Source organism: Aromatoleum toluolicum, from assembly GCF_012911005.2.
GTDB classification, from domain to species: domain Bacteria; phylum Pseudomonadota; class Gammaproteobacteria; order Burkholderiales; family Rhodocyclaceae; genus Aromatoleum; species Aromatoleum toluolicum.
Genome location: NZ_WTVS01000042.1, coordinates 1 through 51,995, shown reverse-complemented (window position 1 = coordinate 51,995; position 51,995 = coordinate 1). Strand labels below are relative to the sequence as shown.

The 51,995-nt window shown below is 67.2% G+C and carries 54 protein-coding genes and 1 tRNA gene; 39 read left to right on the top strand and 16 right to left on the bottom strand.

Going from position 1 to position 51,995, the window contains the following annotated elements; genetic code table 11:
• From GPA27_RS18450 to GPA27_RS18415, 8 genes are all read left to right on the top strand, one after another.
• Nucleotides 1–300, top strand: a 300-nt coding sequence (locus tag GPA27_RS18450; protein ID WP_169141952.1) for a SoxR reducing system RseC family protein, incomplete at its 5' end; no start/stop codon positions are given.
• Nucleotides 297–878: an electron transport complex subunit RsxA gene (gene rsxA / locus GPA27_RS18445; protein ID WP_169141951.1), complete on the top strand. Its 582-nt coding sequence runs from the start codon at nt 297–299 to the stop codon at nt 876–878. The genes GPA27_RS18450 and rsxA, both read left to right, overlap by 4 nt.
• 12 nt (nt 879–890) lie before the next feature.
• Complete coding sequence (locus GPA27_RS18440; RefSeq protein WP_169141950.1) at nt 891–1,421, top strand: RnfABCDGE type electron transport complex subunit B; 531 nt, start codon at nt 891–893, stop codon at nt 1,419–1,421.
• Between the two features lie 13 nt (nt 1,422–1,434).
• Entirely contained in the window at nt 1,435–2,988 is a 1,554-nt protein-coding gene (gene rsxC / locus GPA27_RS18435; RefSeq protein WP_211165085.1) for an electron transport complex subunit RsxC, read from the top strand.
• A 17-nt stretch (nt 2,989–3,005) separates the two neighbouring features.
• Nucleotides 3,006–4,076: an RnfABCDGE type electron transport complex subunit D gene (locus GPA27_RS18430; protein WP_169141956.1), complete on the top strand. Its 1,071-nt coding sequence runs from the start codon at nt 3,006–3,008 to the stop codon at nt 4,074–4,076.
• Nucleotides 4,073–4,708 (top strand): electron transport complex subunit RsxG, encoded by a 636-nt coding sequence (gene rsxG, locus GPA27_RS18425; RefSeq protein ID WP_169141949.1) that lies wholly within the window; start codon nt 4,073–4,075, stop codon nt 4,706–4,708. Before GPA27_RS18430 ends, rsxG begins: the two co-directional genes overlap by 4 nt.
• Nucleotides 4,705–5,370, top strand: a complete 666-nt coding sequence (locus GPA27_RS18420; RefSeq protein WP_169141948.1) for an electron transport complex subunit E — start codon at nt 4,705–4,707, stop codon at nt 5,368–5,370. The genes rsxG and GPA27_RS18420 overlap by 4 nt, the downstream gene beginning before the upstream one ends.
• A 12-nt stretch (nt 5,371–5,382) precedes the next feature.
• Nucleotides 5,383–5,676, top strand: coding sequence for an RnfH family protein (locus GPA27_RS18415; RefSeq protein WP_169141947.1), 294 nt, complete (start codon nt 5,383–5,385; stop codon nt 5,674–5,676).
• Nucleotides 5,677–5,744: 68 nt separating this feature from the next.
• Here the strand turns inward: GPA27_RS18415 and yghU are convergent, their stop codons facing one another.
• Entirely contained in the window at nt 5,745–6,623 is an 879-nt protein-coding gene (yghU, locus tag GPA27_RS18410) for a glutathione-dependent disulfide-bond oxidoreductase (protein WP_169141946.1), read from the bottom strand.
• A gap of 89 nt (nt 6,624–6,712) precedes the next feature.
• Between yghU and GPA27_RS18405 the strand changes: the two genes are divergently transcribed.
• The gene (locus GPA27_RS18405) at nt 6,713–7,180 is read left to right on the top strand and encodes a hypothetical protein (RefSeq protein WP_246261223.1); all 468 of its coding nucleotides are present in this window, start codon (nt 6,713–6,715) and stop codon (nt 7,178–7,180) included.
• 50 nt (nt 7,181–7,230) lie between these two features.
• Here the strand turns inward: GPA27_RS18405 and GPA27_RS18400 are convergent, their stop codons facing one another.
• Genes GPA27_RS18400 through GPA27_RS18390 form a run of 3 tightly spaced genes read right to left on the bottom strand, consistent with a single transcriptional unit; the run spans nt 7,231 to nt 11,028 of the window.
• Nucleotides 7,231–8,262, bottom strand: coding sequence for an XdhC family protein (locus GPA27_RS18400; RefSeq protein WP_169141945.1), 1,032 nt, complete (start codon nt 8,260–8,262; stop codon nt 7,231–7,233).
• A gap of 40 nt (nt 8,263–8,302) precedes the next feature.
• Nucleotides 8,303–10,543, bottom strand: a complete 2,241-nt coding sequence (locus tag GPA27_RS18395) for a xanthine dehydrogenase family protein molybdopterin-binding subunit (RefSeq protein ID WP_169141944.1) — start codon at nt 10,541–10,543, stop codon at nt 8,303–8,305.
• A gap of 11 nt (nt 10,544–10,554) precedes the next feature.
• The gene (locus GPA27_RS18390) at nt 10,555–11,028 is read right to left on the bottom strand and encodes a (2Fe-2S)-binding protein (RefSeq protein WP_169141943.1); all 474 of its coding nucleotides are present in this window, start codon (nt 11,026–11,028) and stop codon (nt 10,555–10,557) included.
• A gap of 220 nt (nt 11,029–11,248) precedes the next feature.
• On the opposite strand from GPA27_RS18390, the gene GPA27_RS18385 reads away from it, so the two are divergent.
• The gene (locus tag GPA27_RS18385; RefSeq protein WP_169141942.1) at nt 11,249–12,214 is read left to right on the top strand and encodes a LysR family transcriptional regulator; all 966 of its coding nucleotides are present in this window, start codon (nt 11,249–11,251) and stop codon (nt 12,212–12,214) included.
• 99 nt (nt 12,215–12,313) lie between these two features.
• Here GPA27_RS18385 and GPA27_RS18380 read toward each other — a convergent pair whose 3' ends face one another.
• The gene (locus GPA27_RS18380) at nt 12,314–12,706 is read right to left on the bottom strand and encodes a universal stress protein (RefSeq protein WP_169141941.1); all 393 of its coding nucleotides are present in this window, start codon (nt 12,704–12,706) and stop codon (nt 12,314–12,316) included.
• A gap of 554 nt (nt 12,707–13,260) precedes the next feature.
• On the opposite strand from GPA27_RS18380, the gene GPA27_RS29510 reads away from it, so the two are divergent.
• The 5 genes from GPA27_RS29510 (at nt 13,261) to GPA27_RS18355 (ending at nt 16,233) form a co-directional block, all read left to right on the top strand.
• Nucleotides 13,261–13,416: an NADPH-dependent FMN reductase family protein gene (locus GPA27_RS29510; RefSeq protein WP_373322777.1), complete on the top strand. Its 156-nt coding sequence runs from the start codon at nt 13,261–13,263 to the stop codon at nt 13,414–13,416.
• 202 nt (nt 13,417–13,618) lie between these two features.
• A complete protein-coding gene (locus GPA27_RS18370) occupies nt 13,619–13,975 on the top strand; it encodes a PA2779 family protein (protein ID WP_169141940.1) in 357 nt (118 codons plus the stop codon).
• 1 nt (nt 13,976) lies between these two features.
• Complete coding sequence (locus tag GPA27_RS18365; protein WP_169141939.1) at nt 13,977–14,906, top strand: PA2778 family cysteine peptidase; 930 nt, start codon at nt 13,977–13,979, stop codon at nt 14,904–14,906.
• A gap of 45 nt (nt 14,907–14,951) precedes the next feature.
• Entirely contained in the window at nt 14,952–15,449 is a 498-nt protein-coding gene (locus tag GPA27_RS18360; protein ID WP_246261229.1) for a hypothetical protein, read from the top strand.
• A gap of 91 nt (nt 15,450–15,540) precedes the next feature.
• Nucleotides 15,541–16,233 carry an HAD family hydrolase gene (locus GPA27_RS18355; protein WP_169141937.1) on the top strand — a complete coding sequence of 231 codons (693 nt, stop codon included), beginning with the start codon at nt 15,541–15,543 and terminating at the stop codon, nt 16,231–16,233.
• A gap of 34 nt (nt 16,234–16,267) precedes the next feature.
• Here GPA27_RS18355 and GPA27_RS18350 read toward each other — a convergent pair whose 3' ends face one another.
• Together GPA27_RS18350 and GPA27_RS18345 are read right to left on the bottom strand one after the other, a co-directional pair.
• Nucleotides 16,268–17,449, bottom strand: a complete 1,182-nt coding sequence (locus tag GPA27_RS18350; protein ID WP_169141936.1) for a trans-sulfuration enzyme family protein — start codon at nt 17,447–17,449, stop codon at nt 16,268–16,270.
• Nucleotides 17,450–17,761: 312 nt separating this feature from the next.
• Nucleotides 17,762–18,019 carry a hypothetical protein gene (locus tag GPA27_RS18345; protein WP_169141935.1) on the bottom strand — a complete coding sequence of 86 codons (258 nt, stop codon included), beginning with the start codon at nt 18,017–18,019 and terminating at the stop codon, nt 17,762–17,764.
• A gap of 302 nt (nt 18,020–18,321) precedes the next feature.
• On the opposite strand from GPA27_RS18345, the gene GPA27_RS18340 reads away from it, so the two are divergent.
• Both GPA27_RS18340 and GPA27_RS18335 read left to right on the top strand, forming a co-directional pair.
• Nucleotides 18,322–19,338: a M14 family metallopeptidase gene (locus GPA27_RS18340; RefSeq protein ID WP_169141934.1), complete on the top strand. Its 1,017-nt coding sequence runs from the start codon at nt 18,322–18,324 to the stop codon at nt 19,336–19,338.
• Nucleotides 19,339–19,342: 4 nt separating this feature from the next.
• Nucleotides 19,343–20,119, top strand: a complete 777-nt coding sequence (locus tag GPA27_RS18335) for an alpha/beta fold hydrolase (protein WP_169141933.1) — start codon at nt 19,343–19,345, stop codon at nt 20,117–20,119.
• Nucleotides 20,120–20,223: 104 nt separating this feature from the next.
• On the opposite strand, the gene katG is transcribed toward GPA27_RS18335, so the two are convergent.
• Nucleotides 20,224–22,419 carry a catalase/peroxidase HPI gene (katG, locus tag GPA27_RS18330; protein ID WP_169141932.1) on the bottom strand — a complete coding sequence of 732 codons (2,196 nt, stop codon included), beginning with the start codon at nt 22,417–22,419 and terminating at the stop codon, nt 20,224–20,226.
• Nucleotides 22,420–22,688: 269 nt separating this feature from the next.
• Here katG and GPA27_RS18325 point away from each other — a divergent pair, with 269 nt between their 5' ends.
• Nucleotides 22,689–23,765: an ADP-ribosylglycohydrolase family protein gene (locus tag GPA27_RS18325; RefSeq protein ID WP_169141931.1), complete on the top strand. Its 1,077-nt coding sequence runs from the start codon at nt 22,689–22,691 to the stop codon at nt 23,763–23,765.
• A 175-nt stretch (nt 23,766–23,940) separates the two neighbouring features.
• On the opposite strand, the gene GPA27_RS18320 is transcribed toward GPA27_RS18325, so the two are convergent.
• Together GPA27_RS18320 and GPA27_RS18315 are read right to left on the bottom strand one after the other, a co-directional pair.
• Nucleotides 23,941–24,017, bottom strand: a tRNA-Met gene (locus GPA27_RS18320).
• A gap of 205 nt (nt 24,018–24,222) precedes the next feature.
• Nucleotides 24,223–25,080, bottom strand: coding sequence for a Tim44 domain-containing protein (locus tag GPA27_RS18315; RefSeq protein WP_169141930.1), 858 nt, complete (start codon nt 25,078–25,080; stop codon nt 24,223–24,225).
• A 170-nt stretch (nt 25,081–25,250) separates the two neighbouring features.
• Between GPA27_RS18315 and nhaR the strand changes: the two genes are divergently transcribed.
• The 5 genes from nhaR (at nt 25,251) to GPA27_RS18290 (ending at nt 31,164) form a co-directional block, all read left to right on the top strand.
• On the top strand, nt 25,251–26,144 hold the full coding sequence (gene nhaR, locus GPA27_RS18310) for a transcriptional activator NhaR (protein ID WP_169141929.1): 894 nt from the start codon (nt 25,251–25,253) through the stop codon (nt 26,142–26,144).
• Between the two features lie 176 nt (nt 26,145–26,320).
• Nucleotides 26,321–27,241, top strand: coding sequence for a YihY/virulence factor BrkB family protein (locus GPA27_RS18305; protein ID WP_169141928.1), 921 nt, complete (start codon nt 26,321–26,323; stop codon nt 27,239–27,241).
• A gap of 64 nt (nt 27,242–27,305) precedes the next feature.
• Nucleotides 27,306–28,739, top strand: coding sequence for an AAA family ATPase (locus tag GPA27_RS18300; protein ID WP_169141927.1), 1,434 nt, complete (start codon nt 27,306–27,308; stop codon nt 28,737–28,739).
• Nucleotides 28,740–28,744: 5 nt separating this feature from the next.
• Nucleotides 28,745–30,328 carry a VWA domain-containing protein gene (locus tag GPA27_RS18295; RefSeq protein WP_169141926.1) on the top strand — a complete coding sequence of 528 codons (1,584 nt, stop codon included), beginning with the start codon at nt 28,745–28,747 and terminating at the stop codon, nt 30,326–30,328.
• Complete coding sequence (locus GPA27_RS18290) at nt 30,325–31,164, top strand: Rossmann-like domain-containing protein (protein WP_169141925.1); 840 nt, start codon at nt 30,325–30,327, stop codon at nt 31,162–31,164. Before GPA27_RS18295 ends, GPA27_RS18290 begins: the two co-directional genes overlap by 4 nt.
• Here GPA27_RS18290 and GPA27_RS18285 read toward each other — a convergent pair.
• On the bottom strand, nt 31,161–32,087 hold the full coding sequence (locus GPA27_RS18285; protein WP_169141924.1) for a LysR family transcriptional regulator: 927 nt from the start codon (nt 32,085–32,087) through the stop codon (nt 31,161–31,163). The two genes, GPA27_RS18290 and GPA27_RS18285, sit on opposite strands and share 4 nt — an antisense overlap.
• 169 nt (nt 32,088–32,256) lie before the next feature.
• On the opposite strand from GPA27_RS18285, the gene GPA27_RS18280 reads away from it, so the two are divergent.
• From GPA27_RS18280 to GPA27_RS18235, 10 genes are all read left to right on the top strand, one after another.
• A complete protein-coding gene (locus GPA27_RS18280; protein ID WP_169141923.1) occupies nt 32,257–33,297 on the top strand; it encodes a cupin domain-containing protein in 1,041 nt (346 codons plus the stop codon).
• Nucleotides 33,298–33,330: 33 nt separating this feature from the next.
• A complete protein-coding gene (locus GPA27_RS18275; protein ID WP_169141922.1) occupies nt 33,331–34,041 on the top strand; it encodes a fumarylacetoacetate hydrolase family protein in 711 nt (236 codons plus the stop codon).
• Nucleotides 34,042–34,101: 60 nt separating this feature from the next.
• Complete coding sequence (locus GPA27_RS18270) at nt 34,102–35,295, top strand: 3-hydroxybenzoate 6-monooxygenase (protein ID WP_169141921.1); 1,194 nt, start codon at nt 34,102–34,104, stop codon at nt 35,293–35,295.
• A gap of 14 nt (nt 35,296–35,309) precedes the next feature.
• Nucleotides 35,310–35,966, top strand: a complete 657-nt coding sequence (maiA, locus tag GPA27_RS18265) for a maleylacetoacetate isomerase (protein ID WP_169141920.1) — start codon at nt 35,310–35,312, stop codon at nt 35,964–35,966.
• Nucleotides 35,967–36,035: 69 nt separating this feature from the next.
• A complete protein-coding gene (locus GPA27_RS18260) occupies nt 36,036–37,202 on the top strand; it encodes an ABC transporter substrate-binding protein (RefSeq protein WP_169141919.1) in 1,167 nt (388 codons plus the stop codon).
• A 75-nt stretch (nt 37,203–37,277) separates the two neighbouring features.
• Nucleotides 37,278–38,135, top strand: a complete 858-nt coding sequence (locus GPA27_RS18255) for a branched-chain amino acid ABC transporter permease (RefSeq protein WP_169141918.1) — start codon at nt 37,278–37,280, stop codon at nt 38,133–38,135.
• A 10-nt stretch (nt 38,136–38,145) separates the two neighbouring features.
• Entirely contained in the window at nt 38,146–39,147 is a 1,002-nt protein-coding gene (locus GPA27_RS18250; RefSeq protein WP_169141917.1) for a branched-chain amino acid ABC transporter permease, read from the top strand.
• On the top strand, nt 39,144–39,899 hold the full coding sequence (locus tag GPA27_RS18245) for an ABC transporter ATP-binding protein (protein ID WP_169141916.1): 756 nt from the start codon (nt 39,144–39,146) through the stop codon (nt 39,897–39,899). Before GPA27_RS18250 ends, GPA27_RS18245 begins: the two co-directional genes overlap by 4 nt.
• Nucleotides 39,892–40,599, top strand: a complete 708-nt coding sequence (locus GPA27_RS18240; protein WP_169141915.1) for an ABC transporter ATP-binding protein — start codon at nt 39,892–39,894, stop codon at nt 40,597–40,599. Before GPA27_RS18245 ends, GPA27_RS18240 begins: the two co-directional genes overlap by 8 nt.
• A 16-nt stretch (nt 40,600–40,615) precedes the next feature.
• Nucleotides 40,616–41,197 (top strand): hemerythrin domain-containing protein, encoded by a 582-nt coding sequence (locus GPA27_RS18235; protein ID WP_169141914.1) that lies wholly within the window; start codon nt 40,616–40,618, stop codon nt 41,195–41,197.
• A 55-nt stretch (nt 41,198–41,252) separates the two neighbouring features.
• Here GPA27_RS18235 and GPA27_RS18230 read toward each other — a convergent pair whose 3' ends face one another.
• On the bottom strand, nt 41,253–41,675 hold the full coding sequence (locus GPA27_RS18230) for a CBS domain-containing protein (RefSeq protein ID WP_169141913.1): 423 nt from the start codon (nt 41,673–41,675) through the stop codon (nt 41,253–41,255).
• A 220-nt stretch (nt 41,676–41,895) separates the two neighbouring features.
• Between GPA27_RS18230 and GPA27_RS18225 the strand changes: the two genes are divergently transcribed.
• The 3 genes from GPA27_RS18225 (at nt 41,896) to GPA27_RS18215 (ending at nt 44,197) form a co-directional block, all read left to right on the top strand.
• The gene (locus GPA27_RS18225) at nt 41,896–42,393 is read left to right on the top strand and encodes a hypothetical protein (RefSeq protein WP_169141912.1); all 498 of its coding nucleotides are present in this window, start codon (nt 41,896–41,898) and stop codon (nt 42,391–42,393) included.
• Nucleotides 42,394–42,506: 113 nt separating this feature from the next.
• Nucleotides 42,507–43,001 carry a hypothetical protein gene (locus tag GPA27_RS18220; protein WP_246261221.1) on the top strand — a complete coding sequence of 165 codons (495 nt, stop codon included), beginning with the start codon at nt 42,507–42,509 and terminating at the stop codon, nt 42,999–43,001.
• 122 nt (nt 43,002–43,123) lie between these two features.
• Nucleotides 43,124–44,197, top strand: a complete 1,074-nt coding sequence (locus GPA27_RS18215; RefSeq protein WP_211165082.1) for an MBL fold metallo-hydrolase — start codon at nt 43,124–43,126, stop codon at nt 44,195–44,197.
• Between the two features lie 32 nt (nt 44,198–44,229).
• On the opposite strand, the gene GPA27_RS18210 is transcribed toward GPA27_RS18215, so the two are convergent.
• The gene (locus tag GPA27_RS18210; RefSeq protein WP_169141911.1) at nt 44,230–44,505 is read right to left on the bottom strand and encodes a PepSY domain-containing protein; all 276 of its coding nucleotides are present in this window, start codon (nt 44,503–44,505) and stop codon (nt 44,230–44,232) included.
• Nucleotides 44,506–44,805: 300 nt separating this feature from the next.
• On the opposite strand from GPA27_RS18210, the gene GPA27_RS18205 reads away from it, so the two are divergent.
• The 3 genes from GPA27_RS18205 to GPA27_RS18195 are packed head-to-tail and all read left to right on the top strand — an operon-like array spanning nt 44,806 to nt 49,494.
• A complete protein-coding gene (locus GPA27_RS18205) occupies nt 44,806–46,584 on the top strand; it encodes an FAD-dependent oxidoreductase (RefSeq protein WP_169141910.1) in 1,779 nt (592 codons plus the stop codon).
• A 1-nt stretch (nt 46,585) separates the two neighbouring features.
• Nucleotides 46,586–48,442, top strand: coding sequence for a 2-oxoacid:acceptor oxidoreductase subunit alpha (locus tag GPA27_RS18200; protein ID WP_169141909.1), 1,857 nt, complete (start codon nt 46,586–46,588; stop codon nt 48,440–48,442).
• Nucleotides 48,439–49,494 carry a 2-oxoacid:ferredoxin oxidoreductase subunit beta gene (locus tag GPA27_RS18195; RefSeq protein ID WP_169141908.1) on the top strand — a complete coding sequence of 352 codons (1,056 nt, stop codon included), beginning with the start codon at nt 48,439–48,441 and terminating at the stop codon, nt 49,492–49,494. Before GPA27_RS18200 ends, GPA27_RS18195 begins: the two co-directional genes overlap by 4 nt.
• A gap of 82 nt (nt 49,495–49,576) precedes the next feature.
• Here GPA27_RS18195 and GPA27_RS18190 read toward each other — a convergent pair whose 3' ends face one another.
• The 3 genes from GPA27_RS18190 to GPA27_RS18180 are packed head-to-tail and all read right to left on the bottom strand — an operon-like array spanning nt 49,577 to nt 51,965.
• Nucleotides 49,577–50,419, bottom strand: a complete 843-nt coding sequence (locus GPA27_RS18190) for a fumarylacetoacetate hydrolase family protein (RefSeq protein ID WP_169141907.1) — start codon at nt 50,417–50,419, stop codon at nt 49,577–49,579.
• Between the two features lie 51 nt (nt 50,420–50,470).
• A complete protein-coding gene (locus GPA27_RS18185) occupies nt 50,471–51,214 on the bottom strand; it encodes an aspartate/glutamate racemase family protein (RefSeq protein WP_169141906.1) in 744 nt (247 codons plus the stop codon).
• Between the two features lie 22 nt (nt 51,215–51,236).
• Complete coding sequence (locus tag GPA27_RS18180) at nt 51,237–51,965, bottom strand: maleate cis-trans isomerase family protein (protein ID WP_169141905.1); 729 nt, start codon at nt 51,963–51,965, stop codon at nt 51,237–51,239.
• Nucleotides 51,966–51,995: the final 30 nt, after the last annotated feature.

The following is a 51,995-nucleotide window of genomic DNA, read 5'->3' as shown; positions in this document are numbered from 1 at the left end:
CCTGTCGCCGACCGCCTTGCCGTCGGCGACAGGATCGTCGTCGGTTTGCGCGACGACGCGCTCGCGCGGGCAGCGCTAACGGCTTACGCGCTGCCGTTGGCGGTGATGCTCGGTGCCGCACTCCTGGCGGAAATGGCGGGCGCCGGCGAGTCGATGACCGCCGTGGCGATGGCGGGTGGCCTGGCTGTGGGCCTCGCGCTTGCGCGGTGGGCCGGTGCGCGGGCGGCGGAGGGGCCGCGGGTGCTGCGCCACGCGAGCGCGCTTTCGGGCAGCAGCGGCAACCAGGAGCGTGTGGCATGAACGAATATCTGCTGCTGCTCCTGTCGACCGCGCTCATCAACAACGTGGTCCTCGTGAAGTTTCTCGGCCTGTGTCCGACGATGGGGGTGTCGAAGAGCGTCGATGCCGCCCTCGGGATGGGGCTCGCGACCACCTTCGTGATCACGCTTGCCGCAGCGGCGAGCTGGATGCTCGAGCACTGGCTGCTGGCGCCGTTCGACCTCGGCTTCCTGCGCATCCTCAGCTTCATCCTCGTCATCGCCGCCGCGGTGCAATTCACCGAGATGGCGATTCGCAAGACGAGCCCGGCGCTGTACGAGAGCCTCGGCATCTACCTGCCGCTGATCACGACGAACTGCGCGGTGCTGGGCGTGGCGCTGCTGAACGTGCAGCAGGGCTACGGCTTCGTGAAGAGCGTGCTGTTCGGCTTCGGCTCCGCGCTCGGTTTTACGATCGTCCTGCTCATCTTCGCGGGGCTGCGCGAACGCCTCGCGCTCGCCAGCGTGCCGGCCGCCTTCTCCGGGGCCCCCGCGGCCTTCATCACGATCAGCCTGTTGAGCCTCGCCTTCATGGGCTTCTCCGGACTCATCCCCGCCTGAGGAGATCACATCATGCTTGCTGCCATCCTCAGTCTCACGATCCTCGGCGCAGTGCTGGGAACGGTGCTCGGATTCGCAAACCGCTTCTTCCAGGTGGAGGGCAATCCGCTTGTCGAGGAGATCGAGGCGCTGATGCCCGGCTCGAACTGCGGCCAGTGCGGCTTTCCCGGCTGCGCCGGCGCCGCGGCAGCGATCGCGGCGGGCCAGGCGTCGCCGACATGCTGCCCGCCCGGCGGGCGTTCGCTCGCGGTGACCATCGCGCAGCGCCTGGGCGTGAGCGTCGAGCTCGGCGGGGCGGAGGACCCGGGGCCGCTGGTCGCCGACATCGACGAATCGATCTGCATCGGCTGCACGCGCTGCATCCGCGCGTGTCCGACCGACGCGATCCTGGGCGGGCCGAAGCAGATCCACAACGTGATGCGCGATTCCTGCAGCGGCTGCGCGCAGTGCATCGATCAATGCCCGACCGAGGCGATGGTGATGCAGCCGCTGCCGGTCACGCTGCAGCAGTGGTTCTGGCCGAAACCGGCGTTGCGGGCCTGAGGGGGAGCTGGACATGGGTATTCTCGATCGATTCCTGCGCACGGCGCGTTTCAGCGGCGGCGTGCATCCGGACGACCACAAGCGCCCGGCCGCCGACGCGCCCTTGCGCGTGATGCCGCCGCCGGCCCGTCTTTACGTGCCGCTGGTGCAGCACATCGGCAGCCCGGCGCGCGCCATCGTCGCGGTGGGCGATCACGTCAGGAAGGGCCAGCGCATCGGCGAGCCGCAGGGCGCGGTGTCGGCGGCGATCCATGCGCCGACCTCCGGGCGCGTGAACGCGATCGGCGACATCGTCGCGCCGCATCCGTCCGGCTTGCCGGTGCGGGGGATCACGATAGCGAGCGATGGGCGCGACGAATGGTGCGAGCTCGAAACCTGCGACGATCCGTTCGCGCTCGATCCGGCGGAGATCGGCCGGCGCGTGGCGCGGGCGGGCGTGGTCGGACTCGGCGGCGCTGCATTTCCGTCGGCGGTGAAGATCTCGGGCGGACTCGGCGCGCGGGTGGACCTGCTGATCATCAACGCGAGCGAGTGCGAGCCCTTCCTGTCCTGCGACGATCGCCTGATGCGCGACCGCGCGGCGGAGTCCGTCGATGGCATTGCGATCATGCTGCACGCGACCGGTGCGCGCGAGGCGCGGATCGGTATCGAAGACAACAAACCGGAAGCGATCGCCGCGATGCGGGCAGCCGTTGCCGGACACGCGCGCATCCGCGTCGAGGTGATCCCGACGCGCTATCCGATGGGGTCGGAGAAGCATCTCATCCTGGTCCTGACCGGGCGCGAGGTGCCGGCCGAAGGGCGTCCGTCCGACATCGGCGTCGTCGTGCATAACGTCGGTACCGCGGTGGCGGTGCGCAACGCCGTCCGCTTCGGGCGTCCGCTGGTGTCGCGGATGGTCACCGTGAATGGCGCCTGCGTCCGCCAGCCGGGGAACGTTGAAGTGCCGATCGGCACGCTCGCCGGGGAGGTGCTCGCGTTCTGCGGCGGGTTGCGCGCCGAACACGGCGGCCCGGCGCGCCTACTCCTCGGTGGTCCGATGACCGGCATGCAGGTGCCGACGCTGGAGGTCCCGGTGATCAAGGGCACGGGCGGCATTCTGGTGCTCGATGCGGCGGAGGTGGGCGAGGGCGAGGGCGACGGCAGTCCTTGCATCCGCTGCGGCGATTGCATGCGGGCGTGCCCGGTCGGTCTGCTGCCGCTGGAGATCGCCGCGCGGGTCCGTGCGGGCGAGGTCGATGCCGCCGCGCGCTTCGGCCTCGCGGATTGCATCGCCTGCGGATGCTGCGCCTACGTGTGTCCGTCGCGCATCCCGCTGGTGCAGTACTTTCACCATGCGAAGGGCGAACTCGCCGCGCGGGCACGCGGCACGCAGCGCAATGAGACGATCCGCACGCTCACGCGGGCGAAAGCCGAGCGGGTCGAACGCGAGGAGCGTGAAAAGGCCGAGGCGCTTGCCCGGCGCGCGGCCGCGTCCCTGGCAGCCGCAGCGGCCGCCAAGCAGCCGGCCGCGGTCGCAGAGAAGGCAGTCGAGGACGCGAGCGAGGAAGCAGGAGTGTGCGCGTGAGCGGCCATGATCAATTCATGCCGGCACCGGCGCCGGCTCCCCATGCACATGTGGGGACGGACGTCGGGCGCACGATGCGACGCGTGCAACTTGCGCTGCTGCCGGCGACCCTGTTCGGGTTCTGGATTTTCGGCTGGCCGGCGGTGCATCTGTTCGTGATCACGGTCGGGGCGTGCCTGCTCACGGAAGCGTTTTGTCAGCGTCTGCGCGGCTGCGAGAGCCGGCTGTGGGACGGTTCGGCGCTGCTCACCGGCTGGCTGCTCGCGCTCTCGCTACCGCCGTGGGCGCCGGGCTGGATCGGTGCGCTCGGAGGCGTCATCGCGATCGCCATCGGCAAGCAGGTGTACGGCGGGCTCGGGCAGAACCTGTTCAATCCGGCGATGGTCGCGCGCGTTGCGCTGCTGGTGTCGTTCCCGGTGGCGATGACCCAGTGGGTGGCGCCGTTGCCGCTCGGGTCGGCGGTGGCGCCGGGTTTCCTCGAGGGGTTGCGCATCACGCTGGGGACGCTGCCGGTGCCCGATGCCGTGACCTCGGCCTCGCTCCTCGGCCATGCCAAGACCGAGCTGTCGCGCGGCATCGACCTCGCGCAGGCGCTCGATGCGGCCGGCGGGGCGCTTTCCGCGTGGCACGGTGCCCGTCCGGGCAGCCTCGGCGAGACCGGTGCTTTGCTGCTGCTTCTGGGCGGACTCTACCTGCTGGCGCGCGGCGTGATCCGCTGGCACATCCCGGTCGGCGTATTGGCCGGCGTTGCGCTGCCCGCCGTGGTGGCGCACGCGATCGATCCCGGCCACTACCTTTCCGCGACGACGCACCTCGCCTCCGGTGCGGTCGTGCTGGGCGCGTTCTTCATCGCAACCGACTATGTCACCTCGCCCAATACGGCGGCCGGACAACTGCTCTACGGCATCGGCATCGGCCTGCTGACGTGGATCATCCGCAGCTGGGGCGGCTATCCCGAAGGGATCGCCTTCGCGGTGCTGCTGTTCAATGCGCTGACTCCGGTCATCGACCGCTATTGCCGCCCGCGGATCCTGGGACGGACGCGGCGCGGTGCGCCGATCCGGGCGACGCAAGGGAGTGCCGAATGAGTGTTCCAGAGACCCCGGGCGGTATCGCCGCGATCCGCGAGCGGCTCGGCTACCAGCCCGTCCTGCTCGCCGTTTCGGCCCTGTTGGCGGGCGCTGCGCTGACGTGGGCGCATGGTGCGACGAAGGCGCCCATTGCCGCCGCCGAAGCGACTGATCTGCGTAACACCCTCGCGCAGGTCATGCCTGAAGGTTTCGCCGACAACGACCTGTTGGCGGATGTGGTGGAGGTCGACGGCGCGCGCGGGCCGGTGCGGGTGCACGTCGCCCGTCGCGCGGGCGCTACCGTTGGCGCCGTCTTCCGCATGGCGGAGCGCGGCTACGCCGGCGAGGTGGCGCTGCTGATGGCCGTCGATGCGGACGGTCGCGTCCTCGGCGTGCGCGTGCTGAAACACGCCGAGACACCCGGGCTGGGCGACAAGATCGACCGCGCGAAGTCGCCGTGGATCGACGGCTTCGCCGGCAAGTCGCTCGCCGAACCGGTGCCTGCGCAGTGGGCTGTAAAGAAGGACGGCGGCGTGTTCGACGCCTTCGCGGGGGCCACGATCACGCCGCGTGCGGTGGTGAAGGCGGTCCGTTCCGGGCTGGAGTTCTTCTCGGCGCAGCGCGCCGAAATCCTGGGAGATCGCACATGAGTCACGCACGCATCCTGCGCGAGGGGCTGTGGGGGTGCAATGTCGTGTTCTCGCAGATGCTCGCGCTGTGCCCGACCATGGCGGTGACGACCACCGGCACCAACGCGCTCGCGATGGGCCTGGCGACGACCGCGGTGCTGGTCGTGTCGAACATGCTCGTATCGCTCATCCGCGACGTGGTCAGCACGCAGGTCCGCATCCCCGTCTTCGTCGTGCTGATCGCGACGCTGGTGACGATCGTCGATCTCGTGCTGAATGCGTGGGCGCACGAGCTGTACAAGGTGCTGGGGCTCTTCATCGCGCTGATCGTGGTCAATTGCGCGATCCTCGGGCGCGCGGAAGCCTTCGCGAGCAAGAACGGCGTCGCGGCCTCGGCCGTCGACGGCTTGGCGACCGGACTCGGCTTCACGCTGGCGCTGACGGTGATCGGCCTGATCCGCGAGCTGTTCGGTGCCGGGACGCTGTTCGCGCAGGCGAGCCTGTTGCTCGGCCCGAGCTTTGCGTTCCTCGAAATGCGCGTGCCGGCCTATGAGGGCGCCTTGCTGATGATCCTGCCGCCCGGGGGCTTCGCCGTGCTCGGGCTGCTCCTTGCGGCGAAGCGCGTGTTCGAGGGCCGGCGGCGTGCGGACGCAGTGGCGTCCGTGCCCGCGGCGGCAAGCTGAAGGAGGTCGTCGATGCAGATCGTGGTCGCTTATTCGGAACCGGGGCAGCAGGTATCGTTGAAGCTCGAACTGCCCGAAGGCAGCAGCGTGAAGGCTGCCATCGAGCGTTCGGGCATTCTCGGACTTTTCCCGCACATCGACCTCGCGGTGCAGAAGGTCGGCGTCTATGCGCGGGTGGTCAAGCTGGACGCCGCCCTCAAGGACGGCGACCGGGTCGAGATCTACCGCCCGATCACCTGCGATCCCAAGGCGGTGCCGGTGCGCAGGACGCGCAACAACGCGGAAGCGCCTGCGGCAGGGGCCTGAGCAGGCGCCGCCCGCTGCCGGCGGAGTCAAGCGATGCGCCGGATCGGCGCGTCGGAGGGCGCCGTCCCTCAGCCGTCCTGCCCCGTCGCGAGCTTGTCCTGCGTCCGGTACTCGAAATCGCTCGCGTCGTGCCGCTCGTGGAGCTGCTCGCCCGGTTCGCCCCAGGTGCGATTGACCTTGCGGCCGCGCTGCACGGCCGGCCGCAGGCCGATTTCGCGCGCCCAGCGCAGCACGTGCGTGTAGGTGTGGGCTTCGAGGAACTCGGCCGCCTCGTATACGTGATTCAGCACCAGCCCGCCGTACCACGGCCAGATCGCGATGTCGGCGATGGTGTAGTCGTCGCCGGCGATGTAGCGCCGCTCGGCCAGCTGGCGGTTCAGTACGTCGAGCTGGCGTTTCGCCTCCATCGCATAGCGGTTGATCGGGTACTCGTATTTCTCCGGCGCATAGACGTAGAAATGGCCGAAGCCGCCGCCCAGGAAGGGACCGCTGCCCATCTGCCAGAACAGCCACGACAGGCACTCGGTGCGCCCGGCCAACGCCTTGGGCATGAAGGCGTCGAACTTCTCCGCGAGGTACAGCAGGATCGAACCGGACTCGAACACGCGGAGCGGCGGGGTGACGCTGCGGTCGAGCAGGGCGGGGATCTTGGAGTTGGGATTCACCGCGACGAAGCCGCTGCCGAACTGGTCGCCCTCGGTGATGCGGATCAGGTGAGCGTCGTACTCGGCCCCGGAGATGCCGCGCTCGAGCAACTCCTCCAACATGATCGTGACCTTCACGCCATTCGGCGTTGCCAGCGAATACAGCTGCAGCGGGTGCTTGCCGACCGGAAGCGCCTTCTCGTGCGTGGGGCCCGCGATCGGGCGGTTGATGTGGGCGAACTTGCCGCCGCTGGGTGCTTCCCATTTCCAGACTTTCGGCGGTGTGTAGGTGTTGTCGCTCATCGGAATGTCCTCAAACCTTCAGCTCGGATGCGGAAGTCCTGCAGCACTTCGCATTTAGAATATCGAACCCTCATCGACACCGTGCTCCAATGAAAATTCCGTCGTCCGCATTTCTCGGGCTCATGCTGTGCTCGGCCCCCGCGCTGGCGCAGGAGACGTCCGCCGCGAAGCCCGCCTCGAGGCGCATGGCGCCCGTGCCGTTCAAGGGGGTGGATTACAGCGGCGTCTATGACTGCCGCGGCATGGACAGCCACGAAGGACCGTACAACGGCGTTGTGACGCTGGAACTGGTGCCCTCCCAGAGCCACGGCGAGTACGGGGCCTATCGCTTCAAGCTCGAGGTGTCGGGATACGGCGAGTACCCTGGCCAGGCTGCGGCGAAGGGCCGGGAGATGGGCATCTTTTTCGCGAACACCGACCCGGCGCCCAAGGATTACGGCACCGGGATCGCGTCGTTCGCGAAGGGCAAGAACGGCAAATGGACCTTCACGAAGTACTACTACGAGCCCGAATTCAAGGGCGGAAACTTCGGAACGGAGACGTGTTTCCAGCGCTAGTTCTGGTCCGCGGTGGCACGACGGGTTTCCGATCCGTCTCGTCGCCCCCGTCAGATCCCGCATCCCGTTTCGAGCGGCGTCGATTGCCCGACCTTGCCCGTATCGACGCGCGCCTGCGCCGGCAGCGCGACGCCGTTCTTCACCGCGACCAGTTCCGCCATGATCGACAGTGCGATTTCGGCTGGGGTCTTGCTGCCGATGTAGAGTCCCGCCGGGCCGTGCAGGGACGCCAGTTCCGCCTCGGTCAGGCCGAAATGGGTGCCCAGCCGCTCGCGCCGCAATGACGTATTCCGTCGCGACCCGATGGCAGCGACATAGAAGGCGTCGGACCGCAGCGCATCGATCAGCGCGAGGTCGTCGAGCTTCGGGTCGTGCGTCAGCGCCACCACGGCGGTGCGCGCATCGGGCTTGAGGCGCAGGATCAGGTCATCCGGCATCTCGCGGCTGATCTCGACGCCCGGCAGGGACCAGGCCGCGTGGCGTTCGATGCGGGGGTCGCAGACGATCACCTCGAAGCCCAGGCCGAGCGCGATCTGGCACAGGAAACGCGACAGGTCGCCGGCGCCGATGACGATGATGCGGAACTGGGGCCCGAGATAGGTCGTGAGACGCCGTTCGTCCAGATGCGGCACGCCATCGCGGCGCCCGTCGCGCAACTCGACCCCACCGGTGGCGAGATCGAGGATGCGTTCGACGCTGCGGCGCTGCTCGCACGCCGCCAGCAGTTCGTCCAGCCGGCTGTGCGGTGACACCGGCTCCAGCACCAGCTCGATGGTGCCGCCGCAAGGCAGGCCGAAGCGGTGCGCCTCGTCGGCGGTGATGCCGTAGCGCTGCACGGTCGGCGCGAGGGCAGGGCAGGCCGCGTGGATGCCGCCGCTGCGGATGCGCTCGATCAGGTCGTCCTCGATGCAGCCGCCCGACACCGAACCCACCGTCGCCCCGTCGGCGTTGATGGCCATCAGCGAGCCGGGCGGACGCGGCGACGAGCCCCAAGTGCGGGCGACGGTGACCAGCACGACCGGCAGGCCGTCCGCCTGCCACCCGCACGCGGTGCGCAGAACCAGGGTGTCGAGATCTTCCATCGTGTTCCTCCGATGATATCCGCGTACTGTCAGGGCGCGTTCAGGCGAGCCTGAAGGGCAGTTCGCGAATCGGCTGTCCCGTCAGCCGCGCGATCGCATTGGCGAAGGCCGGCGCCAGGGGCGGCAGCCCCGGCTCCCCCATGCCGGTCGGCGGCTCTGCACTGGGGACGATGTGCACGTCGAACTCGGGCGCGTCGGTGATGCGTGCGACCGTGTAGGCGTCGAAGTTGCGTTGCTCGACTTCACCGTCCTTGAACGTGATCGCCGCCCCCGGCATGCACATCGACAGCGCCATCATCGCCGCCCCCTGCACCTGCGCCTCCACGCCGCGCGGGTTCACGGCGAGATTGCAGTGTACGCCGGCGGTCACGCGGTGGAGCATCGGCCGGCCCTGATGCAGCGAGGCTTCGACCACGTAAGCGACCACCGAGCTGAAGGACTCGTGCACCGCCACGCCCCAGGCGCGGCCTGCGGGAAGGTGCCGCTTGCCATAGCCGCTCTTGTCCACCGCCAACTGCAGGGCCGCACGGTGGCGCGGGTGCTGGTCGCCGAAGAGCGCCAGGCGATAGGCGACCGGATCCTGCTGCGTCGCTCGCGCGATCTCGTCGAGCAGCGTCTCCATCACGAAGGCGGTGTGAGTGGAGCCCACGCTGCGCCACCACAGCACCGGGACGTTGAGTTTCGGATGGTGCACGGTGAGGCGCATCGGCAGCGGATAGGGTTCCCGCATGCCTTCCACCGCGCTGCGGTCGACGCCATTCTTCACCATGCCGCCCTCGAACGGGGTGCCCGCGGCGATCGACTGGCCGACCAGCACGTGATCCCACGCGAGGACGCGGCCGCGCCCGTCGAAGCCGATGCGCGCCCGATGCAGATGCATCGGCCGGTAATAGCCGCCGCGGATGTCGTCCTCGCGGCTCCATACCATGCGTACGGGCGCATCGAATCCGGCGGCGCGGGCCGCCTTGGCGATTTCGCAGGCCTCGACCACGTAGTCGCTCGAGCCGACCGCGCGGCGGCCGAATCCGCCGCCGGCCATCTGCACATGCACCTTCACCTGTTCGGGCTTCAGCCCGAACACACGCGCCGCGGCCTGTCCGTCGACGCCGGGAAACTGGGTGCCGACCCACAGCTCGGCCCCGTCGGCGCCGATCCGCACGGTGCAGTTGAGCGGCTCCATCGGCGCGTGCGCAAGATAAGGAAAGACGAACTCCGCTTCGATCCTGTGCGGCGCGCTGTCGAGCGGCGTCATGTCGGCATCGAAGTGGCGCGGGCCGGGTTGCGCGGCGAGCTCGCGGTACTGTGCCAACTGGCGCGCACTGTCGACGCGTTCGACGGCGGCCGTGTCCCACTCCAGCGCCAGCGCCTCGCGGCCCTGCTTCGCCGGCCAGTAGCCGTCGGCCAGCACCGCGACGCCTTCGCCTCCGCGTTCGAGCGGGACGCGCAGCACGGCCTTCACGCCCTTGACGCGGCGTGCAGCCTTGTCGTCCACGGTGCGCAGCCTTGCGCCGAACACCGGCGGGTGTGCGATCACCGCGGTGAGCTGGCCCGGCAGGCGCACGTCGATGCCGAAGTCCTGCCGCCCGCTGCTCTTCGCGGCGCCGTCGAGGCGGGGCGTCGCCTGCCCGATGAGGCGGAAATTCTTCCGGTCCTTGAGCGCGACGCGTGCGGGAACGGGCTGCGCCATCGCGGCTTCGGCCAGTTCGCCATAACCCAGGCTGCGCCCGCCCGGGCCGAGCACCTTGCCCGATTCGGTGCGCAGCGCCGCCACGTCGACCTTCCAGCGTGCCGCGGCGGCCGAAAGGAGCATCGCACGGGCGCGGGCGCCGAGCTCGCGATACTGCAGGAAGCTGTTCTTCACCGAGTTGGAGCCGCCGGTGATGTGGATACCGTAGGCCGGATCGGCATAGGCGGGAGAACTGTCGCCAAAGCGCGTCCGCACCTTGGCCCAATCCGCGTCCAGCTCCTCGGCCAGGATCATCGGCAGCGCGGTCTGCACCCCCTGACCGAACTCGAGGCGGTTGATCGCGACGGTCACGACGCCGTCGGCATCGATGTGCAGGAAGGCGGAAGGCTGCTGCGTGGGCTTGAGGGCTTCGGTCTGGCCGGTGACGCCTTGCGCCGCTGCCATTAGGGGAAAGGCGCCCAGTGCAAGGCCGCCCAGTCCGGTCAGCTTCAGGAAGCTGCGGCGGGACATCGCGGCCTGCGGAGCGGGATCGTCACGCTCCAGCAGGTCGCGCAGAGCGGGCGGCAGCGGGTCGGGGAAGGTGTTGGGCAGCATGTCGGTCTCGGTCAGGCAATCGTGCGGGCCGCGTCGGCGATGGCGGCGCGGATGCGGGCGTAGGTACCGCAGCGACAGAGGTTTCCCGCCATCGCTGCGTCGATTTCGTCGGGCGTGGGCTGCTTGCCCTTGGGCAGCGACTTCAGGAACGCGGTGGCGCTCATGATCTGGCCGCTCTGGCAGTAGCCGCACTGGGCCACGTCGTGCTTGACCCAAGCGTCGCGCACGGCGGTGCCGATGCGGTCGCCGCCGTCGGTGGCTGCTTCGATGGTGGTGATCTTCTTGCCTGCTGCGGCGGAGATCGGGGTGATGCACGATCGGACGGCCTGTCCGTCGAGGTGCACCGTACAGGCGCCGCACAGGGCGGCGCCGCAGCCGAACTTGGTGCCGGTGAGACCCAGGGTGTCCCGCAGTGCCCACAGCAAGGGCGTGCCGGTCGCGACGTCGAGCGTGTGCTCGCGGCCGTTGATATCGAGAGTGGTCATGGCGGTTCGATCCTGCATCAGTCGGATGTTGGGCGCGGCGGCACCGGTTTTCACGGAAGCCAAAGCGGGGACGGGCGTGAGTCGGAGGTTCCTTCTTGCCTGCCGTGAAGCTTATGGCCTGTATTGTTCATCGAATAGCGAGCAACATCTTGAACCACTAGCAAGCGAAACTTGCTAATCTCCCGTCGCCCCGTTTCTGCTAACACCTTGGAGAGGTCCGATGCCGATCAACGAGATGCGCGCCATCAGCACCTTCTCAAAGGCAGTGGAGCTGGGCAGCCTGCGCAAGGCCGCCGCGGCGCTGGGCGTGAGCCCGCAGGCCGCCAGCCAGGCCGTGGCGCAGCTCGAGCAGCACCTCGGCGTGCGTCTGCTGCACCGTACGACGCGGCACATTGCGCTGACCGAGGAGGGGCAGCAATTTCTGGAATCGGCCCAGCCGGCGATGGCGATGCTCGAACGCGCGCTGCGGCGAGTAACGGTTGCCAAGGATGAGATCGCCGGGCCCTTGCGCATCATCGCACCGCGATCGAGTTTCGCGTCGCTGCTGTGGCCGGTGATCAATGCCTTTTGCCAGGAACATCCCGACGTGCAGGCCGACCTCCATCTCGACGACCAGATCGCGAACTGGGTGCAGGAGCGCGCGGACGTGGGGTTTCGGATCGGCTCGCCGCCGGAGGAGGGCCTGATCGCGCGCAAGCTCTTCGTGGTGCCGCTGATCATCTGCGCCGCCCCGGCATATCTCGAGCGCTACGGGCTTCCGAAGAGCCTGGACGAACTCGCCACCCATCGCTGCAGCGTGTTTCGCCATCCGGCGACCGGCCGGGTCTATCCGTGGTTCCTGAAGATCGGCGACGAAGTGGTCCAGCGCGAATTTCCGCCGGCCTTGTCGACCAACGATGCCGAGACCGAACTGCAGGCGGTGCTCGACGGGCTGGTGATCGGCCAGCTTGCGGGTTTTTCAGCCGTGCCGCATCTGCGTGCCGGCCGTCTTGTGCCGGTGCTCGCGCAGTACATGACCGACCACATGAGCGTCCATCTCTTCTACGGAAGCCGGCGTGCGCAACCGGCGCGGGTGCGCAAGTTCATCGACTTCGCGCTCGCGCGCCTGACGGACAGTCCGGACTATGCCCTCAGCGAGCGGGAGATCCGCGACATGAGCGGGACGACGCGCGATCCATCCTCGTAGGTGTGAACAGGGACCGCGCGAGAGCGCCCGCGCCGAATGCGGGGAGCAGGGGCAAGAGACGCGCGCCCCCGTCCCGTGTGAAGGCGCGGAATCCCTGCGTCAGCTGACCTTGACCGCGAGCACCGGGCAGCCCACCTTCAGCAGCAGGTCCTGCGCGGTGCTGCCGAGGAACAGCTTGCCGACCGGCGAGCGCCTGCGCAGGCCGATGATGACGAGGGACGCCTGGAGCTTATCGGCCAGGTCCTCGATCTCCTCGACTGCGCTATTGCCGCGCACGAACTGCTTGAACTCCGCTTCCACGCCGGACGCAGCGAGCAGCTTCTCGATGTCCTCGGCGTCCGCGGTGTCGGCGAGCGACGGATCGTTCGTCGTGCCGCCGGGACCGGCATTGACGACGACGAGACGTTCCTCGAAACGGCGCGCAAGCTCGATACCTTTCTCGAGCGCTGCACGGCCTTCGGGGCGAGGGGCATAGGCGACGATGATGGTCATGTTGATTCCTCGTATCGGGTGACGGCAGGTTCGCCGGCAGGATCGCGATAGCCGCGCCGGCCGGATCGCAAGCATCGTACAACACGGCAACCGGAACCGTATTCCTTTGTGCTGGTTCCGACGCGATACGCGCGCACCATTGTTTCCCCATTTCGTCGTTTCACGACGAAAGCTTCCATATCCATGCGCCCTTACGTATGGAGATGGGCGCATGCGATTTCGCATTGCTACACTGAAGGAGCACTCGGTGGGCGCCGCGTTCAGACAATCTCCAGTACATCGGAATGCGTGCTGCAGGCACGGTCTTTTCCAACCCGCCGGCATGACATCGATGAGACGCCCGGACGATGCATTCACGACGCTGTACCAGGCAGTTGAACGTTCCCGATCGATAGATGAGGAGTTGTCATGGCCAAGGTTCTCGTTCTGTACTATTCATCCTACGGGCATATAGAAAAGATGGCGGGCAGGAAACCACCATCACCAGCTTCCACACCACGCTGCTGCACCAGGGCATGGTGATCGTCGGTTGCCCGTATTCGGAAACGCGACAGATGACCATGGACGAAATTACCGGCGGCAGCCCCTACGGCGCGACGACGCTGGCCGCGGGCGACGGTTCGCGCCAGCCGAGCGAGAACGAACTGGCGATCGCCCGCTTCCAGGGCAAGCACGTCGCCCAGATCGCCGCCAAGCTGGCTGCACGCTGATCGCGCAACACGAGCTTGCGCCGCTCGTGGGGCCGGAACTCCTGCCGGTTTCGGTCGCACGGCCCACGCCCGCAGTGTGCGGGTGCCCCCGGTCGGGGGCGACGCGGGCCGGTTCTGAAAGGTTTTATGACAATTTTCCTGCAATCTTCACTGGCCAGGGGGGTCAAAGCGGCACTTGTCCAGCCTGGAGAAGGAGAAGATCATGAAGAAGACTTCCGCTCGCATCGTTCCGATCGCGCTGCTCGCGCTTGCTGTCGGCTTTCACCCGCCGGTCCTGCGCGCCGAGTTGGTATCCACTCCCGACGTCGCCAGCCAAGCGTCCGCCGAGGCCGACCGCGCCAAGGTTCAGCACTTCCTCGAACAGGCCACTGTCAAGGAGCGGCTCCTGGCCATGGGCGTGGACGGAATCGCAGCCGCCGACCGGGTGGCCGCCCTGGACCAGCAGGAAATCCACGCCCTTGCGCAACGCATCGACGCGATGCCGGCAGGGGGCAACATCACGACGATGGAGTGGATCCTCATCATCCTCGTTGCGATCCTCGTGGTGATTGCGCTCTGATGTGAAAGCACGTGCAGCCTGCCTGAGCGCTGCTGCAGCCTTGCTGCTGGCCGCCTGCGCGAGCTTTCCGCCGGGAGACTGGGGCAACCCGCCGGGAGATCCCTTCCCGGCGTGGGCCGAAAGGACGGATGCACCGTTCCATCCGCAGGAGGAGTACCAGTGCGGCCCCGCCGCGCTGGCTACGGCCTTGGGGAGTGCCGGCATCCGGCGGGCGCCCGAGGATCTCGTGCGCGAGGTCTACATTCCTGCCCGCCAGGGAAGCCTGCAACCCGAAATGCTGGCAGCGGCGCGCCGCTCCGGCGCCGTGGCCTATCCTCTCGCCGCGGAACCGCAGGCGCTCCTGAAGGAATTGGCCGCCGGCCATCCGGTGGTGGTGTTGCAGAACCTCCGCCTTGATTGGGCGCCGCAGTGGCATTACGCGGTGGTGGTGGGCTACGACCTGCGCAGCCGCGAGGTGGTGCTGCGCTCCGGACGTGAGCAGCGCCTCGTCATGGAGATCGACGCCTTCGACCGCACTTGGGCGAAATCCGGGCGGTGGGCGTTCGTCGCGCTGCCGCCGGACCGCCTGCCCGCCACGGCCGCCGAAGGCGGATATGTGAACGCGGCCGTGGCGCTGGAGCGGGTCGCACCGGCTGCCGCCGAGGGGGCCTACCGCACCGCACTTGGGCGGTGGCCGCACAATCTCGTCGCCCGCATGGGGCTCGGCAACATCGCATACGCGCGCGGCGACATCGAGGCGGCCGAGTTGGCCTTTCGTCGGGCTGCGGCCGATCATCCGGATTCCGGCGATGCCTGGAACAACCTCGCCCAGATCCTTCACGAGCGGGGCCAGGCGCAGGCGGCGCGCGACGCTGCCGAACGTGCCATGGCGATCGGTGGCCCCCGGCTTCCGACGTACCGCCGCACTTTCGAATCAATCGCTGGCGGGTGACGGTCTGGCGCCCCGTCGCCTCTGCCGGAGGACGTGCCCTTGAAAATGCTCATGCGGGTGTTCTCGATCATTCACGGGCTGATGGCGCTGCTGTTCGCCTGCGCCGCGCTTGTGCTCATCGTGATCGCCGGCCACATCGGCGCTATCGCCGTCGCCACGGGGCTGGACCGGGTCGCGGCGCAAGGGGTCATCGAAGCGGTAGGTTTGCTGGCGGCTGCGGTCGTGGCGCTTCAGATCGCGCAGACCATTTCCGAAGAGGAAGTCATTCGTGACGCCCATATCAGCGGACCGACACGCGTACGGCGGTTCTTGTCGCGATTCATGGTGGTTGTGGTCGTCGCACTCGCAATCGAAGGACTCGTTGCGACGTTCAAGGGGGCAAACGAGGATCCGGCGCATCTGCTGTACGCGGCGGGCATTATTGCTGCCGTAGCGCTCCTCCTTGCCGGCTGGGGGATATTCATCCGTTTCAATTGCCACGCCGAAGCGCTGGAGCCGGAGGCAATGGCGGCCGCCAAGCGCGAAGACCGGAAACTCGAATAATCGGTGTCCGGAAATGCGCCGCCGCCCAGCGAGCTTGCGTGCGCATGCGCGAACGCTGGCCGGGGCGCGCACATGAGGTAAGCTCGCCTGCATGCTGAACCTGCAAACAATCCGGGCCATTTCGCTCGATCTGGATGACACCCTGTGGCCCATCTGGCCCACCATCGAGCGCGCGGAGACGGTGCTCCATGAATGGCTCGCGCTCAATGCACCGATGACGGCGGCGCGGTTCGCCACACCGCGGGCGTTGCGCGAGATCCGCAACGCCGTCGAGTTGCAGCGGCCGGACCTCGCGCATGACCTCGCCGCACTGCGCCGCGAGTCGATCCGCGTCGCACTGTGCAGCGCGGGCGATGACCCTGCACTGGCGGAGCCCGCCTTCGAGCTCTTTTTCGCCGAGCGCCATAACGTGACGCTCTTTCCCGACGCGCTCCCCGCACTCGAATTCCTGGCCGCGCGCTATCCGCTGGTGAGCCTCACCAACGGAAACGCCGAGCTTGCACGCATCGGGCTGGAATCGTACTTCGTCGCCAGTGTTGTCGCGATCAAGGTCGGGCTGTCCAAGCCCGATCCCCGGATCTTCCATGCCGCCGCGCACGCAGCGGGCGTGCAGCCGCACGAGGTGCTGCACGTGGGCGACGACGCGCTGCTGGATGTTCTGGGTGCGCGCAATTCCGGGATGCAGGCTGCCTGGCTCAACCGGACACAGGTGATGTGGCCGCACGAAGAGCGGCCCGACCTCGAATTGTCGAGCCTCGGCGAGCTGTGCAACGCGCTGACATAAGGCGTGCTCCCCCGGTACGTCCTGTTCGCCCCGGTCACTCCGCCGCGGCACTCGCGGCGAGCGCCTCGCGCAGGTCGGCGATCAGGTCCTGCGGGTGCTCGATCCCCACGCTGAGGCGGATCAGCCCCTCGCCGATCCCGCTCCGCGCCCGCGCTTCCGGCGAGATGAAACTGTGCGTGGTGCTGGCAGGATGGCAGGCGAGGCTGTCGACATCGCCCAGCGACACGGCCTGCGTGAACAGCTTCAGATTGTCCAGCAGCGCCGCGGCCGCCCGTCGGGTGCCCCGCGCCAGTTCGAACGAAACGATGCCGCCGTAGCCGCCTTCCATCTGCCGACGCGCCAGCGCGTGTTGGGGATGGCTCGCAAGCCCGGGGTAGTGCGTCGCCGCGACCGCGGGGTGGGACGACAGGAAGGCGGCCACCTCGGCCGCGCCCGCGCAATGCGCCGCCATGCGAAGGGGCAGGGTCTTCACGCCGCGCAGGATCAGGAAGGCCTCGTGCGGGGCGAGGTTGCCGCCGACGTGCCCCATCCCGGTCGCGCGCACCGGGGCGATCAGCCGCTCCGCGCCGGCCAGCACGCCGCCGGTGCTGTCCCCGTGCCCGCCGAGGTATTTCGTCATCGAATGCATCACAAGATCGATGCCGTGTTCGAGCGGCCGGGTCAGATACGGTGAGCAAAAAGTGTTGTCCGCGACCGTCGTGATGCCGCGTGCCCGCGCAAGCGCGGTGACGGCCGTCAGGTCGTGCAGGTGCAGCGTGGGGTTGGTCAGCGTCTCGACCCAGATCAGGCGTGTGGCAGGGGAGAGGCTCGCTTCGAGCCCGCGCTCGGCCGCGTCGACGACGCGGATGCCGAAGCGCCCGTCGAAGGCGTTGAACAGGCTTTCCGTTCCGCCGTAAAGCGGCCCGAGGAACACGATCTCGTCGCCGGGCGAGAGCTGCGACAGCACCACCGACGACACCGCCGCCGTGCCGCTGCTGAAGGCGACTGCCGTCTCGGCGCCTTCCAGATCGGCGATCTTGTCCTCGAGCGCCTTGACCGTGGGATTGGCGAATCGGCTGTATCGATAACCGTCCGCCTCGCCGGCAAAGATCGCCGCGCCGTTCTCCAGCGTGCCGTACGCGAAGGCGGAGGTCTGGCTGATCGGCGTGGCAATCGCGCCACTCGCCGGATCGGGCTTCTGGCCGGCATGTACGGCGCGGGTGCGTAGATGATTCATTGGCGGGCACTTCCTATGGAAACGGAGATATTCCGAATGAGCGGTCTACGATGCAGTCTATATCCGGAACCGATCCAAAGGCGGCCGCAGCGACTTTATCCACACGTTCTGTGGAAAAACCTGTGCATAACCTGTGTGCAGCGATCGCAAGTCCGCGAGGGGGCGATGCTGAGTGTGGGTGCCGGAGCACGGTTCGCACGAGCTTCAGCTCCTGCACCAGGCCGCTTGCGGTTCTGCCTGTCGAACGCGATGGAGTTTGTTGGCGTTGGTCGGGGCGATACATTTCCGGGGCCGCGATCGAGGTCCCCGGTTTCAAGGCAATAATCGCCTATCCTGCATGGAGAGGAATTGCCGTTTCGCCTTCTGGCGCGCAAGATCGCGATTGATTTGCGATTGCTGCCTGCCGAACGCGTCACGGTCGGCGATGCTGCCCTGCGCGGCTTCGATCGAGCGGCGGCAACGCCAGCGGTAACCGTGTCGGGTGAGATGGCGGTCCATCTCGTCGCGGGGGTGATGAACGCGGCAACAGTGGCAAAACAGCATCTCCGGCATCGAATTCAGGCCTTTCATGCGTTCGAATTGGTATCCGCGATCATTGCGAGGCTTCGGTGCTGACGGCACCCGCTTGCCACGGATAGAGCCAGTCGTCGACGAACATCTCGTCGATGATTCGTTGCAGATCGAAGAATCTCCACCTCATTGGCGCTCCCGGGTGTCTGCGATGATCGACGTTGCTCACCCTATCAACGGAACATGGCAATCTCGTTTCAGCCGGACGACGTCTGCGCGATCAGGACGGGAGTGCTTCTCCGCGTGGCTCCCGTTCGCCGGTCGGCCCACGCTCACACGCAGCCTGTTCTGACGGTTCGATCGTGGCGAATTCCGCGATTTCCGAGCTGAGCGAACTGGAAAACGTCATCGAGGCGGGGAGAGGGCACCTCGAGACGCGAGTCGTGACCGAAATCGATGGAGGATCCGGCACCCGATTCCCGCTCTACGCGATCGCATTGGGCAATCCGGATCGCGCGGTGCCCGCGATCGGTTTCTTCGGCGGCGTTCACGGGCTGGAAAGGATCGGTGCCGACGTCGTGATCGCCTACCTGAGGCACCTCGTCATGCGCCTGCGGTGGGACTCCACCCTGCATCGGCAGCTGGAATCCGTTCGTCTGGTATTCATGCCCCTCGTGAATCCCGGCGGTATGTGGCGCGGTACGCGCGCCAATCCGAACGGTGTCGATCTGATGCGGAACGCGCCTCTCGACGCACACGAGCGTGTGCCGCCGCTGATCGGCGGACAGCGGCTCAGCGCCCGCTTGCCCTGGTATCGCGGTCATCGGAACGGTGCAATGGAAACCGAGAGCCGCGCACTGTGCGAAACCGTCGGCGAGGAACTGCTCTCACGGGACTTCAGCATCGCCCTCGACTGCCATTCCGGATTCGGGCTGATCGATCGCGTCTGGTTTCCGTACGCCCACACGCGCACACCGTTGCGGCACCTCGCGGAAATCCATGCCTTGAAGGAGATCTTTCGCCAGACGCATACGCATCATCCGTACATCTTCGAACCGCAAAGCCGCCAATATCTGACCCATGGCGACCTGTGGGATTTCCTGCACCTGCGTGCCTGCGAGACGGCCGGGCGTGTCTTCCTGCCGCTGACGCTGGAGATGGGGGCCTGGTTGTGGATCAAGAAGAATCCGCGTCAGCTCTTCTCGCGACAGGGAATCTTCAATCCCCAAGTGGCACACCGGCAACAGCGCGTTCTTCGCCACCACCTGTCGCTGCTGGATTTCCTGGCGCGGGCGACGTGCAGCTACCGGCTATGGCTGCCGGAGGGGGAGGCGCGTGCCAAACACCACGAGCTTGCCGTCGCTCACTGGTACCGATGAGCCGATGACGACCTGGATCTTCCTCCGCGGTCTCACGCGGGAAAGCCGTCACTGGGGCGACTTCGTGGATACGTTCCGGCGAACCATCCCGGATTCGCGTGTCGTGACGATCGATCTTCCCGGGAACGGCTCGCTGCACCATCTGACCAGCCCGACCGACGTGCGCGAGATCGCCGCCTACTGCCAAATGGCGTTGTCACGGCTCGGCATAGAGCCCCCCTACAACCTGCTGGCGATGTCGCTCGGTGCAATGGTCGCGGTGGCGTGGGCGCACGCGTGCCCGGGCGAGATCGCCCGCTGTGTCCTGATCAACACCAGCTTGCGCCCGTTCAGTCCGTTTTATCGGCGTCTGCGCCCGCGCAGCTGTCTTCCGTTGCTGAAGCTGGCGCTGTTCGGGGGTAAGGGACGCGAATGGGAGGAGAGGATCCTCTCCCTGACGAGCCGGCTGCGCGTCGGTGCGCCAGACGTGCTGGACTCCTGGGTCGCCTTCCGCGCGGAATATCCGGTCACGAGGAAGAATGCGTGGCGCCAACTGTGCGCGGCCGCGCGCTACCGTGCCGGGAACGAAAGTCCAGGCACGGCACTGCTGATTCTTGCCAGCCGGAACGACGGGCTGGTTCATGTGGATTGTTCCGTGGCCCTTGCGTGCGCGTGGAACTGTCCAATCAGTATTCATCCACGGGCAGGCCACGACATTCCGCTGGATGACGGCCCGTGGGTTGCAGCCCAGGTGCAGCAATGGGTCGAGAATCGGGACGGTGATCGGAGTCAACGCGCCTGAATGCCCCGGCGCAGTCGGTTTGACGACCGCGCCAGGACATTCATCGGCGTTCCGAAAGCCCGCGTGACCATCTTGCCGCGAGCCCCCGGAACGCCTTCCCCGGATCACTTCACGTCGAAGCGGTCGAGGTTCATCACCTTGCTCCACGCCGCAACGAAGTCGCGCACGAACTTCGCCTGCGCGTCGTCCTGGGCATACACCTCGGCCAATGCGCGCAGCTGCGAGTTGGAGCCGAAGATCAGGTCCACGCGCGTGCCGGTCCACCTGGCTTCGCCGGTCTTGCGGTCACGCCCTTCGAAGCGGTCCCCCGCATCGGTGACCGGCTTCCAGACGGTGCGCATATCGAGGAGATTGACGAAAAAGTCGTTGGTCAGCGTCTGCGGCCGCTGCGTGAACACTCCGTGCGGCGAGTTCCCGACGTTGGCGCCCAATACACGCAGGCCACCGACCAGCACCGTCATCTCGGGCGCGCTCAGGGTCAGGAGCTGCGCCTTGTCCACCAGCATCTCCTCGGGCGACACGGTGCAGGCCTGCTCCTGGTAATTGCGGAAACCGTCGGCCAGCGGTTCCAGCGCGGCGAACGACTCCACGTCGGTCTGCGCCTGCAGGGCGTCCCCGCGGCCCGGGGTGAAGGGTACATCCACCGGATGCCCGCCTGCCCTGGCAGCCGCTTCGACCGCAGCGCAGCCGCCGAGCACGATCAGGTCGGCCATCGAGACCTTCTTGCCGCTCGTCTGGGCGCTGTTGAACGCTTCCCGGATGCCCTCGAGCGTCGCCAGCACCCTGGTCAGTTGCTCCGGCTGGTTCGCTTCCCAGTCCTTTTGCGGCGCGAGGCGGATGCGTGCACCGTTGGCTCCGCCACGCTTGTCCGAGCCGCGGAAGGTGGAAGCCGAGGCCCAGGCGGTGGAAACCAGCGCGGCCACCGACAGGCCCGAAGCCATGATCCTGGCCTTCAGGTCGGCGATGTCCCTGGCGTCGATCAGGGGGTGATCGACGGCGGGAATCGGATCCTGCCAGATCAGGTCTTCGGCCGGCACCTCGGGGCCGAGGTAGCGGACCTTCGGCCCCATGTCGCGGTGGGTCAGCTTGAACCACGCGCGCGCAAAGGCATCGGCCAGGGCCTGCGGGTCCTGATGGAAGCGGCGTGAAATGGGTTCGTAGATCGGATCGAAGCGCAGCGACAGATCGGCCGTGGTCATCATCGGCGGATGCTTCTTCGACGGGTCGTGCGCATTCGGAATCATGTGTTCCGGCTTGACGTCCTTTGCCACCCACTGGTGGGCGCCGGCGGGGCTCTTGGTCAGCTCCCATTCGTAGCCGAAGAGCGTGTCGAAGTAGCCGTTGTCCCACGTCGTGGGATTGGGCTTCCACGCGCCCTCGATGCCGCTGGTGGTGGTGTCGCCGCCGTTGCCGGAGCCGAAGCGGTTGATCCAGCCCAGCCCTTGCGCCTCGATGGGGGCGCCTTCGGGTTCGGGCCCGACGAGTGCCGGGTCGCCGGCGCCGTGGGCTTTGCCGAAGGTGTGACCGCCGGCAATGAGCGCCACGGTCTCTTCGTCGTTCATCGCCATGCGCGCGAAGGTCTCGCGCACGTCACGGCCCGAGGCCACCGGATCCGGGTTGCCGTTCGGGCCTTCGGGGTTCACGTAGATCAGGCCCATCTGCACGGCGGCAAGCGGATTGGCCAGCTCGCGGTCGCCGCTGTAACGCTTGTCGCCGAGCCAGGTGTCTTCGTTGCCCCAGTAGGTGTCCTCTTCCGGTTGCCAGATGTCCGCGCGGCCGCCGCCGAAGCCGAAGCTCTTGAAGCCCATCGATTCCAGCGCGCAGTTCCCCGCCAGGATCATCAGGTCGGCCCAGGAGATCCTGTTGCCGTACTTCTGCTTGATCGGCCAGAGCAGGCGGCGCGCCTTGTCCAGGTTGCCGTTGTCGGGCCAGCTGTTGACCGGCGCAAAACGCTGGTTCCCCGTGCCGCCGCCGCCACGGCCGTCACCCGTGCGGTAGGTGCCGGCACTGTGCCAGGCCATGCGGATGAACAGGCCGCCGTAGTGCCCCCAGTCGGCGGGCCACCAGTCCTGCGAATCCGTCATCAGCGCATACAGGTCTTGCTTCAGCGCGGCCAGGTCGATCTTTCTGAATTCCGCGGCGTAATCGAAATCGGCACCCATCGGGTTGGAGACCGGAGCGTGCTGGTGCAGGATGTTCAGGTTCAACTGGTTCGGCCACCAGTCCCGATTCGACCGAACGCCGACCGTTGTGCGTGCGCCATGCATGCCGGCAAACGGACACTTGTTCTCGTTGCTCATGTTTGACCTCTCCTTGCAAGAGTGAACGGAGCAGAAGCGATACTTACCTTAGCCGCTATGCATTGCCGTTTCTATCGATTTCTATCCATGGGCGCGATAGCCTGGGTTCATCTGTGATGGGTATGTGCCTGGCGGGCGTCGCTGTGCGGTCCCTCCCGGCGCATATCGCGTAAGTGTTGCGCATGTCCTGCAGCGAAGACGGTGACGGGAACGCCCACCCCGCCCACGCGTCGAAAGCCTCGTCGATGACACCATCAGGAAGGGACGCAATGGCGCACGCAACGACACAGGACCGCGCCGCGGGCGCCATACTCGGCGCCTTCATCGGCGACGCGCTCGGACTCGGCCCTCACTGGTACTACAACCTCGATGAACTGCGCCGCGACTACGGCGACTGGATCACGGGCTACACGAGCCCGAGGCCTGGGCGTTACCACGAAGGGATGGCAGCGGGGCAACTGTCGCAAGCCGGACTGATCCTGAAGATGCTGCTGCAGTCCGTCGTCGAGCGTGGCGATTACGATGAAGCGGATTTCTGCCGTCGTATGGATGATGAACTCTTTCCCCGGCTCGATGGCACCCCGATGTCCGGGCCCGGCGGATACACCAGTCAATCGATCCGCGAGGCGTGGCGGCGCCGGGTCCAGCAGGGCCTGCCGTGGTCGCAAACCGGCGGACACGCCGATACCACCGAAGCGATCGAGCGCTCGCTGGTGCTCGCCGTGCGTTACGCCCGGGAGCCGCATCGACTGGCCGACGCGATCGCCCGCAACACGCACCTCACCCAGACCGACGAACTGATCGTCTCACTGACCGTGGCTTATGGAGCCGTCCTCGGTCTCCTGGTGCAGGGGGAGAAACTCGACGCCCAGCTCTCCGGAAAGCTCATGCGCCTCGTCAAGTCCGGCGACCTGCCTTTCCATGCGGTCACGACCGGACAACTCCAGGCCCCGCGCCGCGGCGAAGCCGAGCCCTCGCACGCCGGACGCTTCGCCTCACCCGACGCGCTGCTGACCCCGTCCTACATTGCCCGCGCCGCCGCCGACCCCGACATCCGCATCGAACCCGCGTGGAAGGTCTCGCTCGTCTACGGGATGCCATGCGCGGCCTACCATGTGTTGCCGGCCGTCTACTACCTTGCGGCGCGCTTCCACGACGACTTCGAGTCGGCCGTGCTGCACGCCGTCAACGGCGGTGGCCAGAACGAGGCCCGCGCGATGCTCGCCGGCGCACTGGTCGGCGCCCAATGCGGACTGTCAGGTATCCCCGGCCGCTTCCTCGACGGTCTCGAAGACACAGTCGAGCTCCAGCAGCTCGCACGAAGCCTCGCTGCGCAGCTCGCGTAGGGAGTGTCGGCTGCCGGGAATTGCCGGCGGGGATTATTTGGGCGTGCACGGGCTTGCTTGCGCACTGTCCCGTTCTCGAATCCGCCTGGCGGCGGGGAACGTCCGGCTTTGCGCGCGATTGCGCCAAAACCGGAAACGACAAGGGCCTGCACGATGCGCAGGCCCTTGGCTTGTTTGGTTGCGGGGGCAGGATTTGAACCTGCGACCTTCGGGTTATGAGCCCGACGAGCTGCCAGACTGCTCCACCCCGCGTCGGAGAAACAGAACTATAGCTAACTTCATTTATGTGTGCAAGCGATATTTTCAAAAATCTTCCCGCCGGCCCGCGCAGCTGGTCGTGTCGGGATGATGATTGGATCGTGTTCGGTGACGGGCGCGAGTGAGCCGCAGCGCGAATGAAAAAGGGCGACCGGCCTGCGGCCGGTCGCCCTTTGCTCTCTGTGGTGGGCAGGGGGTTTTAGTTCAGCTGCTGGATGCCCGCGACCTGCCAGCCCTGGTTGCCGTCGACCGGCTTGGTCAGGTGCCAGAACTCGTCGAAGTTGACCGGAGCGGCGCCGGCTTCTTCGCGGATCAGGCCGCGGAAGCGGACGGCGACACGGTAGCGGCGGTTTTCCTCGACGCATTCGACGACTTCGGCGTTGAGCTCCATCACTTCGGTCTGCTGCGGGGCCGTGCCGCGCTCGCGGATCTGCATCTGCAGTTCGCCGAAGACTTCGGGGGTGACAAACTCGCGCAGGTCATCGAGGTTGCCGGCGTCGTTGGCGGCCTGCAGGCGGATGAAATTCACCTTGGCCTGGCGGGCAAAGCCTTCGGCATCGAAACCGGCCGGAAGGGCATTGCTCATCGGAGCGGCGACCGGTGCGGCGCTGCCAAAGGCCGGCTGCGCTTGCGACGGCATCGGGATGTTGCCGCCACCGGCGCCCATGCCCGCGTACTGCATCGCGGGCTGCTGCGTGCGCTTGCGCATCACCAGGCGGAAGACGGCGATTGCGGCGAACACGAGCAGGCCGATCAGGAGCATGTTGGCGAACTCTTCGCCCATGCCGAGGTGCGAGGCGAGGGCGGCCAGGCCCAAGCCGGCGGCCAGACCGGCGACGGGGCCGAGCCACGAGTTCTTGCGCGGGGCCTGGGCGGCGGCCGTCGGCGCGCTCGGGGTGTCTGCCGTGCGGGCGGTCGTCGTCGACGATTGCGCAGTGCTGCTCTGCGTGCCGAACGACTTGCCGCTACCGAGGCGCTTGGCTTCGGCATCGGTCGCCGTCAGGCCGACGCTCACGACGAGCGCGCAAACCGTGAGCAGGAGTCGGGTGAGTTTCATAAGGGCAGGGCCTCCTTCGAGTGTTTGAGTTCCGTGTCCCGCGGGTCCCTGCTGGGGGCGCGCGGTCCGCTGCACCGGTCGGTGCACACGACGTTTGAAGGATACGGAGACTTGGACTTCTGTGGAAGATGAATTTAAAGTATGTTCACTCAGAGAAAAAGGAAGTTAACATGCAGCCGCTCAACTATCGTCACCTATATTACTTCTGGGTCGTCGCGAAGGAAGGCGGCATCGCGCGGGCCGCGGAGCGGCTGGAGATGGCGGTGCAGACCGTCAGCACCCAGGTGCGTGAGCTGGAGCGCTCGCTAGGGTACGCCTTGTTCCGTTCGGTGGGGCGTGGCATCGAGCTGACCGAGGCGGGCGCGACGGCGGTGCGCTACGCGGAGCAGATCTTCCAACTGGGTGAAGCCTTGCCGGCGGCCGTGCAGGAGGCGGCGAACGCGCAGGGCGTTCGCCTCGCCGTCGGGATCTCCGATGCATTGCCGAAGCTGGCGGTGCGGCATCTGCTGCAACCTGCCGTGCAGACGCCGAACCTGCGCCTGCAGTGCCAGGAGGGCGATTTCGACGACCTGCTCGCCGATCTGGCCCTGCATCGCCTGGACGTCGTGCTGGCCGACCGGCCTGCGCCGGCGAATCCGAACCTGCGGGTGTTCAGCCACCGGCTGGGGAAATCGTCCATCGCGTGGTACGTGCGGGCGGACATCGCTGCGAAGGTCGAGCAGGATTTCCCCGCCTGCCTCGCCGAACTTCCTCTGCTGCTGCCGACGGCGGATTCGGCGGTGCGCAGCCGCCTCGACGACTGGCTCGCGCGTCACGGCATTCGTCCGCGCATCGTCGGCGAGTTCGAGGACAGCGCGCTGCTGGCGACTTTCGGCGAAAGCGGGCTCGGTGCCTTTCCGGCCCCCGAACTGTCGTCGGAGGAGTTCACCCGCTCGCGCGGTCTGGCGCTGCTGGGGCGCTGCCCGGACGTGGTCGAGCATTTCTATGCGATTTCGGCGCAGCGCAAGGTCGATCATCCGGTGATCCGCAGCCTGCTAGCGGGTGCGGAGCATTCGGCTACGTGAAAAGGCGCGAAACGCTTGCCGGCAGCATCCTGACCGGCTATTAACACGGCAATCGAATATGTGAAGTCTGGCCCTCGGACTCCTTGCTCCTCCCCCTCAAGGGGAGGGAGGCATCGTGCAGTAATCAACTTGGCATCGCGTTATTGCCTGTTGGGTTAATAGAAGGAGCTCATCGGATGGAAGCTGCGGCGGTGAAGAGTTGGGCGCAGTACTGGATGGTGGTGCTGAAGAAGACGGTGCGCCTGTGGCTGGACGCCCAGGTGTTCGTGCACGCCGCGGCGCTCGCCTTCTTTACGGTGTTTTCGGTGGCGCCGGTCGTGATCGTCGCGGTGACGATCGTCGGCCTGGTGCTCGGCGAGTCCGCGGCACAGGGTCAGATGGCGCAGCAGCTGGAGGCGGCGATCGGCGCTCAGGCGGCGCAGGCAGTGGAGACCGCGGTGAAGGCCAGCCGCATCCAGCAGAGCGGCATCCTGCCGACGCTGGCAGGCTTCGGCGCGATGCTGTTCGGCGCGACGACGGTGTTCGGGCAGATGCAGACCGCACTCAATGCGATCTGGTGCGTCGCGCCGCGACCGACGCGCAGCAGTATCTTCATCTACGTGAAGGGCCGCCTGCTGTCGATGACGATCGTGCTGGCGATCGGCTTCGTGCTGCTGGTGTCGCTGTTGTTGAGCGTGGCGGTGCGGGTGGTGGTCGAGTTCGCGAGCGACTGGGTGCCGATTCCGCCACCGCTCCTGCTGCTGCTGGATTGGGGGGTGTCGCTGTTCGTCGTGACGCTGTTGTTCGCGACGATCTTCCGCGTGTTGCCGGACGTGGTGCTGCGCTGGCGCGACGTGTGGCTCGGGGCGCTGGTCACCGCGCTGTTGTTCGCGGTGGGGCGCAGTCTGATCGCCCTCTACCTGTCGACGACCGCGACCGCGTCGACCTACGGAGCGGCGGGTTCGCTGGTCCTGCTGCTGATGTGGGTGAATTACTCGTCGCTGATCCTTCTGCTGGGCGCAGCCTTCACGCGCGCGAACGTGGAGGCGCGCGGGCGGGTCATCCGGCCGCGCGTGACTGCCGTGCGCGTGCATCGCGAGCTGATGAAGGACGATTGAAGCGGACCGGGCAAACTTTGCAGGGATCAATTCCCTTGCCGGCGGGTCGCGCTAATATCGCCAAATGCCCCCCGACCGCTCACCCGTTCCCTTTCTTCGTGAGTCTCTCCGCGACCGTCTCGTCAGCCTCATTGCGACGCTGGAGCGCGGCCTCGTCGAGCGTTCCCATGTCGTGCGCCTTGCGCTGCTCGCGGCGCTCGCGGGCGAACACACGCTATTGGTCGGCCCGCCGGGCACCGCGAAGAGCGAGCTCGCGCGCCGGCTGCATCTCGCCTTCCGCAACGCGCGCTACTTCGAGCGACTGCTGACGCGCTTTTCGGTGCCGGAGGAGTTGTTCGGCCCGCTGTCGATCCAGGCGCTCGAGCAGGATCGCTATGAGCGCCACACCGCGGGCTTCCTGCCCGACGCGTCGATCGCCTTCATCGACGAGGTCTTCAAGGCCAACAGCGCCATCCTCAATGCACTGCTGACGCTGCTCAACGAGCGCGAGTTCGACAACGGCGCGGGGCGGCAGCGCTGTCCGCTGATCAGCGCGATCGGCGCGACGAACGAGGTGCCTGAGGACGAGGTCGCGGAGGCTTTCTTCGACCGCTTCCTGCTGCGGGTGACGGTCGTTCCGGTGAGTGCGGAGGGTTTCGCCGAGCTGCTGGGGTGCGATCCGTCACGGGCCTGGCAGGCGCCGGACGAAAGGGAAGCGCTCGACGCCGCGGACCTCGCCGCACTCGATGCCGCGGCGGGGCAGGTGACGTTGCCGGCCGAGGTGACCGCGATGTTCGCCGAACTGCGTGCGCATCTTGCCGCGGCGGACGTGTACGTCTCGGACCGCCGTTGGGTGAAGGCGGCGCGCCTGCTGCGCATCGCCGCCGCGAGCGAGGGACGGGGCACCGTGTTGCTGTGGGATCTGATGTTGCTGCCGTGGTGCACCGCGCCCGACGCGCCGCGCCAGGCGGTGCTCGGCGACTGGGTGTGCGCGCGGCTTGGCGTGCGCGAGGCGTTCGCGCCGCCGCGCGTCACGCGTATCGTCGAGGCCTTCGAGGCGCAGCTGCAAGCCGAGCGCAACGCGAACGACCTCGACTACGACGAGAGCGGCCGGCTGCGCTTCTCCGCCGGCGACCTCGCCGACGAGATCGGCGACGCCAAGGGCGGGGCGCAGGCGCTGCGCCTGACGCACACGCGCCAGCGCCGCTACGGTCCGGCGCACATCGGGGCGCGCACGCGGCAGATCGACGAGCTGGTCGCGCGTCTCGATGCATACGTAGCGGAGCTGGACGCGCGGCGGCGCGACCTGGCCGACTACCGTGCGCGAAGCCTGTGGCTGGATGTCGGGCTCGCGGAACGCGCGGACGAGAGTCTCGCGGGGACCGCGCGCGTGCTGGCGGATCTGCGCGAGCGGATTGTCGCGGCGCGCGCGGGGTTCGAGGGGCTGCCGCGTCTGCCGGCAGGCGAGGGCGGCGAGGTTCCGGCACCCGTCGTCCACGAACCGCTTTCCGCCGCCTGAACCGCATGAGCACCGCTGCCGCCGGTCCCGTGCCGTTGCTTTTCGAGTTGCAGGAGGGCCGGCTGGCGGCGCTGGATGGACTCGTGCGCGGCCTGTGGCTGGGCGGGCTGACGAACGCACAGGGCAGCGTGGAACCGCGGCTTGCGGCCCTTGCGGCGCTGCGCGCGGCGCTCGTCGCCGGCAGGCTGCCGCCGTTCGAGGCGTGGCGCTGGCCGCCGCCGGTCGTCGCGCGCGGATTGGCGGAGGCGATGCAAAGGCTCGACCTCGCGCGCTACTGCCGGGATGAGGGCGAGCTCGCGGATACCGTGCTGATGAGCATCCTCTTCCACGTCGATTTCATCGTCGATTACCTCGACCGCGGCGCGGACGAGGCGCGGGCGGTCGGAATGGCCGTCGACGCGTTTGCGGCCGACTGGCAGGACCGCTGCGGCGACATGGACGAGCTGGCGGACGTCTTCGGCATGATCCCCGACGACGCCAAGAGCATGCGGTGGGATCGCATCCGCGGACTGCTGCGCAGCGAGGGCTGGCAGGAGGTCGTGCGCATCCGCCGGTTGCTTGAACGTTTGCCCGAGCTTGCGGAGCTGATCCGCCGTCTCGGGCGCGCATCGGAGACGGACGAGCCGGACGCGGTCGGGTGCGTCACGGTGCAGGTGATCGAGGAGGCGACGGCTCATCGCGCGGAACGCAGTACCGTGCGCGTGCCCGACATGCCCGGCGAGACGCGCGGGATCCACCGTGCCGATCGCATCGCCCGCATGTTACCCGCCGAGGCGATGCTGCTCGGCCACCCGCGCCTGCGGTTGGTGTGGCATGCCCGCCGCGCAGAGAGGACGCTGCTGTGCTACGAGGACGACGACCGCATGCAGGAGATCCGTCGCCATGAGGAGACGGTGCAGCGTCCGACGCCACGTTCGCAGCCGGCCAAGCGCTTCGAGATGGGGCCGATGCTGTTGTGCGTCGATACCTCGGGTTCGATGCGCGGTGGCGCCGAGGCAGTCGCGAAGGCGGCGGTGCTCGAGGCGGTGCGCACGGCCCACGCGCAGAAACGGGCGTGTCACGTATTCAGCTTCGGCGGTCCGGGCGAAATCGTCGACGTGGCGCTGCCGGTCGACGCCGACGGCATCGGGCGGCTCACGCGCTTCCTCGGTCAGGCCTTTCGCGGTGGCACCGACGTGTGCGGGCCGATCGAGGCTGCGCTGGCGAAGCTCGAGGAGGCGCGCTGGCAGCGGGCCGATCTGGTGATCGTGTCCGATGGCGAGTTCGGGGCAACGTCCGACGTTGCCGAGCGCTTGCGGACGATGCGTCGCGAGCGCGGACTGCGCGTGCAGGGCGTGCTGGTGGGCGATCGCGAGACGATCGGTTTTCTCGAAGTGGCGGACGACATCTTCTGGGTGCGCGACTGGCGCCGCTACGGCGGCGTCGATACGGATTCGCCGCTCGAATCGAACAGCCTTACCGCGCAGTTCTTCCCCGGGGCGCTGCGTACGCAGGCGAACCGCGATTCCACGACCTCCGGGGCGTCGGCCTCTGCCGCAGTGCGCGCGGGGCGGCACCGGGGCGACCCTCAGCCGGAGAATTCCGCATGAACTTTGCCGAGACCTACCTCGCACAACTCGAACGCTTTGCGGAGCGTGGGCCCCTGCCGCGTGTGCACGCGCTGCATTTGCCGCCGGCTGCGGACACACCCTTGCCCGGCGACCGTGGCGAGTTCTGCGCGCTGGAGCTCGACGACGGTTCGCTGGGGCTCTCCTACGTGCTCCTCGACGACACGCTGGCGCGCATGCGTGAGGGGGAGGGCGGCTTTTCGCTCGTCGGTGCCGACGCGCTCGAACTCGCCCGCGCCTACGTGAGCGGCAGCGGCATCATGCGCACGCTGGGCTTTGCAGCGGCGAACGCCCTGACGCGCTGCTTCTTCGATCGCGCCGGGTACCGTCCGGATACCAGTGCAGATTCGATCGGCGGGCTCGATCCGCAGCCGGGCGAGCGCATCGGCATGATCGGCCTGTTTACGCCGCTCCTCGGGCGCATCCTGAAGTCGGGTGCGCAGCTCACGGTGGTGGAGCTGAAGGCGGAGCTCGCGGGCGACAAGGATGGCTACCGCGTGACGCTCGATCCCGCGGAGCTGGCGGGGTGCGGCAAGGTGTTGTCGACCAGCACGCTGCTGCTCAACGACACCCTGGACTACATGCTGGGTTTCTGCCGCGATGCGCGCTGGTTCGCGATGATCGGGCCGAGCGCGGGCTGTCTGCCGGATGCGCTGTTCGCCCGCGGCGTGACCTTGGTGGGTGGGACGTGGGTGCATGATCGCGAGGGCTTCGTCGATGCGTTGCGCAGCGGGCGCGAGCGCGGCGACCATGCGCGCAAGTGCGCGATCGCCGCGGACGCCTATCCCGGCTTCGAGGCGCTGCTCGCAAGGGTTTAGCGGCCCTCGCTTTCGGTTACCCGCGGGCCGGATTCGGACATCAGATTCGCGATCAGGCCGCGCAGCCAGCGATTGCCCGGGTCGTGGTGGAAGCGCGCGTGCCAGTGCTGCTTGATCGTGTAGTCGGGTAGCGGGAAGGGGACGGGCAGGACGCTGAAGTCGCCGCGCCCGCGCAGCAGCTCGCCCAGCCGGCGCGGCACGGTCATCAGCAGGTCGGTGTGCTCGACGACGAAGGCGGCACCGAGGAAGTTCGGGATGTCGAGCACGATGCGGCGCTTGATGCCCTGGCGGGCGATTTCCTGTTCGATCACCTGGTGACCCGTGCCCGCGGTGCGGAAGACGGCGTGGTCTTCGGCCTCGAACTGTTCCAGCGTTAGGCCGCCGTGGATGCGGGGGTGATCGGCGCTCGCGAGGCACACATAGTGCTGGCGGAACAGGGCCTGCTGGTAGAAGCCGGCCTCGAGGATGGGGATGAAGCCGACGGCGAGGTCCGCTTCGCCCGATTCGAGCTTGCGGCCGGTGTCGTCGTCCAGCGGGGCGATCTGGATGCGGATGCCCGGTGCGGTGGCGCGCAACTCGCCCCACAGGCGCGGCAGCAGTACCAGGTGAGTGATGTCCGTCATGCAGATGCGGAAGCTGCGCTCCGACGTCGCCGGGTCGAAGCTGCTGCGATGGCCCAGGGCGGCGTCGAGCGCATCGAGTGCAATGCGGATCGGCTGCACCAGTTCGTCGGCGAGCGGGGTCGGCTCCATTCCGCTTGAGGTGCGTACGAACAGGGGGTCGGCAAAATGTTCGCGCAGCTTGCCCAGTGCGATGCTGACCGCGGGCTGGCCGAGCTCGAGCAGATCCGCGGCACGGCTCACGCTGCGGGTCTTGTGGACGGCATCGAACACCTGCAGCAGGCGAAGGTCGGGCGTGCTCATCGCGCGATGATTATTCGAAATTCGAATTCAGATTATTTCACGCATTGCATCGACGGAATATTAATCCCTCGATAAATTGCGCTCCATCACAACGAATCGCTGCTCGCCTTGATCTGGCGCAAAGGTTTTTCACCTAGCCGGCAGCGATACCCCGATGGAGGAGTCAGGAATGCAGGAACTTGGTCGTCTCGATGATCTGCCGCTCGCCTACCGCGAGTCGCTCGGCGCACAGAACCTGGTGCCGCTGTGGCCCAGCCTGCGCTCGGTGTTGCCCCCCGGCACGCCCGCGCGCCGCACCAAGCCCGTGATGTGGTCGTACGAGGCGCTGCGCCCGCTGCTGATGCAGGCCGGCGAATTGACTCCGATCGAGAAGGCGGAGCGCCGCGTGCTGGTGCTCGCGAATCCCGGACACGGTCTCGAGAAGATGCAGGCAAGCGCGGCGATCTACCTCGGCATGCAGCTGCTGCTGCCGGGCGAGTGGGCGCCGTCGCACAAGCATACCCCGAACGCGGTGCGCATGATCGTCGAAGGCGAGGGCGCCTACACGACCGTCGATGGCGAGAAGTGCCCGATGAGCCGCGGCGACCTGATCCTGACGCCGACCGGCCTGTGGCACGAGCATGGCCATGACGGCAAGGAGCCGGTGGTGTGGCTCGACGTGCTGGATCTGCCGCTGGTGTATTACACGGAAACCTCCTACGCCGTCGAAGGCAAGGAGCAGGAAGTGACCGGCACGCGTCTCGAGCGCAACTACGTCCGCGGCGGCGTCGTGCCCTCGCCGGTGTTCTCGCGTGGCAGCGCGCGCCGTTACCCGATGCTGCGCTACCCCTGGGCCGACGCCCGCGCCGCGCTGCTGAACCTCGCCGAGACCCAGCCTGAAATCGAGGCCGTGCAGGTGGCTTATGTGAATCCTGAGAACGGCTCCGACTGCCAGAACATCCTCGGCTTCTCCGCGCTGATGCTGCGCCCGGGCGAGACGCTGAACCTGCCCGCGCGCTCGCCGGCGATGGTGTTCCACCTCATCGAGGGAGGCGCCGACGTCGCGGTCGAGGAGAACCGGTTCGCGCTGTCGCCGGCCGATACCTGCTGCGCGCCCGGTTATACGCCCGTGACGCTGAAGAACCGCTCGGCGAGCGAGCCGGCCTTCATCTTCGTCGCCGACGAGAGCCCCCTGCACAAGAAGTTGGGCGTCTACGAAGTGCGCGCCTGACCCCCGAACCCCAACGACTTACAGAGAACCGACATGTCCGAAGCCCAATACCTGTTCCCGCCCTCGCCGGTGTATTCCCTGCCGGTGCGCGGCATCGCGTCCCGCTACCCGGTGAAGCGCATCTTCTGCGTCGGCCGCAACTACCACGCCCATGCCGTCGAGATGGGTCGCCCGGTCGACAAGGCCACCGCGCAGCCCTTTTACTTCACGAAGGCCGCGTCGACCCTGGTCGAGTCCGGCGCGACCGTGCCGTACCCGACCGGTACCTCGAACTACCACTACGAGATGGAACTGGTCGTCGCGATCGGTGCGCCGGGCTTCCGCGTCGCCGAAGCCGATGCCGAGCGCCTGATCTACGGCTACGCCGCCGGCCTCGACATGACCCGCCGCGACCTGCAGCTGGTTGCCCGCGAGCAGGGCCGTCCGTGGGATCTGGGCAAGGACTTCGAGCTGTCGGCCGTGTGCACCGAGATCGTGCCGGTCGGCGACCTCGGCGTGCTGACCACGGGTGCGATCAACCTGCAGGTCAATGGCGAGACGCGCCAGACGGCCGACCTGTCGCAGCTGATCTGGAGCATCCCCGAGCTGATTGCCGACCTGTCGAAGTTCTACCACCTGGAGCCGGGCGACCTGATCTTCACCGGCACGCCCGAGGGCGTGGGCGCGGTGAAGAGCGGCGACCGCATCACCGGCCACGTCGACCATGTCGGCGACATCGAACTGACGATCGGCGCAGCCGAATAAGACCCGCGGACGGAGCGCTTGGCCGCTCCGCCACCCCTGATCGAGATGGAGGAGACACACATGACCGAGCAGCTTCCCGTAATCGTCGCCGGCGGCGGCATTGGCGGCCTTGCAGCCGCACTCGCGCTGGTGCGCCAGGGCTTCAAGGTGCTGGTGCTGGAGCAGGCCGACCAGATCGGCGAGATCGGTGCCGGCATCCAGCTGGGCCCCAACGCCTTCCACGCTTTCGACGCGCTGGGCGTCGGCGAGAAGGCGCGCGGTCGCGCCGTGTATACCGACGAGATGGTGATGCACGATGCGCTCGACGAGACCCTCGTTGGCCGTATCCCGACCCGCGAAGCGTTCCGCAAGCGTTTCGGCAACCCGTACGCGGTGATCCACCGTGTCGACGTGCATCTGTCGCTCCTCGAAGGCGCGCAGGAGACCGGCCGCGTCGAATTCCGTACCTCGACCCACGTCCAGCGCGTCGAGCAGGATAGCGCTGGCGTGACGGTGTACGACCAGCACGGCAACGCCTTCCGCGGCGTCGCGCTGATCGGCGCGGACGGCGTGAAGTCGGTGGTGCGCGCGCAGTACGTCAATGACCCGGCACGCGTGACTGGGCACGTCGTCTATCGCGCAGTGATCGACAAGAAGGACTTCCCCGAGAACCTGCAGTGGAACGCCGCCAGCATCTGGGTCGGCCCGAACTGCCACCTCGTGCATTACCCGCTGCGCGGCGGCGAGCAGTACAACGTCGTCGTGACCTTCCATAGCCGCGAGAAGGAAGAGTGGGGCGTCACCGAAGGCAGCCGCGAAGAGGTGCAGAGCTACTTCCAGGGCATCTGCCCGAAGGCGCGCCAGCTGATCGACCTGCCGAAGAGCTGGAAGCGCTGGGCGACCGCCGACCGCGAGCCGATCGGCCAGTGGTCCTTCGGCCGCGTGACGCTGCTGGGCGACGCCGCGCATCCGACGACGCAATACATGGCGCAGGGCGCATGCATGGCGCTCGAAGATGCCGTGACGCTGGGTGAGGCGCTGCGCGTCAATGGCAATGACTTCGAAAAGGCCTTCGACCTGTACCAGCGCTCGCGCATCGCCCGTACCGCGCGCATCGTGCTGTCCTCGCGCGAGATGGGCCGCATCTACCACGCCAAGGGCGTCGAGCGCCTGGTGCGCAACGACCTGTGGAAGGGCCGCACGCCGGAGCGTTTCTACGATGCGATGGAGTGGCTGTACGGCTGGAACGCGGACAACTGCCTCGCGAAGGACTGAGCGGAAGCATGTCGATGAAGCTCTACAACTTCTTCCGCAGCGGCACCTCGCACCGCCTGCGCATCGCGCTGAACCTGAAGGGCATCGCCTACGAGTATGTGCCGGTCGACCTGCGCACCGAGGAGCATCTCGGTGCCGCCTTCAAGGCGGTGAATCCGCAGGCGCTGGTGCCGGCGCTGGTATCGGAGGCAACTGAGGGCGACCTCACCCTGATCCAGTCGCCGGCGATCATCGAGTGGCTCGAAGAGCGCTACCCGACCCCGGCGTTGCTTCCGGCCAACGCCGAGGACCGCGCCCGCGTGCGTGCGCTGGCGGCGATCGTCGGCTGCGACATCCACCCGATCAACAACCGCCGCGTCCTCGAATACCTGAGGAAAACGCTGGGCTGTGACGAGGCGGCGGTGCTCGCGTGGTGCGCGACGTGGATCACGGCCGGTTTCGACGCGATGGAAGCGCTGCTCGCGGCCGACACGTCGCGCGGGCCGTTCTGCTTCGGCAACGCGCCGACGCTCGCCGACGTGTATCTGATCCCGCAGGTCGAGAGCGCGCGCCGCTTCAGCGTCGATCTGACGCCGTACCCGAACATCGTCGCGATCGACCGCGCCTGCGGCGAACTCGACGCCTTCCGCCGCGCGGCACCCGCCGTGCAGCCGGATGCGCCGAAGGTGTAATCACAAGATTCATAAAGAGCCGGGGGCGAACGTCCCCGGCCCCCGAAGAGAGAGATGAGGAGATCCATCATGGCATTCAGAAAAACCGTCGCCGCAATCGTCGTTGCCCTCGGCGCAGCCGCCCCGGCGTTCGCCGCCGAACCGCTGAAGATCGGCATGGTGCTGCCGATGTCCGGCCTCTTCGCCGCCTACGGCAAGCAGATCGAGAACGGCGCGCGCCTGTACCTGAAGCAGAACGGCGACACCTTCGCCGGCCGCAAGGTCGAGCTGATCATCAAGGACGACACCGGCGTCGCCCCGGAGATCAGCAAGCGCGCTGCGCAGGAGCTGGTCGTCAAGGACAAGGTCGACATCCTCGCCGGTTTCGGCCTGACGCCGTCCGCCTTCGCCGCCGCCCCGGTGTCGAAGGAAGCGAAGAGGCCGATGATCGTCATGAACGCCGCCGCCTCCGCGGTGACGACCAAGTCCGACTACATCCTGCGCGTCTCGCACACGCTGCCGCAGATCACCGCGCCCGTGGCCGACTGGGCCGCGAAGAACAAGATCCGCAAGGTCTATACGCTGGTCGCGGACTACGGCCCGGGTCACGACGCCGAGGCGCAGTTCAAGAAGACCTTCGCCGCGGCGGGCGGCGAGATCGTCGGCGAAGTGCGCACACCGGTGAAGAACCCCGACTTCGCGCCCTTCCTGCAGAAGATCAAGGACGTGAAGCCCGACGCGGTTTTCCTCTTCGTGCCGCCGGGCGAGCAGACCGTCGCCTTCATGAAGGGTTTTGCCGAGCGCGACCTCGCGAAAGCCGGCATCCGCGTCATCGCCACCGGCGACCTGACCGAGGAGGACATCCTCGACGCGGTCGGAGACAACGCGCTGGGCATCATCAACTCGCTGCAGTACTCCGAAGTGCATGACTCGCCGGAGAACAAGGCCTACGTGCAGGCCTACTACAAGGCCTACCCGAAGGACCGCCCGAACTACATGTCGGTGAGCGGCTACGACGGCATGCAGCTCATCGCCAAGACGCTGGAGAAGACCGGCGGCGACGCGAGCGGCGACAAGTTCGTCGCGGCGGCCAAGGGCATGAGCTGGATCAGCCCGCGCGGCAAGATCGGCATCGATGCGCAGACGCGCGACATCGTGCAGACGATTTACATCCGCAAGGTCGAGAAGGTCGCCGGCAAGCTGCAGAACGTCGAGTTCGACAAGGTCGTGGATCTGCGCGATCCGGGCAAGCAGTAAGCGTCGAGCGGGGGAGGGTTTGACGCCTTCTCTCGCGACCGGAACCTCACGGAAACACCGCAACAGGAGACTCCCATGACCGTCATTTTCGACGGCATCGCCTCGGGGATGTTGCTGTTCCTGATCAGCGTCGGCCTATCGGTCACGCTCGGTCTGATGAACTTCGTCAACCTCGCGCATGGTGCCTTCGCGATGCTGGGCGGCTACGTCTGCGTGACGCTGCTCAACCGCGCTGGCGTGCCCTTCCTCGCCACGCTGCCGATCGCGGCCCTCGCGACCGCTCTCGTCGGTGTCGCGCTGGAGCGCACGCTGTACCGCCGCCTCTACGCGGCGTCCCACCTCGACCAGGTGTTGTTCTCGATCGGCCTCGTATTCATGTCGATCGCCGGCGCGCATTACTTCTTCGGCGCGCAGCAGCAACCGATGGTGCTGCCGGAATTCCTGCAGGGACAGATCAACCTGCCCGGGCTGGACATCGGCGTCTATCGCCTGTTCCTGGTCGTGCTGAGCCTGGCGATCGCCTACGGCCTTAACCGCCTCGTGCGCGGCACGCGCTTCGGCGCGCAATTGCGGGCCTCGGTCGATAACCCGCGCGCCGCACGCGGCGTGGGCATCAACGTCGAGCGCATCTTCACACTGACCTTCGCGCTCGGCACTGCGCTCGCGGGGCTCGGTGGCGCGCTCGGCGTCGAGATGCTGGGCCTCGATCCGAGCTTCCCGGTCAAGTACATCGTGTACTTCCTGATCGTCGTCGCCGTTGGTGGCAGCGGCAACATCATGGGCTCGCTCGTCGCGTCGCTGATCCTCGGCGTCGTGGATGTGGCCGGCAAGTACTACGTCCCGCAGATCGGCGCCTTCGTCATCTACGCGGTGATGGTCGTGATGCTGATCTTCCGCCCGCAAGGCCTCTTCGGCCGCCGCGCCGCCCGCTAAGGAGACTTCCATGCAAGCAGCTCTCACCCTGGACCTCGCGCCGATCGCGCGCGCGGACCGCTGGCGGCCGGCCGAACTCGCGTTCTGGCTGATCCCCGTCGCGGCCTATTTCATCTTCCCCGACAACCTCGTGCTGCTGACGCAGATCGCGATCACCGCGCTGTTTTGCCTGTCGCTCGACCTGATCCTCGGCTATGCCGGCATCGTCTCGCTCGGCCACGCGGCCTTTTTCGGCCTCGGCGCCTACGCGGCGGGCCTGCTCGCCGCGCACGGCTACGGCGACCCGCTGCTCGGGCTCGTCGCCGCGGCGCTCGTGACGGCAGTGTTGGGCTATGTCACGAGCTTCCTCGTGCTGCGCGGCGCCGATCTCACGCGCCTGATGGTCACGCTCGGCGTCGCGATGATGCTGTACGAGATCGCGAACAAGCTCACCCACATCACAGGCGGCGTCGATGGCCTGCAGGGCATGGAAGTGCTGCCCGTGCTCGGCCAGTTCGAGTTCGATCTCTACGGCAAGACCGCCTACTGGTACGCGATCGCCGTGCTCTTCGCGCTGTTCTGCGTCGCGAGGAAGCTCGTGCATAGCCCCTTCGGCCTGAGCCTGAAAGGCGTCCGCCTCAACGTCGGCCGCATGCCGGCGATTGGTGCGCCGGTCAACGCGCGGCTGTCGGCGGTCTATACCATCGGCGCGGCCTACGCGGGCATCGCCGGGGCGCTGCTTGCGCAGACGACGCAGTTTGTCGCGCTCGACGTCCTGGCCTTCAACCGCTCCGCCGAACTGCTGCTGATCCTCGTGCTCGGGGGCTCGGGAAGCCTCTACGGCGCGCTGCTCGGCACCATCGTGTTCATGTCGGCGCATCACATGCTTTCCGACCTCAACCCCCAGTACTGGCAGTTCTGGCTCGGCGCGCTGCTCGTCGTCATCGTGCTCTTCGCCCGTGATGGCGTAATGGGCGGACTGAGGGGCGGCCAGCGCCGCCTCGGCGCAGCCCTCGGGAGGACCAAGCAATGACCAGCTACGCCCTGCAAACGCGCAATCTCGTCAAGAAATTCGGCGGTTTTATCGCGACCAACGACGTCACCCTCAACGTCGAAGCCGGTGCGCGGCACGCGCTGATCGGCCCGAACGGCGCCGGCAAGACGACGCTGATCAACCTGCTCACCGGCTTCCTCGAACCCACGAGCGGCGAGGTGATCCTCAACGGTGACACCGTCACCCACCTCGCTCAGCACCAGCGCGTCAAGCGCGGCCTCGCGCGCACCTTCCAGATCAACCGCCTGTTCGCGGACCTGACGGTGCTCGAATCGGTGACGATGGCCGTGAATGAACGCATCGGCATCGGCGCGCGATTCTGGCGACCGGTCGGCGCCTACGCCGAAGCGGTCGACGAAGCGGCAAGCCTCCTCTCGACGCTGCGCCTGCTGGACCTAGCGCACGAAAAGACGCGCAACCTCGCCTATGGCAAACAGCGCCTGATCGAGATCGCGCTGGCGCTTGCGATGAAGCCGGGCGTGCTCCTCCTCGACGAGCCCGCGGCCGGCGTGCCGACCTCCGAGAGCCGCGAGCTCTTCGAGACGATCGCCGCGCTGCCGCGCGACGTGACGATCCTGCTCATCGAGCACGACATGGATCTCGTGTTCCGCTTCGCCGACTGCATCTCGGTGTTGGTGAGCGGCGCGCTCCTCACCGGCGGCACGCCGGATGAGATCGCTAACAATCCGAAGGTCAAGGAAGTCTATCTGGGGGAGGCGATCAGTGTCTGAGCTGCTGAAACTCGAAAACGTGCGCGCCGGCTACGGCGACGCCGTGGTGCTGGAGGACATCTCCTTCAGCCTGGGCGAGGGCGACAGCCTCGCGCTGCTGGGCCGCAACGGCATGGGCAAGACGACGCTGCTGTCCACCCTGATGGGCGCCGCGCGCCAGCATTCCGGCGTTCTGCGCTTTGCGGGCGAAGACCTCGCGATCGTCCCCGCGCACGCCCGCGCGCATCGCGGCCTCGGCTGGGTGCCGCAGGAACGCGACATCTTTCCGTCGCTGACGGTCGAGGAAAACCTCAGCGTCGTCGCGACCGCCGGCCACTGGAACCTGCAGCGCGTCTACGAGATGTTCCCGCGTCTCAAGGAACGCCGCACGAACATGGGCAACGAGCTCTCCGGCGGCGAGCAGCAGATGCTCGCGATAGGGCGCGCGCTGATGCTGAACCCGAAACTCCTGCTTCTCGACGAGCCGCTCGAAGGCCTCGCGCCGCTGATCGTGCAGGAGCTCTTGTCCATCATCCGGCGGCTCACCGAGGAAGGCGGCATGGCCGTGATCCTCGTCGAGCAGCATGCCCGCCAGATCCTGCCGCTGACGCGTCAGGCGTTGGTGCTCGAACGCGGTCGCGCCGTCTACCAAGGCGACAGCGCCACCCTGCGCAATGACCGCGAACTGCTCGATAGCTGGCTTGGCGTCGCCGCGCATTGAACACGAGGACCCTCCCATGAAAGCGCTGGACATCATCCACGACGAACACCGCGCGCTGGGCGCCGTGCTGCAGGCCTTCGGCTTCGTGCTCGACGCCATCCGCGACGGCCGTTTCGAGCCCGACTTCGCGCTGCTCGCGGCGATGATCGAGTACATCACGCAGGTGCCCGACAAGCTGCATCACCCGAAGGAGGACGACTATCTCTTCGTGAAGATGCGCGAACGCATCCCCGCATCCGCGGCGCTGCTCGATCAGCTCGAAGCCGATCACGCCGAGGGCGCGCGCCGCACGGCCGCACTTCGCGGAGCGCTCGTCCATTATCAGGGGGTGGGCGCCGCAGCCTTTCCCGAGTTCGAAGCAACCGCTCGTACCTACCTCGCCGCCTCGTGGCGCCACGTCAGTCGTGAGGAAATCGAGCTTCTCCCGATGGCTCGCACCGGGCTTGCGGCGGAAGACTGGGCCGAGATCGATGCCGCTTTCGAGGCCAACAAGGATCCCTGGTCGGGGCCGACCGGTGAGTTCCGGACGCTGTTCTCGCGCATCGTCAACATGGTGCCGGCACCATACGGTGTCGGTGCGGGTGCAAGGGCAGTGTGATCGCCTGAAGGCCGGCAGCGTGCGAACGCAGCCGGCCCGATTCAGCCGATCGCGATCAGGCGATCCGCTCCCACAACGCCTTTTCCTCTTCGAAGCGATCGAGTTCGAGGCCCTCGAAATCCGAGCGCGCGACGATCGCGGTCACCTCGCCCTGATCCACGATGGGGAGGTGGCGGAAGCCGCCGTCGCTCATCAGGCGCAATGCGTCGATCGCATGGGCGTCAGGACCTATCGTGACCGGCCCGGCCGTCATCACGGCGTCCAGCCGCGTTCGGCTAGCATCGCCGCCCTTTCCAAGCATGCGTACGGCGTCGCGTCCGGTAAAAATGCCGAGCAGGTGGTGCGCGCGATCGGCGACCAATACTGCACCGACGTGCCGCTCGCACATGCGCTCGCAGGCCTGTGCCACCGAAGCATCGGGTGGCATCATCAACGGGTCCTGATTCTGGACGATGTCCGAAATGTAGCGATTGGTCATGGCGATACCCCCACGGCTGGCTAGTGCAAGCTCCCTTTCATTCAATCTAGCAGGTGAAGCGGCGGTCGGCCTGCAGGGCGCGACCCGCGGCGGGTAAATGCTCCGGGCGATTCATTCGGGCGGGCGCCCCGGGAATGGCCCGTTTTCAATTTCATTCAGATTTCGTTCATCAATAGAGGCATAGCGTAAGGGCCTGGTCACCCATTCAGGAGGTCACCCCATGCGCCCGAACTCCCTCGCGCTGGCCGTCACGGCGGCGATTGCGATCACGACGACCGCATTCGCGGCAGCGGCCGGCGCCGCCTTCGTTCCCGCGAACCTCGCTCCCGTCACCACCGAGGCCGCCCGCAGCTGGCGCCCCGACGAGCGGGTGCGCGGCGGTATCGACGACATGCGCGCAGCGATCGATGCAAACGCGTCGCTGCGCACCAATGCGACCACCGACGCAGCGCAACTCGCCGAACTGGGCCGCACGATGGAGTCGCGCGTCGCCGCGATGATCGCGTGCTGCACGCACGACGGTGTCGCGTCGCGCCACCTGCACATGCTGCTCGTGGAAATGGCCGACGGCATCGCGCTGATGCAGCGGGCCGCCCACGCCGATGCGCGCCGCATGGGCCTGTTGAAGGTCGTGCAGGCGCTCAACCTTTACGGGACGATGTTCGCCCATCCGGGCTGGCGCGCAATGGACGAAACATTGGAAATCTCGGGGCGGTGATGTTATTGCCGTGCCAAATCGCGGAGGCGGTCCGAAACGTGTCGGCGCCCGCAGCATCCGGTCGGCAGAACGCCGCACCGTTCAATCAGGTAGGTTCGACGAGGAATATGATCATGAAGACAGTATCGGCAAGAGCTTTGTTCATCGCCTGCGCGGTCGCAGCCGCGGGGTTGGTTGGCGCACCGCAGGCAATCGCTGCGGACGCCCACAATCACGGCGCACAGACACCGGCGCTCAAGCTCAATGCGGGCAGCAAATGGCAGACCGATGCGCCGCTGCGCGAGGGGATGCTGAAGATCCGCGCGAACGTCGAGCCCAAGCTCGACGCGATTCACGGCGGCCGGTTTACGACGGCGCAGTACGAAGCGATGGGCAAGGCGGTCGACGCGCAGCTCGCGTACATCGTCGGCAACTGCAAGCTCGCCCCCGAGGCCGATGCCGTGCTGCACAACGTGATCGCGGAGCTGTCCGGTGGTGCCGAAGTCGTCGCCGGCAAGCAGCCCGTCGATGACCGCAGCAAGGGCGTCGTGCATATCGTGAATGCCCTCAACAGCTACGGCCAGTACTTCGACCATCCGGGCTGGAAGCCTGTGAACGCCGGACACTGAGCGCTGAAGCCGCCCGATTGCGCCGGGCGGCATCCTGAACCTCCCTTCGTCGCGGCGATCGTAAACGATGGCCGCGGCGTACCATTTGCTGCGCACAACAAGAGCCACGGGGAGGAAACAGGATGCTGATCTTCAGGCAACTCTTCGACGCGTCGTCGTCCACCTACACCTACCTGCTGGGCGACAGCCTGAGCGGCGACGCGCTGCTCGTCGATCCGGTGTTCGAGCAGGTGCGGCGCGACGCCGCGCTGTTGCATGAGCTGCGCCTGCAATTGCGCTGGACGCTCGAGACGCATGTGCATGCGGATCACGTGACCGGCGCGTGGCTGTTGCGGGAACGGACCGGGAGCCGCATCGCGCTGTCGCGCCATAGCGGCGCGAACGGCGCTGATCTCTTGCTCGATCACGGCGACCGCGTCGCGTTCGGCGGACGTCACCTGGAGGTGCGCGCGACGCCCGGGCACACCAACGGCTGCCTCACCTTCGTGTTCGACGACCAGTCCATGGCCTTCACCGGCGACTGCGTGCTGATCCGCGGCTGCGGTCGCACCGATTTCCAGCAGGGTGATGCCCCGACGATGTACCGCTCGGTACACGAACAGATCTTCACGCTTCCCGCCGACTGCCTGCTGTACCCTGCGCACGACTACCGCGGGCTCACCGTCACGAGCGTGGAAGAGGAACGCAACTGGAACCCCCGTCTCGGCGGCGACAGCAATGTGGGGGACTTCGCCGGCTACATGAAGAACCTCGGCCTGCCGCACCCGAAGAAGATCGACGTCGCCGTGCCGGCCAACCTGAACTGCGGACGTCCGGAGGCAGGGGTCGTCGACGCGGGCGACCCCGCGTGGGCGCCGCTCACCTTCACCTTCGGCGGTATCTGGGAGATCCAGGCGCATGCGCTGGAAGAGGCGGTGGAGCGGGTGCAGGTGATCGACGTCCGCCAGCCCGACGAGTTCGACGGGTCGCTTGGCCACATCCGCGGCGCGAAGCTCATTCCGCTCGATCAGCTCGCCGCACGCAGCGGCGAGATCGACGCGGCGCGGCCCGTGGTGACCGTGTGCCGTTCGGGTACGCGTTCGGCGCAGGCGGTCGTGATGCTGCAGCGGGCGGGATTCGGCGAGGTGGCCAACCTCGCCGGCGGGATGTTGCGGTGGCGGGCCGAGGGCTGCGCCGTCGAGGGCGGGGCGACGTGACCCGATCGCCCGCGCCGCCCACCTCACTGGCCTCAGCTTTTCTTCGTCTCGGTCTTGACGTTGGTGCCGTCGGCCGGGTTGAGGTAGATCTCGACGCGGTCGCCGACCGTGTTGGTCCCTTTCAGCTCGTAGCAGTCGTCCCTGGTGACCTTGGCCTTCTGGAACTTGAAGCCCGCGTCGACCAACGTGCGCAGCGTGTTTGCCACGGGCTGGGTGTTCTGCGGAGCGGCCGTGCACTTCGGGCCGGCGAAGGCGCTGGTCCCGATCAGAAGGGCGGCTGCGGCGAGGGTGAAGTGGCGGATGTTCATGGCTGTCTCCTGTTTCTTTGCATGCCGGGGTGGCATGGGAGACATTCTGCGAGAGTGAAGGTGAACCGTTCCTGAAGTCCTCCTCGCGAGGCCATGACCGCGGTGCTTGTCCGTAAATGCGACAAGAGACGCAAGCGTGGCACTGGGATTGTCCGGAAAATGTAGGATAGCGTATTGCGCATGGAATCCGATGAGACATGTTGCAGTGCAGCGTGCATTTGAGTGCATCTTGTGCACAATGGTGCATGTAGTGATTGGCGCGTTCATACGCACGCTTTTCCCGAGACAGGAAGGACGCACTTGAAACCGACCGACATCAGCAATCCAGACTTCCTGCACAAGGTCGTCGACTGTCAGTGGGCCTGTCCGGCCCATACCCCGGTGCCCGAATACATCCGGCAGATCGCTGCGGGTGACTTCTCCACCGCCTACATGATCAACTGGAACTCGAACGTCTTTCCGGGGATTCTCGGACGGGTGTGCGACCGTCCGTGCGAACCGGCCTGCCGGCGGGGGCGTGTCGACAAGGAGCCGGTCGCGATCTGCCGCCTCAAGCGTGTCGCGGCCGACTTCAAGGATGACATCCGCGATCGCCTGCCGCGGCCGCCCGAGAAGAAGAACGGCAAGCGCATCGCCTGTATTGGCGGCGGGCCGGCTTCGCTGACGGTTGCCCGCGACCTGGCGGTGCAGGGCTATCAGGTCACGGTGTTCGACAGCGGGTCGTCGTCCGGCGGCATGATGCGCAGCCAGATCCCGAAATTCCGCCTGCCCGACAGCGTCATCGACGAGGAATGCGGTTACGTCGAGCACCTGGGCGTCGAACTGCGTCAGAACCACTGGATCGGCAGCCTGCGCGAGGTGCTGGCGAGCGACTGGGACGCCGTCTTCGTCGGCACCGGCGCCCCCCGCGGGCGCGACGCCGACCTCCCGGGGCGCAATCAGGCCGCGGCGCATATCCATGTCGGCATCGACTGGCTCGCGAACGTCGCCTTCGGCCACGTCACCTCGATCGGCAAGCGCGTGATCGTGCTCGGCGGCGGCAACACTGCGATGGACTGCTGTCGCTCGGCGCGCCGCCTCGGTGGCGAGGACGTGCGCGTGGTGGTGCGCAGCGGCTTCGAGGAGATGAAGGCTTCGCCGTGGGAGAAGGAGGATGCGCTGCACGAAGGCATCCCCATCCACAACTTCCTCGTGCAGAAGGCGTTCACGCACGACCACGGCCGCCTCACCGGCGTGCAGTTCGAGAAGGTGCGCGCCGAATATGACGACAAGGGCCGCCGTTCGCTCGTGCCGACCGGCGAGCCGGATGTGCATATGGAATGCGACGACGTCCTGATCGCCATCGGCCAGGAAAACGCCTTCCCGTGGATCGAGCGCGACATCGGACTCGAGTTCGACCGCTGGGGCCTGCCGGTGCTGGATGCGCAGACGCTGCAATCGACGCTGCCGCGCGTGTTCTTCGGCGGCGACGCGGCGCTCGGGCCGAAGAACATCATCACTGCGGTCGCGCAGGGCCACGAGGCGGCGATCTCGATCGACCTCTTCTGCCGCGGGTTGCCGCTGACGCAGCGCCCCGCGCCGACGATGAACCTCGTGAGCCAGAAGATGGGCATCCACGAGTGGAGCTACGACAACCAGGTGTCGGAAGAGGCGCGCCGCAAGGTGCCGGTGAAGTCGATCGAGGAGGCGTTGAAGGACATCAAGTCCGAGTTCGAACTCGGCTACGACTTCAAGCTCGCCTGCGCGGAGACGGCCCGCTGCCTCAACTGTGACGTCGCCACCGTGTTCAAGCCCAAGCTGTGCATCGAGTGCGACGCCTGCGTCGATATCTGTCCGACCGAATGCATCACCTTCACGCGCAACGGCGAGGAAGACGAGCTGCGCGGCCGCCTCAAGGCGCCGTCGCACAACGCCGAGCAGGCGCTGTACCTCGCCGAGGGGCTCAAGACCGGGCGCGTGATGGTCAAGGACGAGAATGTCTGCCTGCACTGCGGCATGTGTGCCGAGCGCTGCCCGACCGGCGCATGGGACATGCAGAAATTCCAAGTGAACATCGCGCAAGCCGGCGCGGAGGCCTGAGATGAGTACCCCAGCGATCCAACACTGCAACGACTTCGTGATCAAGTTCGCGAACGTCAACGGCTCGGGCTCCGCCTCGGCCAACGAACTGTTCGCGCGCGCGATCATCCGCATGGGCGTGCCGGTCGCCCCGCGCAACATCTTCCCGTCCAACATCCAAGGCCTGCCCACGTGGTACGAGGTGCGCGTCTCCGAAGCCGGCTGGCTCGGCGCACGCGGCGGCTGCGATATGATGGTCGCGATGAACCCGCAGACCTGGGACCGCGACATCGCCGCGATCGAGCCGGGCGGCTATCTCTTCTACGACTCGACGAAGCCGCTCCCGCCGTCGAAGTTCCGCGAGGACATCACCGTGCTGGGCATTCCGCTCACCGCGATGTGCAACGAGGAATACGAGGACGCGCGCCAGCGCCAGCTGTTCAAGAACATCATGTACGTCGGTGCGCTGATGGCGCTGCTCGACATGGAGTTCGCCGCGGCCGAGCAGCTCATCGTCGACCGCTACCGCGGCAAGGACCAGCTCATCAAGGCCAACGTCAATGCGCTGCGCCTGGGCTACGACTACGCGAAGCAGCACCTGCCGTGTCCGATCGGGCTCCGGGTGAAGCGCGCCGACGCCGTGGGCGAGCGCATCATGATTGACGGCAACAGCGCCTGCGGCCTCGGTGCCGTGTATGGCGGCGCCACTGTCGCGGGCTGGTATCCGATTACCCCCTCGACCTCGGTCATCGAAGCCTTCTCGAGCTACTGCCGCAAGTTCCGCACCGACCCGGACAACGGCCGCGCGCGCTATGCGATCGTGCAGGCCGAGGACGAGCTCGCGTCGATCGGCATGGTCATCGGCGCCGGCTGGAACGGCGCGCGCGCCTTCACCGCGACCTCGGGGCCGGGCATCTCGCTGATGCAGGAGTTCTTCGGCCTCGCGTACTTCGCCGAGATCCCCGCGGTGATCGTGGACGTGCAGCGCGGCAGCCCCTCGACCGGCATGCCCACGCGCACGCAGCAGTCGGACCTGCTCTCGTGCGCCTATGCCTCGCACGGCGACACGCGCCACGTGCTGCTGTTCCCGCAGGATGCGCACGAGTGCTTCAGCCTCACCGCGCAGGCCTTCGACCTCGCCGAGCGGCTGCAGACGCCGGTGTTCGTGCTCTCCGACCTCGACATCGGCATGAACGAACAGCTGTGCGCACCCTTCGAGTGGGACGACAGCCGCCGCTACGACCGCGGCAAGCTCATGACCTACGCCGAACTCGAGGCCGGCAAGGACTTCGGCCGCTACCTCGATGTCGATGGCGACGGCATCCCGTACCGCACGATTCCGGGTACCCATCCGACCAAGGGTGCGTACTTCACGCGCGGCACGACGCGCAACCCGTATGCGAAGTACAGCGAGATCGGCACCGACTACGTGTACAACATGGAACGCCTGCGCCGGAAGTTCAACACGGCCAAGGATCTCGTGCCCGCGCCGATCCTGAAGAAGGCGGCGCAGCCCACGCATGTGGGTGTGATCTACTACGGCTCCACGGCGCACGCGATGGCCGAGGCCGGCGCGAAGCTCGCGGCAGACGGCATCCACGTCGACACGCTGCGCGTGCGCGGCTTCCCCTTCAGCGACGAGGTGATGCAGTTCATCGCCGAGCGCGACGCGGTGTTCGTCGTCGAGCAGAACGAGAGCGCGCAGCTGCGCACGCTGCTGATCAACGAAGGCGAAATCGATCCGAAGAAGCTCGTGCGCGTGCTGCACTACGACGGATCGCCGATCACGGCGCGCTTCATCGCCGGCAAGATCGCCGACGCCCTGACCGACCGCAAGATCAGTTCCATCGGACAACCCCAGCGCAAGGTGGCCTCATGACCTATCTCGCCAAACCCAAACTCCTCGCGGCCGACGCGCCGCGCAACGCGCTCGGCTTCACCCGCCGCGACTACGAGGGGGCGATCTCGACGCTGTGCGCGGGTTGCGGCCATGATTCGATCAGCGCTGCGGTCGTGCAGGCCTGCTTCGACCTCGACATCGAGCCGCACAAGGTCGCGAAGCTGTCGGGCATCGGCTGCTCGTCGAAGACGCCGGACTACTTCCTCGGCAACTCGCACGGCTTCAACTCGGTGCACGGGCGCATGCCCTCGGTGCTGACCGGGGCGGCGCTGGCGAACCGCAACCTGCTGTACCTGGGCGTATCGGGCGACGGCGACTCGGCCTCGATCGGCATCGGCCAGTTCGCGCACGCGATGCGCCGCGGCGTGAACATGACCTACATCGTCGAGAACAACGGCGTGTACGGCCTCACCAAGGGACAGTTCTCCGCGACCGCGGACAAGGGCACGAAGAGCAAGAAGGGCGTCATCAACAGCGACAACCCGATCGACCTCGCCGCGCTCGCGCTGCAGCTCGGCGCCACCTATGTCGCGCGCAGCTTCTCCGGCGACAAGGAGCAGCTCGTGCCGCTAATCAAGGGCGCGCTGCGCCACGGCGGGCCGGCCTTCATCGACGTCATCAGTCCGTGCGTGACCTTCAACAACCACAACGGTTCGACGAAGAGCTACGACTACGTGCGCGAGCACAACACGGCGGTGAACCGGCTCGACGTGATCCTGCCCAAGGCGCAGATCGAGGCCTCCTACCCGCCGGGCAGCCTGCGCCGCGTCGTGCAGCACGACGGCTCGATCCTGCACCTGCGCAAGGTGGGCGTCGACTACGACCCCTCGGACCGCATCGGCGCGATGAACCACCTGCAGGAGCGTCAGGCGCTGGGCGAGATCGTCACCGGGCTGCTGTACGTCGACAGCAGCGGGCAGGACATGCATACCCACCTCAACACCGTGGAGAAGCCGCTGAATCAGCTCGGCGATGCCTATCTGTGCCCGGGCAGCAAGGCACTCGAGGCGCTCAACGCGATGCTGCGCTGAAACCGCGGCAGCAAAAAAATCCCCGCCGGATGTGCGTCCGGCGGGGTGAATTTCCACAAAGGAAGGGGAAAGGGGTAAGCGCTCAGTCGGCGATGACGGTGTGCTGCTGCTCGCCCAGGCCGGCAATTGCGGCGTCGATGCGGTCGCCGGCGCGCAGGTAGCGCGGCGGCTGCATGCCCATGCCGACGCCCGCGGGCGTGCCGGTGAAGATCAGGTCGCCGGGCTGCAGCGTCATCAGACCGCTGACGTAGCTGATGATCTGTGCGGGGCTGAAGATCATGTTGGCGGTGTGGCTGTCCTGCATGCGCTCGCCATTGACTGCGAGCCGCATCGCCAGTTCGCCGGGGGTGGCGAGTTCGTCCGCGGTCGCGAGCCATGGGCCGATCGGCGCGAAGGTGTCGAAGCTCTTGCCTTTTGTCCATTGACCGCCGCGTTCGAGCTGCCAGTAGCGCTCGGACAGGTCCAGGCCCGTCATGTAGCCGGCGACGTGGTTCAGCGCATCGCCGACCGCCACGCGCCGTGCCGTCGTGCCGATCGCGAGCACGAGTTCGAGCTCCCAGTCGGTCTTCTCCGAGCCGGGCGGCAGGACGATCGCGTCGTTCGGCCCGCAGATTGCGGTCTGCGCCTTCATGAACACGATGGGTTCTTCCGGGATCGGCAGGCTGGCTTCACGCGCATGGTCGGCGTAGTTTAGGCCGATGCACACGATCTTGCCGACGCCGGCGAGCGGCGCACCGAAGCGGGTGCCGGCGGGCACGACGGGAAGGCTCCGCGGATCCAGACCGCGCAGCCGTGCGAGGCTGGCCGGGGCGAGAGTAGCTCCACTGATTTCGGGCAGCACGCCCGACAGGTCGCGGATCGCGCCCGCGGCGTCGATCAGTCCGGGGCGTTCCTTCCCCGGGGCTCCGAAGCGAACGAGTTTCACAGCCGTTCTCCTTGAAGGGCGAGGAGGCTGCGCGCGTCCGCGCGGTGAGCCTCACTCATGGTTGATCCAGCGCGCCAAGGGCTCGGCGATGCCGATGCAGGGCTTCGCCCCGGGGCGTGCAAAGGTGCCTTGCTCGGCCTTGCGCGGGTTCAGCGCGACCAGCGTTTCGGCCTGCTTGACCGCGGCTTCGACGCAGTCGACGACGGGCACCGGGATGCGGTCGCGCACGCGGCGTGCGAGCCCGGCGAGCGGCGCGCCGGCGAGCACGACGACGTCTGCGCCATCCTCGTTCACGGCCTGCTGCGCGAGTTGGACGAGCAGCGCTTCCTTCTCGTCCTGCACGTCGGAGATCGAGCGGAAGCTGCCCCCCAGCGCACGCACGCCGGCGCAGCGCTCGCGCAGGCCGTGCCACGCGATGCACTCGTGATACCAGGGTTCGAGCGACTGCGAGAAGGTCACGATCGCGAAGCGCTTGCCCAGCATGCACGCGGTGAGCATGCCGGCTTCGGCCAGGCCGATCACCGGGATCGGGAACAGTTCGCGCGCGCCGCCGAGGCCGGGGTCGCCGAAGGCGGCGATCACCGCGGCGTCGACGCCGGTGTGCATCTCGGCGAGCATTTCGAGCGCCACGGCGCCGCCGATCACGGCTTCGGCGCGGGTCGCGATGTAGGGCACGCCGCGCGGGGCGGTCGCGGTGACGAGTTCGGTGTGCGCGCCCGCCACGCCCAGCGCCGCGTTGGCGATGCGGTCGGTGACGCTCTGCGAGGTGTTGGGATTCAGCAGCAGGATTTTCATCTTCGATCCATCCGTTTTCACTTTAGGCCACTTCGCGGAACAGGCGACCCCAGCCCTTGATCGCGCGGGTGTCGATGCCAGCCATGCGCAACTGCTTCCATACGACGGTCGACACCGTGTCGTACAGCGGGACGCCGGTCTCGGCTTCGAGTTCGTCGGCGAGCTGGGCGGCGCGCAGGTTGGTGCAGAAGGTCGTGATCGCTTCAGGGCGGGACTTCGCGACTTCGCGCACCATCGCGCGCAGCGTGTCCTCGGTGACTTCGGCAAAGTCGAAATTGACGCTGATGCCGAGGTGCCGCTCGGAAGGCACTTCGATGCCGAGCGTCGCGTAATTCGCGACGATGCGCGCCTGCACGTCGGGCACGTAGGGCGTGGCGAGGCCGAGCTTCTTGGTGCCGGTCCTGGCGAGGATCTCGTTCAGCGCGAGCACGGAGGTCGTCGCGGGGATGCCGGTGACTTCGGTGATGCGGCGGCACAGTTGCACGTCGCGCTCGAAACCGAGCCAGCCGGAGGACGTGCCGCTCCAGCCGATCGAGTCGACATGGGCATCGGCGAGCAGCTTCGCGGCTTCGAGGATCCTGGTGTCGTCGAACTGGCCGAGGGCCTGGTCCTTGAGCGAAATCTCGGTGACGGTGAAGCGGGAGAAGTGCGCGGATACACCCGGCACTTCGGCGACGATGGCGCTGGTGAGCGGTTCGAGGGAGGTGTTGGAGGAGGGCGTCAGCACGCCCAGGCGGATGCGTTTGCTCATGGGAATCCTCGTTGGGGTCCGGTCGGGGAG

Bases quoted from the DNA above. Each gene is read 5' to 3' on its own strand.
- GPA27_RS18180 (WP_169141905.1), bottom strand. From the start codon at position 51,965: ATGAGCAAACGCATCCGCCTGGGCGTGCTGACGCCCTCCTCCAACACC.
- GPA27_RS18290 (WP_169141925.1), top strand. From the start codon at position 30,325: ATGAACTTTGCCGAGACCTACCTCGCACAACTCGAACGCTTTGCGGAG.
- GPA27_RS18200 (WP_169141909.1), top strand. From the start codon at position 46,586: ATGAGTACCCCAGCGATCCAACACTGCAACGACTTCGTGATCAAGTTC.
- GPA27_RS18230 (WP_169141913.1), bottom strand. From the start codon at position 41,675: ATGACCAATCGCTACATTTCGGACATCGTCCAGAATCAGGACCCGTTG.
- GPA27_RS18440 (WP_169141950.1), top strand. From the start codon at position 891: ATGCTTGCTGCCATCCTCAGTCTCACGATCCTCGGCGCAGTGCTGGGA.
- GPA27_RS18275 (WP_169141922.1), top strand. From the start codon at position 33,331: ATGTCCGAAGCCCAATACCTGTTCCCGCCCTCGCCGGTGTATTCCCTG.
- GPA27_RS18415 (WP_169141947.1), top strand. From the start codon at position 5,383: ATGCAGATCGTGGTCGCTTATTCGGAACCGGGGCAGCAGGTATCGTTG.
- GPA27_RS18360 (WP_246261229.1), top strand. From the start codon at position 14,952: ATGCTCATGCGGGTGTTCTCGATCATTCACGGGCTGATGGCGCTGCTG.
- GPA27_RS18295 (WP_169141926.1), top strand. From the start codon at position 28,745: ATGAGCACCGCTGCCGCCGGTCCCGTGCCGTTGCTTTTCGAGTTGCAG.
- GPA27_RS18285 (WP_169141924.1), bottom strand. From the start codon at position 32,087: ATGAGCACGCCCGACCTTCGCCTGCTGCAGGTGTTCGATGCCGTCCAC.
- nhaR (WP_169141929.1), top strand. From the start codon at position 25,251: ATGCAGCCGCTCAACTATCGTCACCTATATTACTTCTGGGTCGTCGCG.
- GPA27_RS18305 (WP_169141928.1), top strand. From the start codon at position 26,321: ATGGAAGCTGCGGCGGTGAAGAGTTGGGCGCAGTACTGGATGGTGGTG.
- GPA27_RS18345 (WP_169141935.1), bottom strand. From the start codon at position 18,019: ATGAAAGGCCTGAATTCGATGCCGGAGATGCTGTTTTGCCACTGTTGC.
- GPA27_RS18235 (WP_169141914.1), top strand. From the start codon at position 40,616: ATGAAAGCGCTGGACATCATCCACGACGAACACCGCGCGCTGGGCGCC.
- GPA27_RS18405 (WP_246261223.1), top strand. From the start codon at position 6,713: ATGAAAATTCCGTCGTCCGCATTTCTCGGGCTCATGCTGTGCTCGGCC.
- GPA27_RS18420 (WP_169141948.1), top strand. From the start codon at position 4,705: ATGAGTCACGCACGCATCCTGCGCGAGGGGCTGTGGGGGTGCAATGTC.
- katG (WP_169141932.1), bottom strand. From the start codon at position 22,419: ATGAGCAACGAGAACAAGTGTCCGTTTGCCGGCATGCATGGCGCACGC.
- GPA27_RS18225 (WP_169141912.1), top strand. From the start codon at position 41,896: ATGCGCCCGAACTCCCTCGCGCTGGCCGTCACGGCGGCGATTGCGATC.
- GPA27_RS18270 (WP_169141921.1), top strand. From the start codon at position 34,102: ATGACCGAGCAGCTTCCCGTAATCGTCGCCGGCGGCGGCATTGGCGGC.
- GPA27_RS18210 (WP_169141911.1), bottom strand. From the start codon at position 44,505: ATGAACATCCGCCACTTCACCCTCGCCGCAGCCGCCCTTCTGATCGGG.
- GPA27_RS18380 (WP_169141941.1), bottom strand. From the start codon at position 12,706: ATGACCATCATCGTCGCCTATGCCCCTCGCCCCGAAGGCCGTGCAGCG.
- yghU (WP_169141946.1), bottom strand. From the start codon at position 6,623: ATGAGCGACAACACCTACACACCGCCGAAAGTCTGGAAATGGGAAGCA.
- GPA27_RS18430 (WP_169141956.1), top strand. From the start codon at position 3,006: ATGCCGGCACCGGCGCCGGCTCCCCATGCACATGTGGGGACGGACGTC.
- GPA27_RS18260 (WP_169141919.1), top strand. From the start codon at position 36,036: ATGGCATTCAGAAAAACCGTCGCCGCAATCGTCGTTGCCCTCGGCGCA.
- GPA27_RS18315 (WP_169141930.1), bottom strand. From the start codon at position 25,080: ATGAAACTCACCCGACTCCTGCTCACGGTTTGCGCGCTCGTCGTGAGC.
- GPA27_RS18215 (WP_211165082.1), top strand. From the start codon at position 43,124: ATGCTGATCTTCAGGCAACTCTTCGACGCGTCGTCGTCCACCTACACC.
- GPA27_RS18300 (WP_169141927.1), top strand. From the start codon at position 27,306: ATGCCCCCCGACCGCTCACCCGTTCCCTTTCTTCGTGAGTCTCTCCGC.
- GPA27_RS18280 (WP_169141923.1), top strand. From the start codon at position 32,257: ATGCAGGAACTTGGTCGTCTCGATGATCTGCCGCTCGCCTACCGCGAG.
- GPA27_RS18325 (WP_169141931.1), top strand. From the start codon at position 22,689: ATGGCGCACGCAACGACACAGGACCGCGCCGCGGGCGCCATACTCGGC.
- GPA27_RS18350 (WP_169141936.1), bottom strand. From the start codon at position 17,449: ATGAATCATCTACGCACCCGCGCCGTACATGCCGGCCAGAAGCCCGAT.
- GPA27_RS18355 (WP_169141937.1), top strand. From the start codon at position 15,541: ATGCTGAACCTGCAAACAATCCGGGCCATTTCGCTCGATCTGGATGAC.
- GPA27_RS18220 (WP_246261221.1), top strand. From the start codon at position 42,507: ATGAAGACAGTATCGGCAAGAGCTTTGTTCATCGCCTGCGCGGTCGCA.
- GPA27_RS18385 (WP_169141942.1), top strand. From the start codon at position 11,249: ATGCCGATCAACGAGATGCGCGCCATCAGCACCTTCTCAAAGGCAGTG.
- GPA27_RS18390 (WP_169141943.1), bottom strand. From the start codon at position 11,028: ATGACCACTCTCGATATCAACGGCCGCGAGCACACGCTCGACGTCGCG.
- GPA27_RS18335 (WP_169141933.1), top strand. From the start codon at position 19,343: ATGACGACCTGGATCTTCCTCCGCGGTCTCACGCGGGAAAGCCGTCAC.
- rsxA (WP_169141951.1), top strand. From the start codon at position 297: ATGAACGAATATCTGCTGCTGCTCCTGTCGACCGCGCTCATCAACAAC.
- maiA (WP_169141920.1), top strand. From the start codon at position 35,310: ATGAAGCTCTACAACTTCTTCCGCAGCGGCACCTCGCACCGCCTGCGC.
- GPA27_RS18250 (WP_169141917.1), top strand. From the start codon at position 38,146: ATGCAAGCAGCTCTCACCCTGGACCTCGCGCCGATCGCGCGCGCGGAC.
- GPA27_RS18245 (WP_169141916.1), top strand. From the start codon at position 39,144: ATGACCAGCTACGCCCTGCAAACGCGCAATCTCGTCAAGAAATTCGGC.
- GPA27_RS18185 (WP_169141906.1), bottom strand. From the start codon at position 51,214: ATGAAAATCCTGCTGCTGAATCCCAACACCTCGCAGAGCGTCACCGAC.
- GPA27_RS18255 (WP_169141918.1), top strand. From the start codon at position 37,278: ATGACCGTCATTTTCGACGGCATCGCCTCGGGGATGTTGCTGTTCCTG.
- GPA27_RS29510 (WP_373322777.1), top strand. From the start codon at position 13,261: ATGACCATGGACGAAATTACCGGCGGCAGCCCCTACGGCGCGACGACG.
- GPA27_RS18395 (WP_169141944.1), bottom strand. From the start codon at position 10,543: ATGCTGCCCAACACCTTCCCCGACCCGCTGCCGCCCGCTCTGCGCGAC.
- rsxC (WP_211165085.1), top strand. From the start codon at position 1,435: ATGGGTATTCTCGATCGATTCCTGCGCACGGCGCGTTTCAGCGGCGGC.
- GPA27_RS18370 (WP_169141940.1), top strand. From the start codon at position 13,619: ATGAAGAAGACTTCCGCTCGCATCGTTCCGATCGCGCTGCTCGCGCTT.
- GPA27_RS18400 (WP_169141945.1), bottom strand. From the start codon at position 8,262: ATGGAAGATCTCGACACCCTGGTTCTGCGCACCGCGTGCGGGTGGCAG.
- rsxG (WP_169141949.1), top strand. From the start codon at position 4,073: ATGAGTGTTCCAGAGACCCCGGGCGGTATCGCCGCGATCCGCGAGCGG.
- GPA27_RS18195 (WP_169141908.1), top strand. From the start codon at position 48,439: ATGACCTATCTCGCCAAACCCAAACTCCTCGCGGCCGACGCGCCGCGC.